At 58.0% G+C, this 56,488-nt stretch carries 54 protein-coding genes and 3 pseudogenes (1 of these 57 cut by a window edge); 30 read left to right on the forward strand and 27 right to left on the reverse strand.

The features are described from left to right. Positions 1-76: 76 nt before the first annotated feature. A pseudogene (locus L2I46_RS00005) lies at positions 77-325 on the reverse strand (AEC family transporter); the annotation flags it as partial. 416 nt (positions 326-741) lie between these two features. Here L2I46_RS00005 and L2I46_RS00010 point away from each other — a divergent pair. Further along, the gene (locus L2I46_RS00010) at positions 742-2,076 is read left to right on the forward strand and encodes a 2-hydroxycarboxylate transporter family protein (protein ID WP_236947446.1); all 1,335 of its coding nucleotides are present in this window, start codon (positions 742-744) and stop codon (positions 2,074-2,076) included. A gap of 63 nt (positions 2,077-2,139) precedes the next feature. On the opposite strand, the gene pyk is transcribed toward L2I46_RS00010, so the two are convergent. Both pyk and L2I46_RS00020 read right to left on the reverse strand, forming a co-directional pair. Continuing rightward, positions 2,140-3,582, reverse strand: a complete 1,443-nt coding sequence (gene pyk, locus L2I46_RS00015; RefSeq protein WP_002911440.1) for a pyruvate kinase — start codon at positions 3,580-3,582, stop codon at positions 2,140-2,142. A gap of 125 nt (positions 3,583-3,707) precedes the next feature. Then, the gene (locus L2I46_RS00020) at positions 3,708-4,613 is read right to left on the reverse strand and encodes a MurR/RpiR family transcriptional regulator (RefSeq protein ID WP_072096624.1); all 906 of its coding nucleotides are present in this window, start codon (positions 4,611-4,613) and stop codon (positions 3,708-3,710) included. 159 nt (positions 4,614-4,772) lie between these two features. Between L2I46_RS00020 and L2I46_RS00025 the strand changes: the two genes are divergently transcribed. The 4 genes from L2I46_RS00025 (at position 4,773) to L2I46_RS00040 (ending at position 9,122) form a co-directional block, all read left to right on the forward strand. Continuing rightward, a complete protein-coding gene (locus L2I46_RS00025) occupies positions 4,773-4,922 on the forward strand; it encodes a hypothetical protein (protein WP_032453387.1) in 150 nt (49 codons plus the stop codon). A 10-nt stretch (positions 4,923-4,932) separates the two neighbouring features. Beyond that, a complete protein-coding gene (gene zwf, locus L2I46_RS00030) occupies positions 4,933-6,408 on the forward strand; it encodes a glucose-6-phosphate dehydrogenase (RefSeq protein ID WP_004203394.1) in 1,476 nt (491 codons plus the stop codon). A 222-nt stretch (positions 6,409-6,630) separates the two neighbouring features. Further along, positions 6,631-8,442, forward strand: coding sequence for a phosphogluconate dehydratase (edd, locus tag L2I46_RS00035; protein WP_023290242.1), 1,812 nt, complete (start codon positions 6,631-6,633; stop codon positions 8,440-8,442). A 38-nt stretch (positions 8,443-8,480) separates the two neighbouring features. Further along, positions 8,481-9,122: a bifunctional 4-hydroxy-2-oxoglutarate aldolase/2-dehydro-3-deoxy-phosphogluconate aldolase gene (locus L2I46_RS00040; protein ID WP_002911423.1), complete on the forward strand. Its 642-nt coding sequence runs from the start codon at positions 8,481-8,483 to the stop codon at positions 9,120-9,122. 58 nt (positions 9,123-9,180) lie between these two features. Here L2I46_RS00040 and purT read toward each other — a convergent pair whose 3' ends face one another. Next, positions 9,181-10,359 (reverse strand): formate-dependent phosphoribosylglycinamide formyltransferase, encoded by a 1,179-nt coding sequence (gene purT / locus L2I46_RS00045; RefSeq protein ID WP_105490720.1) that lies wholly within the window; start codon positions 10,357-10,359, stop codon positions 9,181-9,183. Positions 10,360-10,494: 135 nt separating this feature from the next. Here purT and L2I46_RS00050 point away from each other — a divergent pair, with 135 nt between their 5' ends. The 3 genes from L2I46_RS00050 (at position 10,495) to ptrB (ending at position 13,902) form a co-directional block, all read left to right on the forward strand. After that, a complete protein-coding gene (locus L2I46_RS00050; RefSeq protein WP_032453376.1) occupies positions 10,495-10,842 on the forward strand; it encodes a YebG family protein in 348 nt (115 codons plus the stop codon). A 219-nt stretch (positions 10,843-11,061) separates the two neighbouring features. Next, positions 11,062-11,721, forward strand: a complete 660-nt coding sequence (locus tag L2I46_RS00055) for a tellurite resistance TerB family protein (protein ID WP_105490719.1) — start codon at positions 11,062-11,064, stop codon at positions 11,719-11,721. A gap of 120 nt (positions 11,722-11,841) precedes the next feature. After that, a complete protein-coding gene (gene ptrB / locus L2I46_RS00060) occupies positions 11,842-13,902 on the forward strand; it encodes an oligopeptidase B (RefSeq protein WP_236947447.1) in 2,061 nt (686 codons plus the stop codon). A gap of 3 nt (positions 13,903-13,905) precedes the next feature. Here ptrB and exoX read toward each other — a convergent pair whose 3' ends face one another. Both exoX and L2I46_RS00070 read right to left on the reverse strand, forming a co-directional pair. Next, positions 13,906-14,565 carry an exodeoxyribonuclease X gene (gene exoX, locus L2I46_RS00065; protein ID WP_023290237.1) on the reverse strand — a complete coding sequence of 220 codons (660 nt, stop codon included), beginning with the start codon at positions 14,563-14,565 and terminating at the stop codon, positions 13,906-13,908. Positions 14,566-14,643: 78 nt separating this feature from the next. Next, a complete protein-coding gene (locus L2I46_RS00070; RefSeq protein WP_002911406.1) occupies positions 14,644-14,874 on the reverse strand; it encodes a DNA polymerase III subunit theta in 231 nt (76 codons plus the stop codon). A gap of 112 nt (positions 14,875-14,986) precedes the next feature. Between L2I46_RS00070 and yobA the strand changes: the two genes are divergently transcribed. Genes yobA through L2I46_RS00085 form a run of 3 tightly spaced genes read left to right on the forward strand, consistent with a single transcriptional unit; the run spans position 14,987 to position 16,589 of the window. Beyond that, entirely contained in the window at positions 14,987-15,361 is a 375-nt protein-coding gene (gene yobA, locus L2I46_RS00075; RefSeq protein ID WP_032453372.1) for a CopC domain-containing protein YobA, read from the forward strand. A 3-nt stretch (positions 15,362-15,364) separates the two neighbouring features. Next, a complete protein-coding gene (gene copD / locus L2I46_RS00080; RefSeq protein ID WP_236947448.1) occupies positions 15,365-16,234 on the forward strand; it encodes a copper homeostasis membrane protein CopD in 870 nt (289 codons plus the stop codon). A 16-nt stretch (positions 16,235-16,250) separates the two neighbouring features. Beyond that, on the forward strand, positions 16,251-16,589 hold the full coding sequence (locus tag L2I46_RS00085) for a YebY family protein (protein ID WP_002911404.1): 339 nt from the start codon (positions 16,251-16,253) through the stop codon (positions 16,587-16,589). Positions 16,590-17,228: 639 nt separating this feature from the next. On the opposite strand, the gene L2I46_RS00090 is transcribed toward L2I46_RS00085, so the two are convergent. Together L2I46_RS00090 and L2I46_RS00095 are read right to left on the reverse strand one after the other, a co-directional pair. Further along, positions 17,229-17,372: an Ecr family regulatory small membrane protein gene (locus tag L2I46_RS00090; RefSeq protein WP_142777084.1), complete on the reverse strand. Its 144-nt coding sequence runs from the start codon at positions 17,370-17,372 to the stop codon at positions 17,229-17,231. Between the two features lie 103 nt (positions 17,373-17,475). Next, the gene (locus L2I46_RS00095; RefSeq protein ID WP_072413392.1) at positions 17,476-18,444 is read right to left on the reverse strand and encodes a VirK/YbjX family protein; all 969 of its coding nucleotides are present in this window, start codon (positions 18,442-18,444) and stop codon (positions 17,476-17,478) included. Positions 18,445-18,600: 156 nt separating this feature from the next. On the opposite strand from L2I46_RS00095, the gene pphA reads away from it, so the two are divergent. After that, positions 18,601-19,254, forward strand: a complete 654-nt coding sequence (gene pphA / locus L2I46_RS00100) for a protein-serine/threonine phosphatase (protein WP_032453370.1) — start codon at positions 18,601-18,603, stop codon at positions 19,252-19,254. On the opposite strand, the gene L2I46_RS00105 is transcribed toward pphA, so the two are convergent. The 5 genes from L2I46_RS00105 to yebS form a co-directional block, all read right to left on the reverse strand. Next, positions 19,251-19,442, reverse strand: a complete 192-nt coding sequence (locus tag L2I46_RS00105) for a YebW family protein (protein WP_002911395.1) — start codon at positions 19,440-19,442, stop codon at positions 19,251-19,253. The two genes, pphA and L2I46_RS00105, sit on opposite strands and share 4 nt — an antisense overlap. Positions 19,443-19,539: 97 nt before the next feature. Continuing rightward, positions 19,540-19,779: a YebV family protein gene (locus L2I46_RS00110; protein WP_002911393.1), complete on the reverse strand. Its 240-nt coding sequence runs from the start codon at positions 19,777-19,779 to the stop codon at positions 19,540-19,542. A gap of 115 nt (positions 19,780-19,894) precedes the next feature. Then, the gene (gene rsmF, locus L2I46_RS00115) at positions 19,895-21,325 is read right to left on the reverse strand and encodes a 16S rRNA (cytosine(1407)-C(5))-methyltransferase RsmF (protein WP_236947449.1); all 1,431 of its coding nucleotides are present in this window, start codon (positions 21,323-21,325) and stop codon (positions 19,895-19,897) included. Between the two features lie 129 nt (positions 21,326-21,454). Next, on the reverse strand, positions 21,455-24,088 hold the full coding sequence (locus tag L2I46_RS00120) for a PqiB family protein (RefSeq protein WP_017900210.1): 2,634 nt from the start codon (positions 24,086-24,088) through the stop codon (positions 21,455-21,457). Further along, positions 24,057-25,340: a membrane integrity lipid transport subunit YebS gene (gene yebS, locus L2I46_RS00125; protein WP_032428915.1), complete on the reverse strand. Its 1,284-nt coding sequence runs from the start codon at positions 25,338-25,340 to the stop codon at positions 24,057-24,059. Before yebS ends, L2I46_RS00120 begins: the two co-directional genes overlap by 32 nt. Before the next feature lie 132 nt (positions 25,341-25,472). Here yebS and L2I46_RS00130 point away from each other — a divergent pair. The 4 genes and pseudogenes from L2I46_RS00130 (at position 25,473) to htpX (ending at position 29,933) form a co-directional block, all read left to right on the forward strand. Then, positions 25,473-25,986 (forward strand): annotated as a pseudogene (locus tag L2I46_RS00130) (GAF domain-containing protein). Positions 25,987-26,067: 81 nt separating this feature from the next. Beyond that, on the forward strand, positions 26,068-26,745 hold the full coding sequence (gene proQ / locus L2I46_RS00135; RefSeq protein ID WP_023290227.1) for an RNA chaperone ProQ: 678 nt from the start codon (positions 26,068-26,070) through the stop codon (positions 26,743-26,745). A gap of 19 nt (positions 26,746-26,764) precedes the next feature. Further along, a complete protein-coding gene (prc, locus tag L2I46_RS00140; RefSeq protein ID WP_032453364.1) occupies positions 26,765-28,813 on the forward strand; it encodes a carboxy terminal-processing peptidase in 2,049 nt (682 codons plus the stop codon). Between the two features lie 235 nt (positions 28,814-29,048). Then, positions 29,049-29,933 (forward strand): protease HtpX, encoded by an 885-nt coding sequence (gene htpX / locus L2I46_RS00145; RefSeq protein ID WP_023290225.1) that lies wholly within the window; start codon positions 29,049-29,051, stop codon positions 29,931-29,933. Between the two features lie 69 nt (positions 29,934-30,002). On the opposite strand, the gene L2I46_RS00150 is transcribed toward htpX, so the two are convergent. Beyond that, positions 30,003-31,373, reverse strand: a complete 1,371-nt coding sequence (locus L2I46_RS00150) for an MFS transporter (protein ID WP_102003792.1) — start codon at positions 31,371-31,373, stop codon at positions 30,003-30,005. A gap of 177 nt (positions 31,374-31,550) precedes the next feature. Between L2I46_RS00150 and kdgR the strand changes: the two genes are divergently transcribed. Continuing rightward, the gene (kdgR, locus tag L2I46_RS00155; protein WP_004203369.1) at positions 31,551-32,342 is read left to right on the forward strand and encodes a DNA-binding transcriptional regulator KdgR; all 792 of its coding nucleotides are present in this window, start codon (positions 31,551-31,553) and stop codon (positions 32,340-32,342) included. Positions 32,343-32,399: 57 nt separating this feature from the next. On the opposite strand, the gene L2I46_RS00160 is transcribed toward kdgR, so the two are convergent. Next, positions 32,400-32,639 carry a YobH family protein gene (locus L2I46_RS00160; protein ID WP_023290223.1) on the reverse strand — a complete coding sequence of 80 codons (240 nt, stop codon included), beginning with the start codon at positions 32,637-32,639 and terminating at the stop codon, positions 32,400-32,402. A gap of 159 nt (positions 32,640-32,798) precedes the next feature. Between L2I46_RS00160 and mgrB the strand changes: the two genes are divergently transcribed. From mgrB to rlmA, 6 genes and pseudogenes are all read left to right on the forward strand, one after another. Further along, on the forward strand, positions 32,799-32,942 hold the full coding sequence (gene mgrB, locus L2I46_RS00165; protein WP_002911375.1) for a PhoP/PhoQ regulator MgrB: 144 nt from the start codon (positions 32,799-32,801) through the stop codon (positions 32,940-32,942). 74 nt (positions 32,943-33,016) lie between these two features. Next, positions 33,017-33,307 (forward strand): YebO family protein, encoded by a 291-nt coding sequence (locus L2I46_RS00170; protein ID WP_023290222.1) that lies wholly within the window; start codon positions 33,017-33,019, stop codon positions 33,305-33,307. A 591-nt stretch (positions 33,308-33,898) separates the two neighbouring features. Continuing rightward, positions 33,899-33,970, forward strand: a pseudogene (locus L2I46_RS00175) (DUF2627 domain-containing protein); the annotation flags it as partial. Positions 33,971-34,055: 85 nt separating this feature from the next. Continuing rightward, a complete protein-coding gene (cspE, locus tag L2I46_RS00180; protein WP_001062678.1) occupies positions 34,056-34,265 on the forward strand; it encodes a transcription antiterminator/RNA stability regulator CspE in 210 nt (69 codons plus the stop codon). Between the two features lie 187 nt (positions 34,266-34,452). Further along, a complete protein-coding gene (gene ftsI / locus L2I46_RS00185; protein WP_032428912.1) occupies positions 34,453-36,201 on the forward strand; it encodes a peptidoglycan glycosyltransferase FtsI in 1,749 nt (582 codons plus the stop codon). Positions 36,202-36,262: 61 nt separating this feature from the next. Further along, the gene (gene rlmA / locus L2I46_RS00190) at positions 36,263-37,057 is read left to right on the forward strand and encodes a 23S rRNA (guanine(745)-N(1))-methyltransferase (protein ID WP_236947450.1); all 795 of its coding nucleotides are present in this window, start codon (positions 36,263-36,265) and stop codon (positions 37,055-37,057) included. Positions 37,058-37,060: 3 nt separating this feature from the next. Here the strand turns inward: rlmA and mntP are convergent, their stop codons facing one another. From mntP to manX, 5 genes are all read right to left on the reverse strand, one after another. Beyond that, the gene (mntP, locus tag L2I46_RS00195; RefSeq protein ID WP_023290219.1) at positions 37,061-37,627 is read right to left on the reverse strand and encodes a manganese efflux pump MntP; all 567 of its coding nucleotides are present in this window, start codon (positions 37,625-37,627) and stop codon (positions 37,061-37,063) included. A 419-nt stretch (positions 37,628-38,046) separates the two neighbouring features. Next, a complete protein-coding gene (locus L2I46_RS00200; protein ID WP_023290218.1) occupies positions 38,047-38,505 on the reverse strand; it encodes a DUF986 family protein in 459 nt (152 codons plus the stop codon). A 62-nt stretch (positions 38,506-38,567) separates the two neighbouring features. Next, the gene (locus L2I46_RS00205; protein WP_004145526.1) at positions 38,568-39,419 is read right to left on the reverse strand and encodes a PTS mannose transporter subunit IID; all 852 of its coding nucleotides are present in this window, start codon (positions 39,417-39,419) and stop codon (positions 38,568-38,570) included. Positions 39,420-39,431: 12 nt separating this feature from the next. Then, on the reverse strand, positions 39,432-40,232 hold the full coding sequence (locus L2I46_RS00210; protein ID WP_101992907.1) for a PTS mannose/fructose/sorbose transporter subunit IIC: 801 nt from the start codon (positions 40,230-40,232) through the stop codon (positions 39,432-39,434). Between the two features lie 56 nt (positions 40,233-40,288). Continuing rightward, positions 40,289-41,260 carry a PTS mannose transporter subunit IIAB gene (gene manX / locus L2I46_RS00215; RefSeq protein ID WP_004203357.1) on the reverse strand — a complete coding sequence of 324 codons (972 nt, stop codon included), beginning with the start codon at positions 41,258-41,260 and terminating at the stop codon, positions 40,289-40,291. A gap of 446 nt (positions 41,261-41,706) precedes the next feature. Here manX and yoaE point away from each other — a divergent pair, with 446 nt between their 5' ends. Beyond that, positions 41,707-43,266, forward strand: a complete 1,560-nt coding sequence (yoaE, locus tag L2I46_RS00220; RefSeq protein ID WP_023290217.1) for a CNNM family cation transport protein YoaE — start codon at positions 41,707-41,709, stop codon at positions 43,264-43,266. A 36-nt stretch (positions 43,267-43,302) separates the two neighbouring features. On the opposite strand, the gene L2I46_RS00225 is transcribed toward yoaE, so the two are convergent. The 4 genes from L2I46_RS00225 to pabB all read right to left on the reverse strand — a co-directional run bounded on the left by L2I46_RS00225 (position 43,303) and on the right by pabB (position 48,513). Beyond that, complete coding sequence (locus L2I46_RS00225; protein ID WP_048336006.1) at positions 43,303-44,859, reverse strand: EAL domain-containing protein; 1,557 nt, start codon at positions 44,857-44,859, stop codon at positions 43,303-43,305. A 189-nt stretch (positions 44,860-45,048) separates the two neighbouring features. After that, positions 45,049-46,413 carry an L-serine ammonia-lyase gene (gene sdaA, locus L2I46_RS00230; RefSeq protein WP_236947451.1) on the reverse strand — a complete coding sequence of 455 codons (1,365 nt, stop codon included), beginning with the start codon at positions 46,411-46,413 and terminating at the stop codon, positions 45,049-45,051. A 162-nt stretch (positions 46,414-46,575) separates the two neighbouring features. Continuing rightward, on the reverse strand, positions 46,576-47,154 hold the full coding sequence (locus tag L2I46_RS00235; protein ID WP_023290215.1) for a CoA pyrophosphatase: 579 nt from the start codon (positions 47,152-47,154) through the stop codon (positions 46,576-46,578). A 3-nt stretch (positions 47,155-47,157) separates the two neighbouring features. Next, complete coding sequence (pabB, locus tag L2I46_RS00240) at positions 47,158-48,513, reverse strand: aminodeoxychorismate synthase component 1 (RefSeq protein WP_236947452.1); 1,356 nt, start codon at positions 48,511-48,513, stop codon at positions 47,158-47,160. An 88-nt stretch (positions 48,514-48,601) separates the two neighbouring features. On the opposite strand from pabB, the gene L2I46_RS00245 reads away from it, so the two are divergent. Further along, entirely contained in the window at positions 48,602-48,787 is a 186-nt protein-coding gene (locus L2I46_RS00245) for a YoaH family protein (protein WP_004203339.1), read from the forward strand. On the opposite strand, the gene L2I46_RS00250 is transcribed toward L2I46_RS00245, so the two are convergent. Then, positions 48,788-49,132: a RidA family protein gene (locus tag L2I46_RS00250; protein WP_002910910.1), complete on the reverse strand. Its 345-nt coding sequence runs from the start codon at positions 49,130-49,132 to the stop codon at positions 48,788-48,790. It lies immediately after the preceding gene. Between the two features lie 131 nt (positions 49,133-49,263). Here L2I46_RS00250 and L2I46_RS00255 point away from each other — a divergent pair, with 131 nt between their 5' ends. The 5 genes from L2I46_RS00255 (at position 49,264) to rnd (ending at position 55,723) form a co-directional block, all read left to right on the forward strand. Next, positions 49,264-51,174 (forward strand): ATP-dependent DNA helicase, encoded by a 1,911-nt coding sequence (locus L2I46_RS00255; RefSeq protein ID WP_004175456.1) that lies wholly within the window; start codon positions 49,264-49,266, stop codon positions 51,172-51,174. Positions 51,175-51,319: 145 nt separating this feature from the next. Further along, positions 51,320-52,015, forward strand: a complete 696-nt coding sequence (tsaB, locus tag L2I46_RS00260; protein WP_236947453.1) for a tRNA (adenosine(37)-N6)-threonylcarbamoyltransferase complex dimerization subunit type 1 TsaB — start codon at positions 51,320-51,322, stop codon at positions 52,013-52,015. A gap of 38 nt (positions 52,016-52,053) precedes the next feature. Further along, positions 52,054-52,635: a Slp family lipoprotein gene (locus tag L2I46_RS00265; RefSeq protein ID WP_023290212.1), complete on the forward strand. Its 582-nt coding sequence runs from the start codon at positions 52,054-52,056 to the stop codon at positions 52,633-52,635. A gap of 205 nt (positions 52,636-52,840) precedes the next feature. Beyond that, positions 52,841-54,526 (forward strand): long-chain-fatty-acid--CoA ligase FadD, encoded by a 1,686-nt coding sequence (gene fadD, locus L2I46_RS00270; RefSeq protein WP_085551111.1) that lies wholly within the window; start codon positions 52,841-52,843, stop codon positions 54,524-54,526. 81 nt (positions 54,527-54,607) lie between these two features. Next, positions 54,608-55,723 (forward strand): ribonuclease D, encoded by a 1,116-nt coding sequence (gene rnd, locus L2I46_RS00275; RefSeq protein ID WP_072420787.1) that lies wholly within the window; start codon positions 54,608-54,610, stop codon positions 55,721-55,723. Positions 55,724-55,800: 77 nt separating this feature from the next. Here rnd and minE read toward each other — a convergent pair whose 3' ends face one another. Further along, a complete protein-coding gene (gene minE, locus L2I46_RS00280) occupies positions 55,801-56,070 on the reverse strand; it encodes a cell division topological specificity factor MinE (RefSeq protein WP_004103270.1) in 270 nt (89 codons plus the stop codon). Positions 56,071-56,073: 3 nt separating this feature from the next. Beyond that, a protein-coding gene (minD, locus tag L2I46_RS00285) for a septum site-determining protein MinD (RefSeq protein ID WP_002910900.1) crosses the window boundary here: on the reverse strand, positions 56,074-56,488 show its 3' portion. It continues 398 nt past the right edge of the window; 415 of the gene's 813 nt are visible here — the last part of the coding sequence; the start codon falls outside the window, past its right edge; it ends in the stop codon at positions 56,074-56,076.

The raw sequence follows: 56,488 nt of genomic DNA on the forward strand, positions 1-56,488 counted from the left end.
GAACGGTCTGCGTTGTCGGGAAGATGCGTGATCTGATCCTTCAACTCAGCAAAAGTTCGATTTATTCAACAAAGCCCAGTAGCGTAAGAAAATACGACCCCATCAGACCAATAACCAGCACCGCCATAAAGGTGAAGTTTTTTATTTTATCCGGGCTGGTATGTAATGCGCCGATAAAAAGATGAAAAGGAAGGGCAAAGCGGATAACCACCGTGGCAAGAACGGAGGCGTCCTCACGGCGGGTATAGCCGAGTTTGCCGCTAAGCCATCCGAGCAGCATGATAAATACCAACGGGAAAAGAGATTGCAAGAGCAGTGAAGGCATAAAATGTCCTGACATATATAATCGGATTGTTGTGCTGCCAATCTAACGATCCCCTAATATTTAAAAGGTGATAGCCATCACAGTCATCTGGCTTTAAATAATTTCGCCTTGGCTACTTTACTTACAAATAGAGAAAAGATTATTAAATCATAGCGTTGCATTAACAGAGTTCATTATTTTAGCTGGCGATAACTTTAGCTTCGCGATAATAAATTAAATTACTTAAAATAAACTTTATGGCTCAGTCACAAAGCCGGCAGCGTTAATACGGTTGTCGTTTTTAGTTTTAAAGTCCTGTGCTACCGTTTCGGTGTATTTAGTTGATACGGCGTTTAGTGCTTTTTAGTTCATAGTGCTGCGCGATTTTAATATTGCATCCTGACCCTACGTGACCTCCTTATTATTCAGGTAAAAATATGAAAAATAATTCACTCAACCACCCGATAGATAAAACGTTGCCGAACGGGCAAGCGACTCGACTTTTCGCCAATATCGAAGTCGGCGCTGTGCCGTTAACGCTGTTTATAGGTATCGCCGCGATAGTGGCGCTCTCCGCTGGCGCGGGGTTGTTGCCAAAAAACATGATTGGCGGACTGGCGGTCATCATGACCTTCGGGTTCGCACTGGCGAAAATTGGCCGCATGGTGCCGGTGTTAAAAGATATTGGCGGTCCGGCGATTTTGTGTCTGATGACGCCCTCAGTGCTGGTCTACTTTGGCGTATTTGAAGCGCATACGCTCGATACCGTGCATTTGCTGATGAAGGAGGCCAATCTCCTCTATTTCGTCATCGCCTGCCTGGTGGTCGGCAGTATCCTTGGCATGAACCGCACGATTCTGATCCAGGGGATGGTGCGCATGTTTGTCCCGTTGGTGGTCGGAACCGGCGCGGCAATCGTAACCGGCCTGCTGGTGGGCAGCTTATTCGGCTACAGTATGTATCACACCTTCTTCTTTATCATTGTGCCGATTATCGGTGGCGGCATCGGCGAAGGGATCCTGCCGTTGTCGCTGGCTTATTCGGCGATCCTCGGACAGGCGCCAGATGTCTACGTGGCTCAACTGGCGCCGGCGGCGGTGGTGGGTAACATCTTCGCCATTATCTGCGCCGGCTTTCTGGCCCGCATGGGCGCTCGTCGCCCGGCGCTGTCCGGCAACGGGATGCTGATCCGCAGCCATGAAGATAATAGCGTCTTTGCGCAGAATCAGAGTACGCAGCCCACCGATTTTCAGCTCATGGGCGCCGGGTTGCTGATGATTTGCGCCTTTTTCATCATCGGCGGTCTGCTGGAGAAGGTGGTGCATATTCCGGGGCCGGTTCTGATGATTCTGGCGGCGGTATTCTGCAAATATACAAAAGTTATCCCGGCGGCGATGGAGCTGGGGGCGCACAGTTGCTACAAGTTCGTCTCCGCCGCGCTGGTGTGGCCGCTGATGATCGGCCTGGGCATGCTGTATGTACCGCTGGAGAGCGTGGTCTCGGTCTTCTCCGTTGGCTACGTCGTGGTGTGCGGCTCCATTGTCATTGCCATGGCGCTGAGCGGGTTCTTTATCGCTTCACGCCTTAATATGTATCCTGTGGAAGCCGCCATCGTTACCAGCTGCCACAGCGGGCTGGGCGGAACGGGGGATGTCGCCATTCTCTCGGCCTCAAACCGCATGGGATTGATGCCGTTTGCACAGATTGCGACGCGTATCGGTGGGGCATCAACGGTGATCGCTGCGACGCTATTGCTGAGCTGGATGGTGTAGCCTGCCGGGCGTTGGGCAAAAAAATACCTGCCAGCCGTAGCGCTGGCAGGTAGAGACCGAGGCTTACTCGACGGTGAGGATACGCGTGGTGTTGGTGCTGCCGATGGTGCTCATCACGTCACCCTGGGTAACGACCACCAGATCGCCGGAGACCAGGTAGCCTTTGTCCCGCAGCAGATTGACGGCATCGTGCGCAGCGGCCACCCCGTCATTCTGGCTGTCGAAGAACACCGGCGTCACCCCGCGGTAGAGGGCGGTCAGGTTCAGGGTGCGCTCGTGGCGGGACAGGGCGAAAATCGGCAGACCGGAGCTGATGCGCGAGGTCATCAGCGCGGTACGGCCCGATTCGGTCATGGTGATGATGGCCGTGATGCCTTTCAGGTGGTTGGCGGCATACATCGCCGACATGGCAATCGCTTCTTCCACGTTGTCGAACTGGACGTCCAGACGGTGTTTGGAGACGTTGAGGCTCGGGATTTTTTCGGCGCCCAGACAGACGCGCGCCATCGCGGCCACGGTTTCCGACGGGTACTGACCGGCAGCGGTTTCCGCGGAGAGCATCACCGCATCGGTACCATCCAGCACGGCGTTGGCCACGTCCATGACTTCCGCACGGGTCGGCATCGGGTTGGTGATCATCGACTCCATCATCTGGGTGGCGGTGATGACGGAACGGTTCAGCTGACGCGCACGACGAATCAGCGCTTTCTGGATGCCCACCAGCTCCGGATCGCCGATTTCGACCCCGAGGTCACCGCGGGCAACCATCACCACATCGGAGGCGAGGATCACGTCGTCCATGGCGTCCTGGTCGCAGACGGCTTCCGCACGCTCGACTTTGGCGACGATTTTCGCATCGCAACCGGCATCGCGCGCCAGGCGACGGGCGTAGTTCAGGTCTTCGCCGCAGCGCGGGAAGGAGACGGCGAGATAGTCGACGCCGATTTTAGCGGCGGTGACGATATCGGCCTTGTCTTTGTCAGTCAGCGCTTCGGCAGACAGGCCGCCGCCCAGCTTGTTAATCCCTTTGTTGTTGGACAACGGGCCGCCGACGGTCACTTCGGTGAACACTTTCATCCCCTGAACTTCGAGGACCTTCAGCTGCACGCGACCATCGTCGAGCAGCAGGATATCGCCGGGCACGACGTCCGCCGGCAGGCCTTTATAGTCGATTCCGACTTTCTCTTTGTCGCCTTCGCCCTTGCCGAGGTTGGCGTCGAGCAGGAATTTGTCGCCGACGTTGAGGAAAATTTTGCCTTCTTTAAAGGTCGATACGCGAATTTTTGGTCCCTGGAGGTCGCCGAGGATGGCTACGTGACGGCCCAGTTTTGCCGCAATCTCACGCACTTTATCGGCACGGAGCTGATGATCTTCCGGGGTGCCGTGAGAGAAGTTCATACGCACTACGTTTGCGCCCGCGGCGATAACTTTTTCCAGGTTGTTATCGCGGTCAGTTGCCGGGCCTAAGGTAGTAACGATTTTGGTTCTGCGAAGCCTTCTGGACATGTAATACTCCGTTGACTGATACAACTTTGGTGTTGCGTGAACATGGATTCGGTAGCGCCAGCCTGCAACGTCGCACAGCCGGATCGTTATCGAAGGTGTAATGGGGTACTGCTTGTTATCAACTTTTATTGATTATCACTGGGTACGAACGGTTCTTTATCAAAACGCGATTCCTTCAGCGCTTCCTTGACCCTCTTCAAGTTATCTCTGAATTTTGCTCCCCGGCGCAGGGTAAAGCCAGTTGCCAGCACGTCAATGACGGTCAATTGGGCCAGACGCGAGACCATTGGCATATAGATGTCGGTATCTTCCGGCACATCCAGGGTAATGGCCAGCGTAGCTTCCCGGGCCAGCGGCGAGCCGGGGGAGGTGAGGGCGATCACCATGGCATCGTTTTCACGGGCCAGCTGTGCCAGCTCCACCAGGCTCTTGGTCCTGCCGGTATGCGAGATAATCACCACCACATCATCGTCATCGCAATTCATACAGCTCATGCGTTGCAGGACAATGTCGTCGGAATAGATGACCGGCACGTTAAAGCGGAAAAATTTGTTCATCGCGTCATGAGCGACCGCCGCCGAAGAGCCCAGGCCGAAAAAGGCGATTTTTTTGGCCTGAGTCAGGAGATCCACCGCGCGATTCACTGCCGACATGTCGAGAGAATGATGGACCTGATCTAAACTCGCCATGGCCGATTCAAATATTTTTCCCGTGTATGACTCAACGCTGTCGTCTTCATCAACATTGCGGTTAACATAGAGTGTGCCGTGCGCAAGGCTCTGGGCGAGATGCAGCTTGAAATCAGGAAAGCCGCGGGTTTCGAGACTGCGGCAAAAGCGATTGACGGTCGGTTCGCTCACCCCGGCCTCAAGAGCGAGGGCGGCGATGCTCGAATGAATGGCCTGCGCGGGGGTGGCAAGGATCACTTCCGCCACTTTGCGTTCAGATTTGCTAAGGTGTTCCAGTCGGGACTGGATTTTTTCCAGCATGTTCATTAGTAACAGGGCGCTCATCAATGGAAACGATTTCATTAATGGGTGAAATCATCGGGCGTTTTAGCAAGAATATACCCCTCCGCAAGCGCAAGCGGTGAGGAATGACGGGAAAAAATGTTGTTTTTTTTCATTACATGATCAGAGTCGTATTTTACTGACCTGAAACAGGTACAAACAACGAACAATATCAGCCAGATGCCCAAATCATCGCCGAATGTTTTCACCCTGTGCGGTTTTCCCGCCGCAAACGGAGGGGAAGGCTTTCGGGAAATACGTAAACACAGTACAGTGCAGTGTAAGAAAATTACAAATATAGCCTGGCAAAAGCACCAGACTATCAACTGAGGAGAATGACATGGCGGTAACGCAAACGGCCCAGGCATGCGACCTGGTCATTTTCGGCGCGAAGGGCGACCTGGCGCGGCGTAAATTGTTGCCTTCCCTGTATCAGCTTGAAAAGGCGGGCCAGATCCACGCCGACACCCGGATCATTGGCGTCGGCCGTGCCGACTGGGATAAAGCGGCTTACACCAAAGTGGTGCGCGAAGCGCTGGAAACCTTCATGAAGGAAAAAATTGATGAAGGTTTGTGGGATTCCCTGAGCGGACGCCTGGAGTTCTGTAATCTTGACGTCAATGACACCAGCGGCTTCACCCGCCTGGGCGACATGCTGGACCAAAAGAATCGCGTCACCATCAACTATTTCGCCATGCCGCCGAGCACCTTTGGCGCCATCTGTAAAGGTCTGGGCGAAGCGAAGCTCAATGCCAAGCCTGCGCGCGTGGTCATGGAAAAACCGCTGGGCACCTCGCTGGAAACCTCGCGGGAAATCAACGATCAGGTCGGCGAGTTTTTTGAAGAGTGCCAGGTCTACCGTATCGACCACTACCTCGGAAAAGAGACGGTCCTCAACCTGCTAGCGCTGCGCTTTGCCAACTCCCTGTTCGTCAATAACTGGGACTGCCGTACCATCGATCATGTGGAAATCACCGTCGCGGAAGAGGTAGGCATTGAAGGGCGCTGGGGGTACTTCGATCAGGCCGGACAGATGCGCGACATGATCCAGAACCACCTGCTGCAGATCCTGTGCATGATTGCCATGTCGCCGCCGTCCGATCTCAGCGCCGACAGCATCCGTGATGAAAAGGTTAAAGTGCTGAAATCCCTGCGCCGTATTGACCGCTCCAACGTGCGCGAGAAAACCGTTCGCGGCCAGTACACCGCCGGCTTTGCCCAGGGCAAAAAAGTGCCAGGCTACCTCGAAGAAGAGGGGGCGAACAAAACCAGCAACACCGAAACCTTCGTGGCGATCCGCGTTGATATCGATAACTGGCGCTGGGCTGGTGTACCGTTCTATCTGCGCACCGGCAAACGTCTGCCGACCAAATGTTCCGAAGTGGTGGTTTATTTCAAAACGCCGGAGCTGAACCTGTTTAAAGAGACCTGGCAGGAGCTGCCGCAGAACAAGCTGACCATTCGTCTGCAGCCGGACGAAGGGGTGGATATCCAGGTCCTGAACAAAGTGCCGGGCCTCGACCACAAGCATAACCTGCAGATCACCAAGCTGGATCTGAGCTACTCCGAAACCTTCAACCAGACGCATCTGGCCGATGCCTATGAACGTCTGCTGCTGGAGACCATGCGCGGTATCCAGGCGCTGTTCGTCCGCCGTGATGAAGTGGAAGAGGCGTGGAAGTGGGTGGACTCCATCACAGAAGCCTGGGCAGCCGACCGCGATGCGCCGAAACCGTATCAGGCCGGGACCTGGGGACCCGTGGCCTCGGTAGCCATGATCACCCGCGATGGTCGCTCGTGGAACGAGTTCGAGTAAGCTCGCGGTCTTATCCGTCAGGGTTATTTTACCGGTAACATGATCTGACGCAGAAAGTCGCACGCTTTTTAATCTTTTAAGCCCCGTGAGGATTCACCCACGGGGCTTTTTTTATTACACTGCCTGCAGACATTTTGCCCCTGAGCGCTGGTGTTGGTAGCTTCGGGCACCAAAACACGTCATCTCGCAGCGGCCGGACAGATAAAATTTTGAGGAGCCTTTATGAATTCGACAATGTTACGGGTAACAAATCGCATTATCGAACGGTCGCGTGATACCCGCGCGGCTTACCTCGCAAGGATTAACCAGGCCAAAACCGACACCGTGCATCGTGCGCAACTGGCCTGCGGCAATCTGGCTCACGGTTTCGCGGCCTGTCAGGCCGACGACAAAGCCTCCCTGAAAAGCATGTTGCGCAACAACATCGCCATCATCACCTCCTACAACGATATGTTGTCCGCGCATCAGCCCTACGAACACTACCCGGATATCATTCGCAAAGCGCTGCACAGCGCCAATGCGGTCGGCCAGGTGGCCGGCGGCGTGCCGGCGATGTGCGACGGCGTGACCCAGGGACAGGACGGCATGGAGCTCTCTCTCCTGAGTCGCGAAGTGATCGCCATGTCCGCGGCCATCGGCCTGTCGCATAACATGTTCGATGGCGCGCTGTATCTCGGCGTGTGCGATAAAATTGTGCCCGGACTGACCATGGCGGCGCTCTCATTCGGCCACCTGCCGTCGGTCTTTATTCCCTCCGGTCCGATGGCCAGCGGCCTGCCTAATAAAGAGAAGGTTCGCATTCGCCAGCTATACGCTGAGGGCAAAGTTGACCGCATGGCGCTGCTGGAGTCCGAAGCCGCTTCTTACCACGCTCCGGGGACCTGTACGTTCTACGGTACGGCGAACACCAACCAGATGGTGGTGGAGTTTATGGGCATGCAGCTGCCGGGATCGTCCTTCGTCCATCCGGATGCCCCGCTGCGGGAAGCGCTGACCGCCGCCGCTGCGCGCCAGGTCACCCGCATGACCGGCAATGGCAACGAGTGGATGCCGTTGGGCAAAATGTTTGACGAAAAAGTGGTGGTCAACGGCATTGTGGCGCTGCTGGCGACCGGCGGTTCCACCAACCACACCATGCACCTGGTGGCGATGGCCCGCGCGGCGGGCATCATCATTAACTGGGATGATTTCTCCGACCTGTCAGACGTGGTGCCGCTGCTGGCGCGCCTCTACCCCAACGGCCCGGCGGATATCAACCATTTCCAGGCGGCGGGCGGCGTTCCGGTTCTGGTGCGCGAGCTGCTGAAAGGCGGCCTGCTGCATGAGGACGTTCACACCGTCGCCGGCTTCGGCCTGTCGCGCTACACCCTCGAGCCGTGGCTCAACAACGGCGAGCTGGACTGGCGGGAAGGCGCGACGGCGCCGCTTGACGATCAGGTCATCGCGACTTTCGAGAAACCGTTCTCCCGTCACGGCGGCACCAAGGTGCTGAGCGGTAACCTCGGCCGTGCGGTCATGAAAACCTCGGCAGTCCCGGTAGAGAACCAGGTGATCGAAGCGCCGGCGGTGGTGTTCGAGAGCCAGCACGACGTGTTGCCGGCCTTTGAAGCGGGTCTGCTGGACAAAGACTGCGTGGTGGTGGTCCGTCATCAGGGGCCAAAAGCGAACGGGATGCCAGAATTACATAAACTTATGCCGCCACTTGGTGTATTATTGGACCGCCGTTTCAAAATAGCGCTGGTGACCGATGGCCGACTCTCTGGCGCCTCCGGTAAAGTCCCGTCAGCCATCCATGTCACGCCTGAAGCCTATGATGGTGGGTTGCTGGCGAAAGTGCGCGATGGCGATCTTATTCGCGTGAACGGGCAGACGGGGGAACTGACGCTGCTGGTGGACGATGCCGAACTGGCGGCGCGTCAGCCGCATATCCCTGACCTCAGCGCGTCGCGCGTAGGAACCGGTCGGGAGATGTTTGGGGCGCTGCGTGAGAAGCTCTCTGGCGCGGAGCAGGGCGCAACCTGCATCACTTTTTAAGACGATTTAATTTCTAGATCTGGCGAGAGAAAATCCTGATGAAAAACTGGAAAACAACAGCAGAAGCAATCCTCACCTCCGGTCCGGTTGTCCCGGTTATCGTAGTGAAAAAGCTGGAACACGCGGTACCGATGGCGAAAGCGCTGGTCGCGGGCGGCGTGCGCGTCCTGGAAGTGACTCTGCGCACCGAGTGCGCCCTGGAGGCGATCCGCGCGATTGCTAAAGAAGTGCCGGACGCGATTGTCGGCGCGGGCACCGTCACCAACGTCGAGCAGCTGAAAGCGGTAACAGAAGCCGGCGCGCAGTTCGCTATCAGCCCGGGGCTGACCGAATCTCTGCTGAAAGCGGCGACCGAAGACGGCACTATTCCGCTGATCCCGGGGATCAGCACCGTCTCCGAGCTGATGCTGGGCATGCAGTACGGTCTGAAAGAGTTTAAATTCTTCCCGGCGGAAGCCAACGGCGGCGTGAAAGCGCTGCAGGCGATTGCTGGTCCGTTCGGTCACATTCGTTTCTGCCCGACCGGCGGTATCTCCCCGGCCAACTACCGTGATTACCTGGCGCTGAACAGCGTGCTGTGCATCGGTGGTTCCTGGCTGGTGCCGGCCGACGCCCTGGAAGCTGGCGACTACGATCGCATCACCACCCTGGCGCGTGAAGCGGTGGAAGGCGCGAAGTAAACCGCGCCTCAAGGTCAACAACCCGGTCAGCGGCAACGCGACCGGGTTTTTTTATTATTTATCCTTCGACGATAACCGCCGCGGCGGCGGTTTTAGCTCGCGCCACGGCCTCTTCCACTGAATCGGCGACGGCGAGGGTCACCCCCAGACGACGGGTGCCGTCAATCTCCGGCTTGCCGAACAGACGCAGCTGCAGGCCAGCTCCGACGGCCGACTGCAGCTGGCCGAAGCTGACGTTCTGGCTGGTCAGCTGCGGAAGGATCACCGCGGAAGCGGCTGGGCCATACTGGCGGATGGCGCCGACGGGCAGCCCAAGAAAGGCGCGAACGTGCAGAGCGAATTCCGAGAGATCCTGCGAAATAAGCGTCACCATTCCGGTGTCGTGCGGGCGCGGGGAGACTTCGCTGAAGATCACCTCGTCGCCGCAAACGAACAGCTCCACGCCGAACAGGCCATGCCCCCCCAGCGCCAGCACGACCTTACGGGCGATATCCTGAGCGCGTTCAAGGGCCAGGTCGCTCATCTGCTGCGGCTGCCAGGATTCACGATAATCGCCATCTTCCTGACGATGGCCGACCGGGGCGCAGAAATGCACGCCATCGACGGCGCTGACGGTGAGCAGGGTGATTTCAAAGTCGAAATTCACCACCCCTTCGACGATCACCCGCCCGGCGCCGGCGCGGCCGCCCTGCTGGGCGTAGCGCCAGGCTTCGCTGAGCTGGTCAGCCGAGCGGATAAAGCTTTGTCCTTTACCGGAGGAGCTCATCACCGGTTTGACGATGCACGGCAAGCCGATCTCCGCAACCGCCGCGCGGAAGGCGTCTTCACTGTCGGCGAAACGGTAGCTGGAGGTGGGGAGCTGAAGCTCTTCCGCCGCCAGACGGCGAATGCCTTCGCGGTTCATGGTGAGCTTCGCTGCCCGCGCCGTGGGGACCACTTTCTGCCCGGCCTGCTCCAGTTTGACCAGGGTATCGGTGGCGATAGCTTCGATCTCCGGCACGATGTAATCAGGTTTTTCCTGTTCGATCAGCGCGCGCAGGCTCTCGCCGTGCAGCATATTGATGACGTGGGCGCGGTGGGCGACCTGCATCGCCGGGGCATCGGGGTAGCGGTCGACGGCGATAGTTTCAATGCCCAGGCGCTGACATTCAATGGCGACTTCTTTACCCAGCTCGCCGGAGCCTAACAGCATAACTTTGGTGGCTGCCGGGCGCAGCGCGGTGCCTAATACAGTCATAACTCTCTTCCGCAGTAAAAAAAGATGCGGTCGATTATAAACGAAAACGTTTGCGTCTGTCTTTACGCGCGTGAGTTGAGTCCGGAAGTGAAATTTGTTATACTGTATAAAAATACAGTATCGAGAGGCTGCAGCATGGCGGTTGAAATTAAATATGTGGTGATCCGCGAAGGTGAGGAAAAAATGTCTTTTGCCAGCAAAAAAGAGGCCGACGCTTACGACAAAATGCTCGATCTGGCAGAGGTGCTGAATGACTGGCTGGTAGCATCGCCGCTGGAAATGGACGATGCCCAGCGCGATACCATGGCGATGTGGCTGGCGGAGCGTAAAGAGGCGCTGCAGCATATCCTGCGCGCCGGCAAACTGCCGGAGCAGGATGCGACTGCGCACGATGCGCCCGCGCCGTCAACGGACGCAGAGGCTTCCCCGGCGGAAGATGCCGCCGCGCCGGCTGCCAAAACGCGGAAAGCCAAAGCGGCCTGATGGCTGGCGGTCAGCCACTGGCGGGCTGGCGTGCTGGCGTGCTGGCGTGCTGGCGTGCTGGCGTGCTGGCGTGCTGGCGGGTTGGCGGGTTGGCGGGTTGGTCGGCTGAACCCGGTACCGCCGCCGCGCGCACCTTTGCGCATCTTTAGCCATATCTAACATTTCCTGACATCGCGTCGTTTAGGCTGATAACAGTGTTTGTCACCTGAGAGGAAAACCATGGCTAACTGGCTAAATCAACTGCAGTCGCTGCTCGGACAGCAGGGCGCGTCGCCGTCCGGCGAATCGTCAAAAGGAAGCGCCCTGCTGCCCGGCGCCATTGGCGGGCTGGCAGGGCTGTTGGTGACCAGCAAATCGTCACGCAAGCTGCTGGCGAAATATGGCACCAGCGCGCTGCTGGCTGGCGGCGGGGCAGTGGCGGGTACCGTGTTGTGGAACAAGTATCAGCAGAAAATGCGCGCTCAGAACGCGCCCGCCCCGACACCAGAGACGGCTGCGGCGCCGGCGGATGTCGATCCGCGCAGCGTGCGGCTGATCACCGCCCTGGTGTTTGCCGCCAAAAGCGATGGGCATATCGACGATCACGAGCGGACGAGGATTGAAGCCCAGCTTCGGGAGGCCAATATTGACGTTCAGGCCAGGGTGCTGATTGACCAGGCGCTGGCTCAGCCGCTGGATCCGCAGCGTCTCGCCGAGGGCATCGTTGACCCGCAGGAGGCGCTGGAGATCTACTACGTCAGCTGCGCGGTGATCGATATCGACCACTTTATGGAGCGCAGCTATCTCAACGCCCTGGGTGAGGCCCTGGCGTTGCCAAAAGATGTCCGGGCCGACATCGAACAGGATATCCAGTCACAAAAACAGGCGCTAAGCGTTTAAATTATCACGTTTCGCTTGCATCGCCCGCGTCTTTTGCCACCCTTATAGACACGTCATCATTCAGGCGCCACCCTGCGGCCTGAATGCTCTTGTGTCACGAAAAAGCAGCAGAAGAATAACATGCCACCTAAAGCCAAACGGATCCCTCACGCCATGACCTTGCATGGCGATACACGCATCGATAACTATTACTGGCTGCGCGACGATGAACGCGCGCGGCCTGATGTGCTGGAATATCTGCACGCGGAAAACGCCTACGGCAAGCAAGTGATGGATTCGCAGCTCAGCCTGCAGGAGCGTCTGCTGAAAGAGATTATCGACCGCATTCCGCAGCGGGAAGTCTCGGCTCCCTACAGCAAAAACGGCTTTCGCTATCGTCAGGTGTACGAGCCGGGCTGCGAATACGCTATCTACCAGCGCCAGTCGGTGCTGAAAGAGGAGTGGGACGAGTGGGAGATCCTGCTTGATGCCAACCAGCGGGCGGCGAAAAGCGAGTTTTACACCCTGGGCGGGCTGGGCATTGCGCCCAACAACCAGCTGATGGCGGTGGCGGAAGATTATCTCTCCCGCCGCCAGTACGGCCTGCGCTTTTGCGATCTCAGCAACGGCGAGTGGTATCCGGAGACCCTGGAAAATGTCACCTCCGGCTTTGCCTGGAGTAACGATTCACGCTTTGTGTGGTATGTGCGTAAACATCCCACCACGCTGCTTCCTTATCAGGTCTGGCGCCACACCGTCGGGACGCCGGCGCAGAGCGACGCGCTGGTCTATGAGGAAAAAGATGAGACCTTCTACGTCAGCGTGCATAAAACCACATCCCAGCAGTTCGTGGTGATCTATCTCTCCAGCGCCACCACCAGCGAAGTGCTGCTGCTCAACGCCGAATTGCCAGACGCCGAGCCGGTCTGCTTCCTGCCGCGGCGTAAAGATCATGAATATAGCCTCGATCACTATCAGCACGCTTTTTATCTGCGATCCAACCGGGAGGGGAAGAATTTTGGCCTCTACCGTACCGTGCTGCGCGATGAAGAGCAGTGGACCACGCTGATCCCGCCGCGTCACGACGTAATGCTCGAAGGATTTACCCTGTTTACCGACTGGCTGGTCGTCGAGGAGCGTCAGCGCGGCCTGACCAGTTTGCGGCAGATTAACCGCAGGACCCAGGAGGTGGTAGGGATCGCCTTTGACGATCCGGCCTATGTCACCTGGCTTGCCTATAACCCGGAGCCTGAAACGTCGCGCCTGCGCTACGGCTACTCCTCGATGACCACGCCCGACACCCTGTTTGAGCTGGATATGGATACCGGCGAACGACGGGTGATCAAGCAGCAGGAGGTGAAGGGGCTGGACACCCGCTGCTATCAGAGCGAGCACCTGTGGGTAACCGCCCGCGATGGCGTCGAAGTCCCGGTCTCGCTGGTCTATCATCGCGACCATTTTCGTAAAGGGAGCAATCCGCTGCTGGTCTATGGCTATGGCTCGTATGGCGACAGTATCGATGCCGATTTCAGCGCCAGCCGGCTGAGCCTGCTCAACCGGGGCTTTGTCTACGCTATCGCCCACGTTCGCGGCGGCGGCGAGCTGGGCCAGCAATGGTATGAGGACGGTAAATTCCTGTGTAAGAAAAATACCTTCAACGACTATCTGGACGTCTGCGACGCGCTGCTGGCCCAGGGGTACGGCGACCCGCGGCTCTGCTATGGCATGGGCGGCAGCGCCGGCGGGATGCTGATGGGGGTGGCCGTTAACGAGCGTCCAGAGCTGTTCCACGGCGTAATAGCTCAGGTGCCGTTCGTCGACGTGGTGACCACCATGCTGGATGAGACCATTCCGCTGACGACCGGCGAATTTGAAGAGTGGGGGAACCCGCAGGATGAAACCTATTACCACTACATGAAAAGCTACAGCCCCTACGACGGCGTGGAGGCGCAGGCGTATCCGCATATGCTGGTGACCACCGGGCTGCACGATTCCCAGGTGCAATACTGGGAGCCGGCGAAGTGGGTGGCGAAACTGCGTGAACTGAAAACCGACGATAACCTGCTGCTGCTCTGCACCGATATGGACTCCGGACATGGCGGAAAATCCGGGCGCTTTAAAAGCTATGAGGGGGTGGCGCTGGAGTACGCCTTTTTCATCGCCCTGGCGCAGGGGACACTGCCGGGGAAAGCGGCAGTGTAGGGGCTATTCCCCGAGATAATGCTTGAGCGTGAGGCGCAGCTCGGGGCTCATGCGGTCGAGATTGTTGAATAACCAGCGCAGATAGCCTGGATCGTTTTCAGCAATCTCGGCGACGGCTTTGCCGCGGTATTTGCCGAAGGTGAAGGTGGTGAGCAGCGCCGGCCGACCGGTGATATCGGCCATTTCGTCAGGCGTCCAGCCGGAAACGTTGATGATATCCAGCAGCAGCGCAGCGGTGATATAGCAGTCATACAGCGCCCGGTGGTGATGCAGCCCCGGCGGCGTGGCCACGTTCAGCTTACGTGATTTATAGAGCCCCATATTGCTGTATTTGATCCCCGGCCACAGCCGGCGGGCCAGCTTCATGGTACATATCCACTCGCCATGCATCTCCGGTAACACCCGACGATCGAAGCTGGCGTTATGCGCGACATACCACGGGCTGCCATGATAGTGCGGAATAATCTCCTCAATCCACGGCTTATCGGCGACCATCTCTTCGGTAATCCGGTGGATAGCCATCGCCTGCGGGCTGATGGGGCGGTCAGGACGCACCAGATGACTCATGGGATTGGTGATCTGCCCGTCGACAATGTCGACCGAGGCGACTTCAACGATGCCCCCCTGCAGTCCGCAGGTTTCGGTATCAATGACGCGCAGCATGGCTCGCTCCAGAACAAAACAATAAGCGTAAAGCAATTGGCCAGGCTTGCCAACCGACGGCGAGGGGGGAAGTAGGCATTATTTCTGTTTCGGCTCCCAGGGCAGGCGGGACAGTGAGACGGAGGCCAGCCGATGGGCGATCAGTCGTTCGCGGAACCAGTCGCGCAGATGGGCGGGCTGTTCACGCTCGACCAAATCAGCGACCACCGGCATATTATACCGCTCTTTAAAGGCGACGCCGGCGGCGGCGAGATCGACGTTGACTTTATCCATCTCATCTTGCGAAATTTTGGCCAGATTTCTTTCCATCATACACTCCACTCTGCTTGTAAACCCGGTCAGGGCCTGACGCCCGGCTCGACTCTGCCATTATACAGGGTTATTCTCTGTGCTACAGACATAACAAAAGGGAATGACGAATATGCGACTTCTTGCTGGACGCGCGATGCGCCTCTCCGTTGCGTTTGCCGGGCTATTAACCGCGACGGGCGCGCTCGCCCACGCTCACCTGCAGCAGCAGATCCCCGCCGCCGGCGCGCAGCTGGCGGCTTCTCCGCAGACGCTGACGCTCAGTTTCTCCGAAGGCATTGAACCCGCGTTCAGCGGGGTGTCCGTCACCGGTCCGCAGCAGCATGCGGTGGCCACCGGCAAACTGACCCGCAGCGCCGACAACCCCACCCAGGTCACCGTGCCTGTGGCGGAAACCCTGCGGCCGGGAGAATACACTGTGGCATGGCATGTAGTTTCAGTGGATGGCCATAAAACCAAAGGGCAATACACCTTTAGCGTGAAGTAAGCAATGCTGACTGGGCTCTATATTACCCTGCGTTTTGGGCATTTTATCGCCCTGATGCTGGCTTTTGGCTGCGTGCTGTATGGCGCCTGGTGGGCGCCGGTGCCGCTGCGACGCGTACTGATGCTGCGCTTCTATCCGCTGTTGCGCCCGCTGCTGCTGATCGGCGCGCTCTCTACCCTGGCGCTGTATCTGCTGCAGGGGGGAATGATGGGCGAGGGGTGGGCGGATGTCTGGCAACCCGCCGTCTGGCAGGCGGTGGCGGGTACCCGCTTCGGCGGGGTGTGGATCTGGCAGATCCTGCTGGTGTGGATCGCCCTCGCCGTGGTGTGGATCCGTCCCCGCCACGGCGCTCGCCAGCTGGTGGCCCTGCTGGCGGCCCAGCTGCTGCTTTCCGCTGGGGTAGGGCATGCCGCCATGCATGATGGTTTACTCGGCGCCCTGCAGCGGACTAATCATGCTGTCCACCTCTTCTGCGTTGCCAGCTGGTTCGGCGGCCTGTTGCCCTTTATCTATTGCCTGCGCCTGGCGCAGGGGCGCTGGCGGCAGGCCGCGGTCTATACCATGGCGCGCTTTTCACGCTACGGGCATCTGGCCGTCGCCGGCACCCTTGCCAGCGGGGCGATCAATGCGCTGTTGATCCAGGGAGGATTGATTGGCGCATCGCCCTGGGGACGTCTGCTGTTGATCAAATGTGCGCTGGTGGCCGGGATGGTGGTAATTGCGTTAGTGAACAGGTATGTTCTGGTACCGCGCATGTCGGCAAGCGGTTCGCGGGCGGAAAGCCTGATCCTGCGAACCACGCAGGCCGAGATAGGGCTGGGCGCGCTGGCGCTGCTGGCCGTCAGCCTGTTTGCCACCTGGGAACCTTATTGAATTAACTGGCAAAATCATGAAAAAAATTGTTCTGACCATGTTGTTACTGGCAAGCTCCGGCGCTGCTCTGGCGGCGCCGCAAATTATCACCGTGAGCCGCTTTGAGGTAGGAAAGGAGAGCTGGGCGTTCAACCGTGAAGAGGTGATGTTGACCTGTCGTCCGGGCAATGCCCTCTACGCTATCAACCCGAGCACCCTGGTCCAGTATCCGCTCAATGAGGTGGCTGAGCAGCAGGTCAAAGCCGGCAAAACCACCGCCCAGCCGATCTCGGTGATCCAGATCGACGATCCGCAGCACCCGGGGCAAAAAATGAGCCTCGCGCCGTTTATCGAGCGCGCGCAGAAGCTCTGCTAGATTTTCGCGCTATCTCGCTGTAATGACATAAAAAAAACCGCCCTTGCCGGACAACGGCAGTGGCGGTTTTTTCGCTAACAGCGCCCTCTTTTCCAGGAATTATTCGGCCACATTGGCCGCAGACTGGAAAAGCTGACGCGTTAAACTATTCTTATAGTGCAAGGCGACTTAGCCTGCATTAATGCCAACTTTTAGCGCACGGCTCTCTCCCAAGAGCCATTTCCCTGGACCGAATACAGGAATCGTATTCGGTCTCTTTTTATCTTAATCTGTCTGCTTTCGCGATGACCAGCGACATCCTGTCAGTCAATCACCAGGCTGGTCTCTGGATGTCCCGTTATAGCACACCGTTTTTAGCATACACAATTCATTTACACACAAATTGTATCCTGCGGAAGAACGATATGGGGAAGGCGGAACCGTAAGCGAGGGGAGAGGAAAAGAAAAAACCTGCACCTAAACAGGCCCGGCGTGCAGGTTAACTGGCGGGCCAACATCGGAAGTCTGCTAGTATACCTATTTGTATGATAAATTAAATAAACAAAACTTTATTGATTTGGCAATTCATGCGATTAGTCGTCCGCGCCCCACGAAATGGCGGCAAATAATATTCAGGGGCGTAGTTTCGGGCAAAAAATATTATTCCGGAACGCTAAAGGTGGGAAATATCTGACTCTCCAGATAGCAGAGTAAAAGCCAAATTTCATCGCTGAAAATAAACCATATGCTGCCCAGCAGCATGACCGCCAGAATAATCAGCAGAAAAATTTCGGTTTTACTCATCATGCTAACGACTATCCAATGGCCTGCGGGACCATGATAGTAGCGAAATAAGAACATAATAAGCAAACGCCGCGTAACGGGGCGGGTTCGCTGGTCGCGAAATTTACATGCCCGGCAGCGGCTGCGTCAATATTGCCACCTGCTCCGCCAGCTGATCCAGCAGCTGGAATCGACGCCGGTATTCGGCCCGTTTTTTACTGGCGATGCTCTCCAGCGGTTTTCTTTCCAGACGCAGCGGTAGCTGCCAGCGCCAGAGGCTTTCCGGCTTGCCGTCGATGGATTGCCAGAACTCGTCATAGCTGGCGTGGAAATGGCGCCCCTTGCTCAGGCGATAGCGCAGGGCGCGGAACACATGGCCGTTATCGCTGACGCCGTAAATCGCCGCGATATGGCTGCGAGCGGCCAGCAGCCAGATAAACTCCAGCAGCAGGCGCTTCGGGAACAGGCCGTAGCAGGCGCGAGTCGCCTGCTTGATCACCTCATGAGAAACGTGGCGTCGCGGTCCCTGTAAACCGCCGATGACCAGCTGCCAGGCGTCGCCCTCCCGGGTCACGCTGAAGGTCGCGCTGGCCAGCAGGGTATGGTCGCTGTCGCGCAGCCATAGGGTGGTTTCACCCTCACGCTCGGCCTTCCCGGCCGAAGAGGCCGAGAGGGTAAACTGGCGTTCATCCTTTCCATTGAGCGTCAGCAACGGGACCTCGCACACCGCGGTCATGGCATGCGCCAGCCGCGACCCGCGCAGGGTATCGACATAGCGATAATGGCTTATGACCGCCATCGCCCGCTGCCAGGCGTTGAGATCGCGCGTCAGATATTGACGGTGCACTTTCCCCGGCAGCGTCGCCTGCGCCGTCAGCAGCTGGTTAAAATCGTCACGAGCGCTCAGCGCCTCCAGCATCGCTTTGGTAGGGCTATAAAATAACGCCGTGCGCAGCAGAAACTTAAAGCGGTAATTTTTCTGCCGCCAGATAGGTGCGGGTGTTAATCTGCCCATCACCAGATCGGCGATGAGATGCGAGCGCGGCGTAAGCACGCTGGATGAATGCAGGCTATTGTCTGTCACGATAAACACCTCGTTGTTATTTCCTGCTATTTTAAAGCGAGGCACTGGTAAGCTTAATGCTCTGGCCGACTATATTTGCCGTTTGTTTAAAATCGATTGAGGTGTAAATAAAAAACAGCGGCTGTAAGCTGGAATTACCTATAATTACGGCAGAGAGGTAATTATATGTATCAGCGTATTAATGGCAGCGACTGGCGTAATATCTGGCTGATGGGCGATCTGCATGGCTGCTTTGCGCTGCTGATGGAGCGCCTGCGCCGGCTGCGCTTTGATCCCTGGGCCGATCTGCTGATCTCGGTTGGGGATCTGATCGATCGCGGGCCGCAAAGCGCTGACTGTCTCGGCCTGTTGCGCAGCCGCTGGTTCAGGGCCGTGCGCGGGAATCATGAGCAGATGGCGCTGGAGGCGCTGGAGAGCGGAGATATGACGCTCTGGCAGATGAACGGAGGCGACTGGTACGCCCGGAGCAACGTGCGGCAGCGGGCTGACGTCGATCGGCTGCTGGCGCGCTGTCAGCGGCTGCCGTTGATTATTGAAGTGGAGTGCGCAAAGGCGCGGCATGTGATCGCCCATGCCGATTACCCGGCGCCGGTCTATCGCTGGCAGCAGCCGGTGGATCCTCAGCGGGTCCTGTGGAGCCGCCATCGTCTGAGTGAACATCTGGCGGGGCGTCATGGCGCTATCGCCGGGGCTGACCATTTCTGGTTTGGCCATACGCCGCTTCGCGCGCGTTGTGACTACGACAATCAACACTATATTGACACCGGCGCCGTGTTCGGCGGCGCGCTGACCCTGGTGGCGCTGCAGTCGGCAGGCTAAAAGTCACTGTATTCGCTGGCGGGTTGCCAGAAGCCGTCAATAAAATCTTCTATCGGGTAGCAGCCGCCGTGGCGGATCCGCTGATCTTCCATCGCCACCAGGCACTGGGTTTCCTCGCGGTAGACGTCAACCACAATGTCCTCGCAGCCGCCATCCAGATAGCAAATAAACAACACTAAGGCAAACATCCTGGCCTCATGTCCGGGGGCACATACTCTTTATTGTAGGGGATGACGGCGGGACGGGGAAATAAATAACCCGTCTCAGGCGACGGGTTCATTGGTGTCAGGCAAGGCGCATGACCCAGGCATCGGACTGGCGGTCGTAATGTTTACGGTAGAGGACGGAATGTTCACCATTGAGAATCGCGGGAACGCTGGTATCGGCATCCCAGGCGTCAAGCTGCATACATAAATCTGGATCGGATTTGCAGGGAATGCTTAACGTTCGCTCACCCTGATGTTCACCATGCAGTTCGGCATCGTCTATCTCAAACGCGCCGATGCGGACATTGGTTTTACTCATCGCTTCACCCCATTTTTCAGCTGAGTTGTGGTACGACCAGTTGCGGCCGTCATTTTTCAGCGTAGTCAATGGGGGGAAAACCGCCAGTCAAAAAGTGCGTATTTTTTGCGCGGTGTCACACCTTGCCGGCAAAAAGTTTCCCATCGCGTACCAGCTCGCGCGGATAACTGTTCTTCAGACGGGAGCCGACGCGCTTGGCCAGGCCCAGCGGCACGCCCTGGAAGGTGACAATGGCTTCGTCCTGCGCTGGCGGGGTTTGCGGATAGACATCGCGTCCGCGATACCACGCTTCCGCCTCCTCCAGCGTCAGCTCGAAGGCGCGCTGTGGCGCGGCAAAGGCAATAACCGCCTCATGCTGCCAGCGATAACCCTTATTGTGCAGCTCCGCCAGGCGCACGCCAATGCGCGAAAACCGCACCCGACCAAACAGAGGCTCCATAGACTGCGGAAACAGCCACAGCTCTTTATCTCGTTGCCACAGCGTGTGGCTCGCGTCCCATTCCAGGCCGACAGCGCGGGCGGCGGCGGTCGCCGCTGCGGCTTCCCGGCCCTTCAGCGGCACAAACGGGAACTTGCCGACCTTATAGCCCGGCGCCGGGAGCGGATCGATCGCCGCAGTCTTGCGCAGGCGAGCGACAAAGAAGCCTTCACAATCGTAGATCTGCGGGAAGACATGCAGAAATCCCTCCGCGGTTAGGGCATCGGCCGCGCCGGGAAACAGCGCTCCCAGCGGCTGGATCTCTACCGCCTGCGGGTAACGGGACAGCAGCCAGTGTATGACTGACTGATTTTCTTCGCGGTTCAGGGTGCAGGTCGAATAGACCAGCGTCCCGCCAGGGCGCAGGGCATGGAAAGCGCTGTCGATAAGTTCGCGCTGGGTGGCGGCGATGTCGAGGTTGCTCTCCGGCGACCAGTTTTTCAGCGCGTCGGCATCTTTGCGTACCACCCCTTCGCCGGAGCAGGGGGCATCAAGCAGAATGGCGTCGAAGGCTTCGGGCAATGCCGCGCCGAACACCCGCCCGTCGAAATGGGTCAGGCCGACGTTGCTGATGCCGCAGCGGCTGATGTTGGCATGCAGCACTTTCACCCGGCTGGCGGAGAACTCATTCGCCAGGATGCCGCCCGCATTGCCCATCCGGGCGGCGATCTGGGTGGTTTTCGACCCCGGGGCGGCGGCAACGTCCATGACCCGTTCAGGCTGCGGGTTGTCGGCGAACAGGGCGGCGACCGGCAGCATTGAGCTTGCTTCCTGAATATAGAACAGCCCGCTGAGGTGTTCGGCGGTGCTGCCCAGCGGCAGCGCATCGTCGTCCCGTTCGATCCAGAATCCCTCCTCACACCAGGGGATCGGCGTCAGCTGCCAGCCATAGGGCGCGACCAGAGAGAGGAAATCATCGACGCTAATTTTCAGCGTATTGACGCGAATACTACGGCGTAGCGGGCGCTGACAGGCGGCGATAAAGTCGTCGAAAGAGAGGTGCGCCGGCATTGCCGCGCGCATTTGAGCGAGAAACGCTTCAGGGAAATAGACAGTATTTTCGGCCACGGGCAGCGCACCACAGAAAAAAAGGGTGCGCAGTTTAGCACAAACGCCCCGGTGCAGGACACCGGGGCGTGCGGTTTGTCGTCTGCCCGCCGCCGGCGTTTGCCGGGGCGGGAGAAGGGGAGGTAAGGATTACTGCGGCAGGGCGGTGCCCCACTCCCGCCACTCTTTCGGCTCGCTCTCCAGCAGCAGGAAGTGCTTGCCGTCCTGGGCCTTCGGCGCCAGCGGCGTACCCGGCGGCGTGGCAAAGGCGATCCCGCCGCGGATAAACTGATTGAAGGTCCCGGTTTTCACCACGCCGCCAACCAGGCCGAAGTCGAGGCTGTAACCTGAGGCCAGCCAGAACACCGAGTTATTGCGCACCAGGTACTGGTAGCGCTTGCTGATGCGCATCTTAACCATGACCCGGTCAGACATCGATCCCAGCGACAGGCCGGTCACCGTCCCGACTTCCAGACCGCGGAACAGCACCGGCGTACCGATGCCAAGCGATCCGGCCTCCGGCGCTTCCACCACGATATTCAGACCGTCGATATAGCGCGAGTCGCTGATCGTCGTATCCTGGATCTCAAAGTCGCGACGCGCCGGGCCGCGTCCGGGCTCAACGTTAATATAGGACTGGAACAGGGTGTCGAGATGCTCCACGCCTGCCGCGGAGATCTGCGGGGTGATCACCGAGAAGCGAGTCCCGGCGCGGGCAAACGTGCCGACGTATTCCGGGTAAAGCACGGCTTTCGCCTGCACCTCGTTTTTGGCGGTGATCAGCTCCAGGGACTGGATCTGACCGATATCAATGCCGAGATAGCGAATCGGCATCCCGGCCGCCATCTTCCCGGCGTCGAACGCGTGCAGGGTGATCTGGCCGCCTACGGCGCGCGCCGCCGTTTCAGAAGCGTAAAGGATGCGTTTATTATTCAGCCGCGCGTTGGCGCTGCTGCCGTTGAGGTTATCGAAACTGATCGCTCCTTTAATGGCGCGGGCCAGCGGCGAGGCCTGAACGGTGAGCCCGTTGCCGTCAAGTTTGACCTTCGCACCCCCTTCCGCCCAGAAGACGCTGTTGTTGGTCAGCAGGTAGCGGTACTCCGGCTTGATATGCAGATCGATATCGAAAGCGTCTTTGCGCGGTTTGACGGCGATGATCTCGCCGACGGCGAATTTACGATACAGCACCACCGAGCCAGCCTGAACGTCAGGCAGCGTCTCAGCGGAGAGGCTCAGGGTGGTGGTCGGCACTTCGCTCAGGCTGTTTTCCTGCGCCTTTTCGAGGTTGGCATACAGCGGATAGCTGCTCTGCATTTCGCCTTTTTCACCCGGGATCACCCGGATCCCGCCGTTCACCCATTCGCTGGCGCTGGCGCCCAGCACCTGCACGCCATCGAGCCCCACTTTGACGTCCAGACGACTGTTCACCACAAACTTGCTGTCGCCGCGAATCAGATCGCGGTATTCCGGGGCAATCGCCACCTGGAAGGTCACCCCTTTGGCCGTCAGCTTGCGCTCCAGCACCTGGCCAACTTTCACCCCGTGCAGCACCAGCGGCTGGCCGCCGTCGATCCCGTAGCTCTCCGGCGCCGAAAGGGTGACGGTGGCGACATTGGGCTCCTCCAGCAGCGCTTTATCCGCTGGCATGACGGAGAAGTGATTACGCGGTTCGCCTTCGCCGGGCACCAGCTCAAAGGTATTGCCGGTGAGCAGGGCGCTGACGCTGGGGTTATCAAGGGAGATCTTCGGCTTCTTCATCTGAATCAGCGTTTTCTCCCGCAGCAGGGTCACCACGCTCGGGTCGACGGTCATCTCGCCCGTGACTTTGCCGCCAGGGTTAAGATTCAGTTTGCTTAACTGGCCCACTTCCAGCCCCTGATACATCAGCGGCGTCGAGCCCGCTTTCAGGCCGTCGCCGTCCGGCAGGTCGAGGGTCACCACCACCCCGCGCTGACTGTGCGCCAGGTCTTCGTACAGATGATAGTCATCGTTTTGCGACGCGACCTGCGAATCGGCAGGGGAGTCAAAGGCGATGGCGCCGTTCACCAGCGCGGAAAGGTTCTCCAGCTGCACTTTGGCCCCGCTCAGGCCGACGTCGGCTTTGATCCCGGAGACGTTCCAGAAACGGCTGCCTTTTTTCACCAGGTTGGTAAACCGGCGCTCGATCAGCACATCAATGGTGACCCCCTGGTTATTGTCATTCAGCGTGAAGTCATACACCCGCCCGACCGGGATCTTACGGAAGTAGACCAGCGAGCCGCTGCTCAGAGAGCCAAGGTCGGGCGCCTGCAGGTGGATCATCAGCTCGCCGTTGTTGATGCGGTATTTGGGCTGGGTGTCGAGGGCGACGAAGTGATCTTCGGGTTCGCCCTTGCCCGGCATCATGCCGATATAGTTCCCGCCCACCAGGGCATCCAGTCCTGACACGCCGGCCAGAGAGGCTTTCGGCGTCACCAGCCAGAACTGCGTATCTTTGCGCAGCGCCTCTTTCATATCGCGTTTGATGCTGGCGGAAACTTCAATTTTACTCAGGTCTTTACTGAGACTAATGTCCTGGACGGTACCGACTTCCACCCCCTGATAGCGGATAGGCGTCCGCCCCGGCACGATGCCGTTAGCAGACTGGAAATCGATAGTAATCGTCGATCCACGGTCGTCAAAACTGGTCCAGATGAGCCAGGCGGCAATCAGCAGCGCGATGACCGGCAGCAGCCAGAATGGCGAGATACGACGTTTGGTTTTTATTCTGGCTTCAGTCTGCGAAGCGGGCGTTTCCTGACTCATGTGCGTCCCAAAGTAAGCGGCTGTCCAGCCATTCAACTGCAAGAATAGTTAAAATTACCGCGCCACCGAAGTAAACCGCGGCCGGCCCCATCGTAAAGGCGAGGAGCTGATCGCGATTGATTAGCGACATGGTGAGTGAGATAACAAACAGATCCAGCATCGACCAGCGGCCAATCCAGGTTATCAGCCGCAGCAGCAGGATGCGGGTGCGCAGCCCCTGCTCGCATTTGAATTGTATGCTGAGCAGCAGGGTAAATAACACTATAACTTTGGTGAATGGCACCAAAATACTGGCGATAAACACCACGCCGGCGATGGCGATATTGCTGCTGGCGAGGGAGATGATCCCGGAGAGGATGGTGTCTTCCTGGCGCGCGCCGTTAACGTAAATGATGGAGATCGGCAGCAGGTTGGCCGGTAAGAGCAAAATCAGCGAGGCAATCAGCGCCGCCCAGCTGCGCTGCAGGCTCTGCGGTCGGCGATGGTGCAGCGGCGTGTGGCAGCGCCGGCAGCGGCCGCGGGCGTCGCGGTAGCCGGTGTAGTGGCAGCCGGTGCACACCTGCAGATTGTTATCGGCGCGGGTCGCCGGCCGTTCGGGATAGAATCGCTCCCACAGCTCTTCGACGTTCATATGGATAAGCGTCAGGATGCTCAGCAGCGTCAGGGAGATAAATGCCACGAGGCCGATGCCGGGCTGCAGAAAGGCGTAATCCTGCACCTTGATGGAGGCGACGCCGATGCCCACCAGATAGATATCCAGCATGACCCACTCCTTGAGCTTACCGAGCATTAGCAGCACCGGACGCAGGTTCATCCCCAGCACGTTGCCCAGCCACAGATAGCTAATCGAAACCACCAGCAGCACCGGGGCGACCACCGCGCAAAACAGCACCATCGCGGCGGTAAGCGGATCGCCCTGCGCAGTCATCTGCCAAATTCCATGCAGGACGTTGGCGTCAATGCGAACCCCCAGCAGGTGAAGGCGCAGCAGGGGTTCGGACCAGGCAAAGGGCATTAACAGCAGCATCGCCAGGGCCATGCTGCCCAGACGGGTCAACGACCAGTCGCGGCCATCGCGCACCTTCGCGTTACAGCGCGGACACCAGGCGCTTTGGTTGCGTTTAAGCACTGGTAAGCGAAAGAGCATGTCACACTGCGTACAGCGCTGATAATGCGCATAGGGAAGCGGTGTGCTCACGGCATGCACGACCATCTTATTCGCAGGCTTAAGGGTGGATGTTTTTATCGGCATTTAATACGTACAGGAATGAATGTATCCCACTATCTTAACCTATGAATGAATTCATCTTGAGCCCAAGCGCATTTAATGCTTATTTTAGTAGGCTGTACGTATCAGGCAGTAAGACAACCAAGTGAAGATATAATGAGCAAAACAGAATTTTACGCGGATTTGAACCGCGATTTCCAGGCATTAATGGCAGGTGAAACCAGTTTCCTGGCGATGATCGCCAATACCAGCGCGCTGCTGTTTGAACGACTGGGCGAGGTCAACTGGGCCGGTTTCTATCTTCTGGAAGGCGATACCCTGGTGCTGGGGCCGTTCCAGGGCAAACTGGCCTGCGTGCGGATCCCGGTCGGGCGCGGCGTATGCGGCGCGGCGGTGGCGCAAGCCCAGGTGCAGCGCGTCGAGGACGTCCACGCGTTTGACGGCCACATCGCCTGCGATGCCGCCAGTAATTCGGAAATTGTCTTCCCCCTGCGCGTGAACGACCAGATTATCGGCGTGCTGGATATCGACAGTCCGGCTTACGGCCGCTTCACTGCTGAAGATGAGCAGGGGTTGCGCACGCTGGTCGAGCATCTGGAAAAACTCATCGCGGCCACTGATTATCAAAAAATCTTTACCCGTGTCGTGGGATAATCAACGGATAACGTAGCATTTAGCGAGGACGTCATTATAATGTCGCCTGTTCATGCCTGCGGCTTGTTGGCTACGTCCGTTGTAATCAGGAAATTTCATGGAAAATCAACCTAAGTTGAATAGCAGTAAAGAAGTTATCGCCTTTCTGGCCGAACGTTTCCCTCAGTGCTTCAGCGCTGAAGGCGAAGCGCGCCCCCTGAAAATCGGAATTTTTCAGGATCTCGTTGAGCGAGTGGGTGGTGAGATGAATCTCAGCAAAACCCAGCTTCGCGCTGCATTACGTCTCTATACCTCGAGCTGGCGCTATCTCTACGGCGTAAAAGCCGGCGCTATCCGCGTTGACCTGGACGGCAACCCGTGCGGCGAACTGGAAGAGCAGCACATTGCCCATGCGCGTCAGCAGCTGGAAGAAGCGAAAGCTCGCGTTCAGGCGCAGCGCGCTGCCCAGCAGGCGAAAAAACGCGAAGCCGCTGCCGCTGCAGGCCAGCCGGATGAAGGCGTTCGCCGCGAGCGTAAACCGCGTCCTCAGCAGCCGCGTCGTAAAGAGGGTGCTGAACAGCGTAAACCGCGTCCTGTTGCAGCCAAAGCTCCGCGTGAAGAGCGTCTTACTCCGGTATCGGATGTTTCCGTTCTGACCGTCGGCCAGGCGCTGAAGGTAAAAGCAGGCAATAACGCAATGGACGCCACCGTTGTGGAAATCACCAAAGATGGCGTTCGTGTACAGCTGACTTCTGGTATGTCAATGATTGTACGCGCAGAACACCTGGTGTTCTGAAACGGAGGCCGGGCCAGGCATGAACACATTTTTTAAAATCACCGCGCTTGCGGGCCTGCTGGCAATAGCAGGCCATGCGTTCGCTGTTGATGAAATAACCCGTGCAGATCAAATCCCCGTGCTGAAAGAAGAGCCGCAGCACGCGACGGTGAGCGAGCGCGTGACATCGCGCTTTACCCGCTCTCACTACCGTCAGTTCGATCTCGACAACGCCTTCTCGGCAAAGATTTTTGACCGTTATCTGAACCTGCTGGATTACAGCCATAATGTGCTGCTGGCCAGCGATGTGGCGAAGTTCGCGGCGAAAAAAGACCAAATCGGCGACGAACTGCGCACCGGGAAACTGGACGTCTTCTATGACCTCTACAACCTGGCGCAGCAGCGCCGCTTCGAGCGCTATCAGTATGCGCTGAAGGTGCTGGAACGTCCGATGGACTTTACCGGCAACGATAATTTCAACCTTGACCGCTCCAAAGCGCCGTGGCCGAAAGACGAGGCCGAGCTGAACAAACTGTGGGACGCCAAGGTGAAATTTGACCAGTTAAGCCTGAAGCTGGCGGGGAAAGACGATAAAGAGATCCGCGACACCTTAACCCGTCGCTATAAGTTCGCTATCCGTCGTCTGGCGCAAACCAACAGTGAAGATGTCTTCTCGCTGGCGATGACCGCCTTCGCCCGCGAAATCGACCCGCACACCAACTATCTGTCGCCGCGCAATACCGAGCAGTTCAACACCGAGATGAGTCTCTCACTCGAAGGGATCGGCGCTGTGCTGCAGATGGATGATGACTACACGGTCATTAATTCGCTGGTGGCGGGTGGTCCGGCTGCGAAGAGCAAAGCGATCAGCGTCGGCGACCGCATTGTCGGCGTCGGCCAGACCGGGAAGTCGATGGTCGATGTCATTGGCTGGCGTCTGGATGACGTCGTGGCGCTGATTAAAGGGCCGAAGGGCAGCAAGGTTCGCCTTGAGATCCTGCCGGCCGGCAAAGGGGCCAAGACGCGTATCGTCACCCTGACCCGCGAACGCATCCGTCTGGAAGACCGCGCGGTGAAGATGTCGGTGAAAACCGTCGGTAAAGAAAAAGTCGGCGTGCTGGATATCCCGGGCTTTTACGTCGGCCTGACCGATGACGTGAAAGTGCAGCTGCAGAAGCTGGAAAAACAGAACGTCAGCAGCGTGGTTATCGATCTGCGCAGCAACGGCGGCGGGGCGCTGACCGAAGCGGTATCGCTCTCGGGGCTGTTTATTCCGTCCGGCCCGGTGGTGCAGGTGCGGGATAACAATGGCAAGGTGCGCGAAGACAGCGATAACGATGGCGTAGTCTATTACAAAGGGCCGCTGGTGGTGCTGGTTGACCGCTTTAGCGCCTCAGCGTCTGAGATCTTTGCCGCCGCAATGCAGGATTATGGCCGCGCGCTGATCGTTGGCGAGCCGACCTTCGGTAAAGGTACCGTACAGCAGTATCGCTCGTTGAATCGTATCTACGATCAGATGCTGCGTCCGGACTGGCCGGCGTTAGGTTCCGTTCAGTACACCATCCAGAAGTTCTACCGCATTAACGGCGGCAGTACTCAGCGCAAAGGCGTAACGCCGGATATCATGATGCCAACCGGAAATGAAGATCGCGAAACCGGCGAGCAGTATGAAGACAACGCCCTGCCGTGGGATAGCATCAACGCGGCCACCTACGTGAAGTCCGGGGACCTCGCCCCGTTTGGACCGGAACTGCTCAAGCGCCACGACGAGCGTATTGCCCAGGATCCTGAGTTCCAGTACATCATGAAGGATATTGCCCGTTATAACGCGATGAAGGACAAACGTAACATCGTCTCTCTGAACTACGCGCAGCGTGAAAAAGAGAACGAAGAGGATGATGCGATTCGTCTGGCGCGGATTAACGATCGCCTGAAACGCGAAGGCAAACCGCCGCTGAAAAAACTGGACGATCTGCCGAAGGATTACCAGGAGCCGGATCCGTATCTTGATGAAACGGTCCATATCGCGGTAGACCTGGCGCATCTCGAAAAAGCGCGCCCAGCGGTAGAACCGCCGGCCAGCCAATAAGTCGCCAACGGGCACCCTGAGAGGTGCCCGTTTTTTTTTTGCGCCTGGTCATCGCCATTCAGCTCATCTAACAAAATGTCAACCTGTTCTCCCGCTGTCAGCAAGATGCTACAAAATGTAAAGTTGTGTTTTTATCGTGACTTAGCGGGGGCTGATGGTTGAAAATTGCAGCCTGACCCATACGATGTGGGTAATCGCATAGTGCGTTTTGTTAAATTGAGGTAAAAAGAAAATTATGATGCGAATCGCGCTTTTCCTGCTGACGAACCTGGCAGTGATGGTCGTGTTCGGGCTGGTGTTAAGCCTCACGGGGATCCAATCCAGCAGCATGACCGGTCTGTTGATTATGGCCCTGCTGTTCGGCTTCGGTGGTTCTATCGTTTCGCTGATGATGTCGAAATGGATGGCGCTGAAGTCTGTGGGTGGGGAAGTGATCGAGCAGCCGCGCAACGAAACGGAACGCTGGCTGATGAACACCGTTGCACAGCAGGCGCAGCAGGCGGGCATTGCCATGCCGCAGGTGGCTATCTATCACGCCCCTGACATCAACGCCTTCGCTACCGGCGCGCGTCGCGACGCCTCGCTGGTCGCCGTCAGTACCGGGCTGTTGCAAAACATGAGCCGTGATGAAGCGGAAGCGGTCATCGCCCATGAAATCAGCCACATCGCCAATGGCGATATGGTCACCATGACGCTGATCCAGGGGGTGGTAAACACCTTCGTTATCTTTATCTCCCGCGTTATCGCGCAGATTGCGGCCGGCTTCCTCGGCGGCAACCGGGAAGATGAAGGCGAGAGCAGCAATGGCAACCCGCTGATCTACTTCGCCGTCGCCACGGTACTGGAGCTGGTGTTCGGTATTCTGGCCAGCATTATCACCATGTGGTTCTCTCGTCATCGCGAGTTCCATGCTGATGCCGGCTCGGCGCGCCTGGTGGGCCGCGAGAAGATGATTGCCGCCCTGCAGCGTCTGAAAACCAGCTATGAGCCGCAGGAAGCCAGCAGCATGATGGCGTTCTGCATTAATGGTAAAGCGAAATCCATGAGCGAGCTGTTTATGACCCACCCGCCGCTGGACAAGCGTATTGAAGCCCTGCGTAGCGGTGAATATCTGAAATAGTCCGTCATCTGACGCTGAAAATAAAAATCCGCAGCCCGAGGGCTGCGGATTTTTTTTTGTCCTTCATCGTCAGGCTGCGCGCGGCTGGGTGACGCGCAGACCGCTAATCAGCGCAGCGAGGGTCGCCAGGATGCCGGCCAGCAGCAGGGCGGTGTGGGTGCCGCTGTTGCCGAGCAGGTTGAACAGCAGGGCCACCAGCGCGGCGCCGGTGCTCTGGCCGAGCAGGCGAGCGGTGCCCAGCATGCCGCTGGCGCCGCCGCTGCGATGGCTCGGCGCCGAGGCGACAATGGTGTGGTTGTTGGGCGACTGGAACAGCCCGAAGCCGGCACCGCACAGCGCCATACGCCAGATAATATCCAGATCGGTGGGCGACGCCGGAAGCAGCGCCAGACCGAACAGGCCGCAGGCCATAACCAGCAGCCCAATGGCCCCCAGCAGCCCCGCATGGCATTTCTCGATTAAATAGCCGGCCAGCGGCGCCATCACCATCGTCGCCAGCGGCCACGGCGTCAGCAGCAGGCCGGTTTCCACTTCGCTGCGCCCCATCATCGTCTGCAGGAAGAAAGGCAGAGAGACCATCGCCAGCATCTGTGCGCAGAAGGAGCAGATGGAGGTGCAGATTGAGAGGGAGAAGAGCGGGATGCGCAGCAGATCGACCGGCAGCAGCGGGACGGGCATCGTGAGCTGACGGCGAACGAAGAAAAAGCCTACCACCAGCATAGCGGCGACCTCCGCCAGCACCAGCTGCGTGGACTGGCCCTGGGCGAAACCGCTCAGGGCGGTGATCAACAGCCCGAAGGTCAGCGCGTTCATGATGGCGCTCGGCAAATCGAAGCGGACGATTTTGCTGCGCGCGCTGTTGGGCGGCAGAAAGCGCATGGCCAGGACAAAGGCGACGATGCCGAGAGGCACGTTAATTAAAAACAGCCATTGCCATGAGGCGAGGGAGAGGATTGCGGCGGCGATCGTCGGGCCTGCCGCCGAAGAGACGGCGACGACAAAGGAGTTGATACCCATGCCGCGACCGAGAAAGCGCTGCGGATAAATCAGGCGGATCAACGCCGTGTTTACGCTCATCAGCGCGGCGCCGCCCAGTCCCTGGGCGACGCGGGCGAAGGTCAGCATTTCGAGGCTGCGCGACAGGGCGCAGGCCAGCGAGGTAAAGATAAACACCACCAGCCCTATCTTATAGATACGGCGATAGCCGACCATGTCGCCGAGGAAAGAGAGCGGCAGCAGGGCGATAACAATGGCGATTTGGTAGGCGTTAACGATCCAGATTGAAGCCGCCGGCGAGGCGTTAAGATCGCTGGCGATGGTTGGCAGCGCGACGTTGGCGATAGCCCCGTCGAGCACGGCCATGGTCAGCCCAAGCACAATGGTCAGAATGGCGCCATAGCGTTGCGGCAGCGGCACGCCATCGGATGAATTTTTATCCATGGTGAATATAAGTCTTGAATGAAACGGTTTTTTGAATGATGAGTTTAGCATTGATTATTCCGCAGTATGTCGCAGATTTGTAACGAAGTGGCAGAAGAATGATTGCGGCGCAGAGGCGGCGAATTTATAATAAAAACCGGTTCTAAATTTTATAAAACAGTTACGACGAGGTGATAAATGGCAGGTGCAGATTTGGATAAACAGCCAGATTCTGTCTCTTCGGTATTGAAGGTTTTCGGCATCCTGCAGGCGCTGGGTGAAGAGCGTGAAATTGGCATTACCGAACTGTCCCAGCGCGTCATGATGTCGAAAAGCACCGTTTATCGCTTTTTACAGACCATGAAATCACTGGGCTATGTGGCGCAGGAGGGAGAGTCTGAGAAATACTCCCTCACGCTCAAACTGTTCGAGCTGGGCGCGCGTGCGCTGCAGAACGTCGATCTGGTGCGCAGCGCCGATATTCAGATGCGGGAACTCTCCCGCCTGACGAAAGAGACTATCCATCTTGGCGCGCTGGATGAAGACAGTATTGTTTACATTCACAAGATTGATTCAATGTATAACCTGCGGATGTACTCGCGTATCGGCCGTCGCAACCCGCTGTACAGCACCGCGATTGGCAAGGTTCTGCTGGCGTGGCGCGATCGCAGCGAAGTGGAGCAGATCCTTGACGGCGTGGAGTATAAACGCAGCACCGAGCGGACCATCACCAGTACCGCTGAGTTGCTGAAGGTGCTGGATGGCGTTCGCGAGCAGGGGTATGGCGAAGATAACGAAGAGCAGGAAGAGGGGCTACGCTGCATCGGGGTACCGGTATTCGACCGTTTCGGCGTGGTCATCGCCGGGCTGAGTATCTCTTTCCCGACCTTACGTTTCTCTGAAGAACGTTTGCATGAATATGTGGCGATGCTGCACCAGGCGGCGCGCAAGATTTCTGAGCAGATGGGATATAACGACTACCCCTTCTGACACGGCGCTGAAGCATTGGGCGACCGCGGCGCTATCGTCGCGGTCGCCGGTTCGATCTTAGCCGTTATCGACGACGGTTGCGCTTTTACGCAGCAGCGGGCAGCTGCTGACGCCGATCACGCCGCTATTGGAATGCACATAAAGTGCGGTACTGACCCCACGGGCGGTGAGGTATTGACACTTCAGGCCGAGACCGCCGACGTTTTCTTCACTGTGGAATAATACCCCGTAGCCGCTTAATAATACGCCAATCCATAAGATAGCCACTACGACAATAGTACGAATGATTAATCGCATTGATGCCTCATTATTTGTAAGATCCTTGCCGTGATTTTGACACGAACACGTTTTGAAACAAGTCGATGATTCCTAAACTTGCCTTTCGTATTACAGTTAGCCGCGGTTTAAGAAGGCCGTGTTATCCTGGCGACATAAAGTACTGATGCGGAGAGTGGAGTGAAAAAATTACGGTGGGTTTTACTGATAGTCATCATAGCAGGCTGCCTGTTGCTGTGGACTCAGATGCTTAACGTAATGTGCGACCAGGATGTTCAGTTTTTCAGCGGCATTTGCACTATCAACAAATTTATCCCGTGGTAAGACATTTTTCTGACGACCGATTTCCTTCTGCGCCGCGGGTGGTAGAATGAACGCCTTCTCTTTGAGGTGGTGAAATGAGTGAGTTACTAAATCCTGGGATCTTAAATCTGGCATCGCTGGCCGTGTCTGTGGCGCTGCTGCTTGTCGGTCTGTTGTTATGGTTCTTCGTCAACCGCGCCAGCTCGCGGGCGAATGAGCAGATAGAACTGCTGCAGGCGCTGTTGGATCAGCAAAAGCGGCAGAATGCGCTGCTACGTCGCCTGTGCGAAGCCAGTGCGCCGGAAAAAGAGGACGTGGCTGAGCCGACCGTCGCCGGTAAGGCGAAAGGGGAGGACGAGTTTATCCGCCTGGTGGCAGAGCGCTAAGTACCTCGACAGGTGTGCATCATAAGATGCGCACCTGCATGATAGCGGGCGGTAATATCTTATTCTTATTCCATTATTCCTTTCTCAATGTACTATCCCCTTTTTTACACGCTGTAAATAAAGTGATCCCCGCCGCGTTTATTGTTGGATAACGTGACGCTGTCATCTTTTTTTCATTATTAAGGTGCAGAATTAGCACTATTTTTAGCGTGACGACTAACAGGTTTTATTATCACTACACTGGCGTGGCTTTAGCGATTTTTCGTCTGGGGTTATAACGAATTTTGCGCATCAATATTCATCACGGCCCGCCAGTCGCCCGTATACTGGCAGTTCGTATACGGACATACCTGGACGAAGCGAAGTTGTTGAGCTATGGTAAAAAAGTTGCCGTTACCGGGCTGCGCTCTTGCGTTATTGATAAACGCCATAGCGCCTTGCCAGGGGCGACAAACACGCATAAATGTGCAGGCGATCAAAGGATTACCTTATAATTTGTGCGAACGATCGAGACACGTTTAAAAATGGCTTGCCATTATTTACGTAGTGTGTGATAACACCTTTCGGGTTAAACGAGGTACAGTTCTGTTTATGTGTGGCATTTTCAGTAAAGAAGTCCTGAGTAAACACGTTGTCGTTGAATACCGCTTCTCTGCCGAACCTTAAATTAGTGCCTCATGCAGTTATGTGTCAGTTTTATCTATGTAAACGCCAGCAGGCGAAGAAAACAGTCTAAGGAATTTTGCAAATGGCAAAGATTAAAGGTCAAGTTAAGTGGTTCAACGAGTCTAAAGGTTTTGGTTTCATTACTCCGGCTGATGGCAGCAAAGACGTGTTCGTACACTTCTCCGCTATCCAGGGTAACGGCTTCAAAACTCTGGCTGAAGGCCAGAACGTTGAGTTCGAAATTCAGGACGGCCAGAAAGGTCCGGCTGCAGTTAACGTAACTGCTATCTGATACAAGACCACTCTTCTTGTATAAAAGCCTCGCCTGCGCGGGGCTTTTGCGTTTTTATTGCAAAGCATGTCATTTTTCCCCCTCTCGTCGCGTCTTGTTGCAAATACTCAACTTTATTAGCATTGTGTAGCAGTCTGTTTTGCTAATTTTCTGTTAAATCAGTTGGTTGCAAAAGAATGCCGGAGCTATGGTGCTAAATAAAAAAATGAAGTCCGCCGCCAGCTTTACCCCGATTCGCTTCGGGTTACTCTGCGTGGCCATACTCGGTTGTCTGGGACTGCTATTGGCCCGCGTGGGCTGGCTGCAGATTATTTCCCCCGATAATCTAGTAAAACAAGAGGATATGCGTTCTCTGCGCGAAGAGCCCGTTGCGGTTGAGCGGGGGATGATCACCGACCGGGAAGGACGACCGCTGGCGGTGAGCGTTCCGGTCAGCGCAATCTGGATCGACCCGCAGACCACCATGGAGAAGGGCGGCGTCGGCTACGGACCCCGCTGGCAGGCGATGGCCGAAGCGCTGCATCTCAACCTCGGGGAACTGGCCCAGCGGGTACAGAGCCATCCCCACGCCCGCTTTCTCTATCTGGCGCGGCAGATCAATCCCGAGCAGGCGGCGTGGATTGATAAACTGCATCTGCCAGGCGTCTACCTGCGCGATGAATCGCGGCGTTTCTATCCGGCAGGCCATGTGGCTGCCAATCTGCTGGGCTTTACCAATGTCGATAATCAGGGCATCGAAGGGGTGGAGAAAAGCTTCAACGCCCAGCTGACCGGTAAACCCGGGCGACGTCTGGTGCGGAAAGATAAACATGGCAATGTGATTGAGAACATTACCGAAGTACCGCCTGTGCCGGCGCATAATCTGCAGCTGAGTATCGATGAGCGCCTGCAGACGGTGACGGAAGATGCCCTCGACAACGCTGTTCGCTGGAATAAAGCCGAGTCCGGGGCGGCGGTGCTGATTAAAATCGATACCGGCGAGATCCTGGCGATGGCCAGCTATCCGGACTTCAATCCCAACAATCGCGATGCCGCAACGCTGGATGATTTTCGCAACCGGGCCATCAGCGATACCTTCGAGCCGGGGTCGACCGTCAAACCGCTGGTGATCATGACCGCGCTGCAGCAGGGGATTGTCCAGCCGGACAGCGTCGTGGACACTCATCCGTTTGTCCTCGACGGCCACCGTATCCGCGATGTCGGCTATTATCCGGAGCTGAGCCTGACCGGCATCCTGCAGAAATCCAGCGATACCGGCGTATCGCATCTCTCGCTTGCCATGCCGGTGCAGCATCTGATTGACACCTATACGGCTTTCGGCTTCGGCGAGCCGACGGGGTTGGGGTTGACCGGCGAAAGCGCCGGGCTGATGCCGCATCGTCGTTACTGGGGGCAACTGGATCGCGCCACCTTCGCTTTCGGCTATGGTTTGATGGTTACCCCGCTCCAGCTGGCGCACGTTTACGCCACCATCGGCGGCTTCGGCATACAACGACCGTTGTCGATCACCCGCATCGACCCGCCGGTGATTGGCACGCGCGTAATGCCGGAGAATATTGTTCACAGCGTGGAGCATATGATGGAGAGCGTGGCGCTCCCGGGCGGGGGCGGTACCAAAGCGGCGGTGCGCGACTACCGGGTGGCGGTAAAAACGGGGACGGCGAAGAAAATCGGTCCGGACGGCAAATATATCGACAAATATGTCGCCTATACCGCCGGCGTGGCGCCCGCCAGCCGTCCGCAGTTCGCGCTGGTTGTAGTGATGAACGATCCGAGCAATGGCTCCTATTACGGCGGGGCCGTTTCCGCCCCGGTATTCAGCCAGATTATGGGCGATGTCCTGCGGCTGGAGAACGTCATGCCGGACGGCATGCCACAAGGGGCGGAGAATCTGATCGTTATGCACGACAGCCACCCGCTGGCGCCGGCGCTGTAACAGTGGTCTGCAGGGGCGAATAGCGCTACACTTTCGCCCTTTCAGCGACACCGGAGCCGTCATGTCATACAGTTGCCCCCTTTGCCACGCGCCGCTCAGCCGTAGCGACAATCACTATTCCTGCCCGCAGCGGCACCAGTTCGATCTGGCGAAAGAGGGGTACGTCAACCTGCTACCGGTGCAGTTCAAACGGTCGCGCGATCCCGGCGACAGCGCTGAGATGATGCAGGCCCGTCGGGCGTTCCTCGACGCCGGGCATTATCAGCCGCTGCGGGACGCTATCGCTGAGCGACTGCGGCACGCTGCCCCTCAGGCATTACTGGATATCGGCTGCGGCGAAGGCTATTACACCCACGCATTTGCCGCCATCGCCAGCCGCAGCTGGGGGCTGGACGTGTCGAAGCCGGCAATCCGCGCGGCGGCGAAACGCTATCCGCAGGTGAATTTTTGCGTCGCCTCCAGCCAGCGGCTGCCATTCTCCGATAACAGCTTCGATGCGGTGGTGCGCATTTACGCCCCCTGCAACGCCGGTGAGCTGGCGCGGGTGGTGCGGCCTGGCGGATGGGTGATCACTGCCACGCCGGGACCCCGCCATCTGCTGGAGCTGAAAGGGCTGATTTACGATGAGATCCGCCTGCATGAGCTGAAGACGGAAGCGATGCCGGGGTTCCGCCTGGATGCTCAGCAGCAGCTGGCTTATCCGATGACCCTGACGGGAAGTGAAGCGCAGGCCCTGCTGCAGATGACGCCGTTCGCGTGGCGGGCCAAAGTCGAAGTGCATGACGCGCTGCGTCAGCAGGCGACCTTTGGCTGCCAGACCGATTTTATGATCCATTGCTGGCAGCGTGAGGAGTAAAGCTTAACCGGCGAAATGGCTCCAGAGAATTTCGCTGCCGATGCCAATCAGTACGATACCGCCGAGAATTTCGGCCCGTTTGCCCAGCAGCGGGCCGATAAAGCGACCCACCATGATCCCCAGCGTCGACATGATAAAGGTGGCGCAGCCGATCGCCAGCGCGGTGGTCACAATGCTGACCTGCAGGAAGGCCAGACCGACGCCGACGGCCATCGCGTCAAGGCTGGTGGCGAAGGCGGTGGTGACCAGCAGCCAGAAGCCATGCCGGCGAGGCGCCTCGCACGCCTCGTCGCTATCGCCGCGAAGCCCTTCGACAATCATCCGCCCGCCGAGAAACACCAGCAGAATAAAAGCAATCCAGTGATTCCACTCGAGCACAAACTGGCTGGCCAGCATGCCCAGTCCCCAGCCGACCAGCGGCGTCAGGGTTTCAATGGCGCCAAAAATCAGCCCGGTGCGAACAGCTTCTGAGAATTTGGGTTTATGCAGGGTGGCGCCTTTGCCGATAGAGGCCGCGAAGGCATCCATAGACATGCCGAAAGCGAGAAGAAGGGTTGCGGATAAATTCATGTGCCTGTCCTGACCGGGGATAATCCATATGACACATCGCTGCCCCCAGTAAATATACGCGGAGCCGCTCAATGGCTGAGCAATACGTACAGCAGTGATGTATCTATGGTCTCGCCTGATTGAATCACTTCAACCCGTACGTGCCACGTTTTGCAACGAGTATGTTGACACGTACATTTCCTGACGGGCAGGAAATCGGCTACTCCCCAACGACGGGCGCAACCTTAACATATTTTTAGAATATAAAACAATAACAGAAGAGGGTTATTTTAATAACCAAATGATAACGATTTTCATTTGAATTTATAAGTAAATAAATAGTTAATGAAAAACAGAAGGGCAGAGGGGGAAATATAGCCATGGCTATATAATTCCCCAGACGAAATCTGAAAAAACATGGCGTTGGCTATATTTTTAACTCATTGAGTTGAAACGAGAAGTTTGTATATTTTCTCCAGATCGTCGATATTTCGTACGCGAATCAGCAGCCGCCGTTGCTCTAATTGCATCACCAGTACGCCGTCTTCGGATAAATTCATCTCTTTAATTCGCTGATATTCTATCCACACGTTGGCGAAGAAAAAGCCGCGCGGTTTAAAAATGATTTTCGGCGTACGGATCCAGAATAAATAGAGTCCCATCAGCGCCAGCGCAGATAATAGCCAGGTGGTGATCGCGGTGCCGTGCTGGGTGATGTTGTTATAGATCAGAATGGCGATGAGGCCGACAAAGATCATGCCGTCAACGCGGCTGCGGCGAAGCAGGGGGATGGCCAGCAGCACCGGGCCGTTGCGCCTCGGCATAATAAACTGGTCATACACCGCGTAGGCCAGTAGCGCAAGGATAAACAGGATGATCACCAGGTCCGTGAATGTCATTGCTTTGCGTTCCTCCTGATAAAAAAAAGCCGGGGGCAAGCCCCCGGCGTACAACCTGGAAATTACAGACCCAGCAGACCGACAGCGTAGCCCGCGATACCGATGACAAAGAAGCCAACGATGATCCACAGCGGGTTAACTTTCTTACGCAGCAGCCACATACAGGCGAAGGTCAACAGCAGCGGTACCAGGCCCGGCATCAGCTGGTCGAGGATCGTCTGCACCGTGGTGACGTGAACCTGTCCGTCAGAGCCGGTGATTTTTGACACCACCATCGGAATGTTCACGTGCGTCCACTTGTTAACCAGCGCCCCCATGACAAACAGGCCGAGGATTGACGCCCCCTCAGTCAGTTTCTGCAGGAAGCCGCCGCCCATATCTTTCACGATGTCCACGCCTTTGCGGTAACCGTAGGCGACGCCATAGTAGCGGGTCAGTAGTCGCACCGCGTTGAACAGGATAAAGAACAGCAGTGGTCCGAGCAAGCTTCCGCTCATCGCGATCCCGGCGCCTAAGGCCGCGAACACCGGACGCACCGTACCCCAGAAGATCGGGTCGCCGACGCCGGCCAGCGGCCCCATCAGACCGACTTTGATGCCGTTGATGGCGCCATCGTCAATCTCTGCGCCATTGGCGCGCTGCTCTTCCATCGCCAGCGTTACGCCCAGTACCGGCGCGGCAACGTAAGGATGGGTATTGAAGAACTCAAGGTGACGCTTAATCGCCTGCTTACGCGCATCGTTGTTCTCCGGGTAGAGACGACGAATCGCCGGAACCATAGAGAAGCAGAAGCCCAGCGCCTGCATACGTTCGAAGTTCCATGAACCCTGGAACAGGTTAGAACGAATGAACACGCCACGAATATCACTCTGAGTGAGTTTTTTCTCGGTGGTATTTTTAGTCATATCAACCATTTCGCTCACCTGTTAGTCCAGTTCGTTATCGAGGTCGTTGTTACCAGCCGCCTGAGCAGGGGCACCGGCGATGCGGTTATATTTCGGGCTCAGCTGGATGTAGAGGATTGCCATGACCGCACCAATCACGCCCAGGGCCACCAGGTTGAAGTTGGTGAAGGCGGCGGTGACGAAGCCGAGGTAGAAGAACGGCATCAGGTAGCCCGCGCGCATCATATTGATGACCATCGCGTAACCCACAACCACGATCATGCCGCCGGCGATGTTCAGGCCGCTGGTAACCACTTCAGGGATCGCATTCAGCAGGCCCTGGACTTCGCTGGTACCGACGGAAATGGCCACGATGACGGCCGGGATAGCGATACGCATCGCCTGCAGGAACAGGGATGAGACGTGCAGCCACGACAGGGCGGTCAGGTTGCCATTCTCCGCCGCTTTATCCGCTGCGTGCTGGAAGGCTACGGTGATGGTACGCACGATGATGGTCAGCACCTGGCCTGCAGCCGCCAGCGGGATAGCCAGCGCGATGCCGGCGCCGATGCTCTGATGGCCGGCAATAACCAGAACGGTGGAAATAATGGACGCCAGCGCGGCATCAGGGGCAACCGCCGCACCGATGTTCATCCAGCCCAGGGCGATCATTTCCAGCGTACCGCCGATGATAATACCGGTTTTCATATCGCCGAGAACGGCGCCGATCAGCGTACAGGCGACCAGTGGACGGTGGAACTGAAATTCATCAAGCACCGACTCCATACCCGCAATACACGCGACGATGAACACCAGCACAATCTGAAGAAGGGTAATCTCCATTGTACTTCTCCTGTTGATTAAGTCTTAAAGTGAAAACTGGGGCGCGATCGTCCGGGTTATTTATCAACCTTGGCGATCAGATCCATCATTTTCAGTTTCGGGTCGGTGGACACTTTACGTGCCTCCAGCTCGATACCGCGTGCGTTCAGCTTGTTAAACGCCTCAATATCTTTGGCATCGACCGAAATCGCGTTGTTAACCTGGGTTTTGCCCTGGCGGAACGCCATACCGCCGATGTTGACGCTGGTGATTTTCACGCCGCCCTCGACGACGCGCTCAACGTCGGTCGGGTTAGTAAACAGCAGCATCACGCGCTGTCCGGCGTACATCGGGTTGTTGTAGACGCGGATCATTTTGGCGACGTCCACCACGTGGGCGGTGACGCCCGGCGGCGCAACCTGGGTCAACAGGGTTTTGCGCACGGTATCCGCGGCGACTTCGTCGCTGACGACGATGATGCGGGTGACGTTGGTCTCTTTGGTCCAGCGGGTGGCGACCTGACCATGGATCAGGCGGTCGTCGATACGCGCAAGGCCAATGACCATGTAGTCATTCGGGCCCATCGGTTTGGCCGGGGCGGCGGCTTTTGGCGCCGCGGCAGGAGCGGGCGCAGGGGCCGCTTTTTCCACCGGTTTGGCCTTCAGCGCTTTCACGCCTTCGCTGCCGGTCTCTACCGCTAAGGCGACCAGCTCATCAAAGGAAGGATCGTCATCGCGGGCCATGAAGGTTTCCACCAGCATCGGGATGTTGACGCCGGCGATGACTTCGTAATGCTCTTTATCGACGACAATGCGGCTCGCAGCGTTGAACGGGCTGCCTCCCCATGTATCGACGAGAAACAGCACGCCTTTACTGGTATCCAGTTTTGCCAACTGGGCATTGTATTTCTCGATCAGCGTTTCGGCGTTTTCACCCGGAACGAAATCGATCCAGCCAACGTTTTCCTGCTCGCCCAACAGCATCTCTGCTGTTTTCAGCAGCTGTTCTGCAGCCCAACCATGTGTGCCTATTACAATAGCAATCGTCACTTGCTACCTCCTTTATTATCGTGAATGCATCATCTGCTTTGATACATCCTGAATCACTCTTGAGGACAAAATCGATTCAGTTAGGGTGTAAGATAGAAAATAGTTACTACCGCGAATTATTTTAGACAGTGAAAAAATAATTAATGTGATGAAGATCCGTTAATCAGGCATCGCCTGGTAATAATTTTGCAGCGCAAAAAATAGCCTTAGTTATTGCAAATTCAGGTAAATCTTTTCCAATTTCGATCTATATTTTGCTATGTTTAACTTCCGTTTAATTACTCAGGAGTATAGGGCATAGCCCGCAGTATGGACCGTCATCGACGTCTTTTCACTTTCTGGCACCTGGTTGCCACCTCCACGCATCACGCTTATCTCTCAGCATCTATTGTCGCGTCCGTGCATGACATGGCGATGACTGACGTTGCCGCTAACCGGAGTCGCACATGGAATTGTTAATGGATCCCTCAATCTGGGCCGGCCTGTTGACGCTTATCGTTCTGGAAATTGTGCTCGGTATCGATAACCTGGTGTTTATTGCCATCCTGGCGGACAAGCTGCCGCCGAAGCAGCGTGATAAAGCGCGACTGATCGGCCTGTCGCTGGCGCTGGTGATGCGCCTGGGGCTGTTGTCGGTGATCTCCTGGATGGTGACGCTGACTAAACCGCTGATTACTATCGCCGATTTCTCCTTTTCCGGGCGTGACCTCATCATGCTGCTCGGCGGGATCTTCTTGCTGTTCAAGGCGACAACCGAGCTGCATGAACGGCTGGAAAACCGCCAGCATGACGCCGGTCACGGGAAAGGCTATGCCAGTTTCTGGGTGGTGGTACTGCAGATCGTGGTGCTGGATGCTGTCTTCTCTCTGGATGCGGTGATCACCGCGGTCGGGATGGTGAACCATCTGCCGGTGATGATGGCGGCGGTCGTGATCGCGATGATTATGATGCTGCTGGCATCGAAGCCGTTGACGCGCTTTGTCAACCAGCACCCGACGGTGGTGGTGCTCTGTCTGAGCTTCCTGTTGATGATCGGCCTGAGCCTGGTGGCGGAAGGGTTTGGCTTCCATATTCCGAAAGGGTACCTGTACGCGGCGATCGGTTTCTCGATCATCATTGAGTTCTTTAACCAGGTGGCGCGCCGCAACTTTGTTCGTCACCAGTCGACGCTGCCGCTGCGCGCCCGTACCGCGGATGCGATCCTGCGCCTGATGGGCGGCCGTAAACAGGCCTCCGTCAACCATGACGCCGACAGCCCGGCGTCGGTGCCGGTACCGGAGGGCGCCTTTGCGGAAGAAGAGCGCTACATGATTAACGGCGTGCTGACGCTGGCGCAGCGCTCTCTGCGCAGCATCATGACTCCGCGCGGGGAAATCAGCTGGGTGGACGCTGAGCAGAGTGAAGATGAAATTCGCCGTCAGCTGCTTTCGTCGCCGCACAGTCTGTTCCCGGTCTGCCGCGGAGAACTGGACGAAATCATTGGCATCGTGCGGGCGAAAGAGATGCTGGTGGCCCTGGAGTCGGGCGAAAACGTCGCGGCGCTGGCCTCCGCCTCTCCGGCGATTGTGGTGCCTGAAACGCTGGACCCGATCAATCTGCTCGGCGTCCTGCGTCGCGCGCGCGGCAGTTTCGTCATCGTGACCAATGAATTTGGCGTGGTGCAGGGGCTGGTGACGCCGCTGGACGTCCTGGAAGCGATCGCCGGTGAATTCCCGGACGCCGATGAGACGCCGGAGATCGTTATCGATGGCGACGGCTGGCTTATTAAGGGGTCGACCGACCTGCATGCGCTGCAGCAGGCGCTGGGGCTGGATCCGCTGATCAATGACGATGAGGATATTGCCACCGTTGCCGGTCTGGTGATCTCCGCCAATGGCCATATCCCGCGCATTGGCGACGTGGTGTCGCTGCCGCCGCTGCATTTCACCGTGGTGGAAGCGAATGACTACCGGGTCGATCTGGTTCGCGCGGTGGTCACCCGTCCGCCGAGCGACGAAGAAGAGTAATCGTCCTGCGCGCCGGTCCCCGTGGGGGCCGGCGAGTTATTCTGTTGCCTCTTGACTGGCCAGCCACGCCGGGAACGCCTCCACTGGCATCGGCCGCGCATAATAAAACCCCTGCAGCACATCGACGCCGTGGTTTCTGAGGTAGTTTTCCTGCTCCAGCGTCTCCACCCCTTCGGCAACGGTAATAATATTCAGCCGGTTGGCGAGGGAGATAATGATATCGGTCACCGTGGCATTGACGCTGTCTATCCCCACCGAGCTGGTAAACGAGCGGTCAATCTTCAGCACGTCCGGGCGCAGTTTTTCCAGCCATGAGAGCGAACTGTTGCCGGTGCCAAAGTCATCGATCGCCAGCTGTACGCCTTTCAGGTGCAGATCTTCGGCCATATGCTGGTCGCCATCCTGCAGGACATCGCGTTCGGTCAGCTCGACCACCAGCTGTTGTACCGGGTTCATGCTGAACCAGTAATTATGCAGGTCATGCAGCAGTAAGCCGTTGGCGAAGTGGCGGGCAGCGACGTTAATGGCGATATGAAATTGGCGGTCGCTGGGAAAAACATCCAGACGGCGGGCGGTTTCGGCAATGACGTAGCGGGTGAGGGGGATGATCAGATTGTCCCCTTCGGCGATGGGAATAAACACCTCCGGCGAAATCGCTCCGCGGCGAGGGTTGTTCCAGCGCAGCAGGATCTCCACCCCGCAGCAGCGGCCGCTGCGCGCATCCTGCAGCGGCTGGCACCAGAGGGCAAACTCCCGGGCGGAAATACCGAGGCTTATCTCCCGCGAGAAGCTCATTCTTCCGGCGGTGGCCAGCCAGGCGATGCCTGTCATTAGCAGGCTGAAGATCAGCGCCAGCGGCAGCTCGCCGGGCAGTTCTTCGAGGGCGATTGTCGAGGCGCCAGGGCCGTTGATGTTGATGGTAAACGGAAACTCGCTAGAGCGTTGGCGATAAATCACCGTTCCCTGCGGGGTATGCGTTTTATCGAGAAGCCCATCGCGGCTGCTAAAATAACGATCGCCAACCTGCAGGCTGACGTCGCTTATCAGGGATGATTTTTCGTTGAGAATTAAGGTCCCCAGCAGCTCGATATTGACAATCAACATCACGCCGTCCTGGCCGCTTTCCGGGGTGGGGTACCACTGGATCAATACCGGCGTCCCTTTAAGCAGCGATTTTTCGGTTGAAAAGAGTAATAAGGGATGGGGGGCTGGCAGCGAGGGCTGCAGCTGGTGTAAATCCGCCTGCCGTTGCCCGAAAATACTCGAACAGTAAACGATACCGTCCGTCACGAGGACGACGGAACGAACGGTCTGCAACGAAGCTGCCATTTTGCGCAGGGTCAGATGGATATCCGGGCAGCGTTTGCCCACCAGAGGAAGCAGGGTGGTGCGCTCCGCGCTCAGCGGGCGCAGGATATTATTCAGCGCCGCCACCCGCTGGCTGGCGGCCGTGCGAATATAGTCTTCATTTTCGCTACGCTGCGAAATAAATCGAATGGCTAAGGTGGCGCCCAGGGTCACCAGGGCGACCAGCAGGCAGACTATAATGCGTTTGCGGCGATAGGCCGTAATGACTTTTTGTGCAGTCTGCATGTGCGACACCCTGTCGACAGGACGAGTGGTTAAGCGTGGCTTATTTAATAGAGCAATTGTAGTGGCAGAATATCGCCAGGTATAGAAAAAAGAAAATGCGCCACGGAGGGCGCATCAGGAAGGCAGGGGCTTTTAGTTACCCTCGCTCCGCGCCTGCGCCCCGGGAGGCGGCAGGCGAAAGCCAACATGTTAGTCACACTGAACTTTAATCGCCAGGCCGCCTCGCGAGGTTTCGCGGTACTTGGCGTTCATGTCTTTGCCGGTTTCGTACATGGTCTCGATCACTTTATCGAGCGAGACGCGCGGTTCGCTGGTGCGGCGCATCGCCATCCGCGCGGCGTTGATCGCTTTCACGGAGGCGATGGCGTTACGTTCTATGCACGGCACCTGTACCTGGCCGGCGACCGGGTCGCAGGTCAGGCCGAGGTTGTGTTCCATACCGATCTCCGCCGCCACGCAGACCTGCTCCGGGCTGGCGCCGAGCAGTTCAGCCAGACCCGCCGCCGCCATCGAGCAGGCGACGCCCACTTCGCCCTGACAGCCGACTTCGGCGCCGGAAATGGAGGCATTCATCTTGTACAGCGCGCCGATCGCACCGCAGGCCATAAAGTAGCGGATATAGATCTCCGGGCTGACGGATTCGATAAAGTGATCGTAATAGGCGAGTACCGCCGGAACGATGCCGCAGGCGCCGTTGGTCGGCGCGGTCACCACGCGACCGCCGGCGGCATTCTCTTCATTGACCGCCAGCGCGAACATGTTGACCCAGTCAACGACGTTCATCGGATCGCTGGAGAGCTTATCGCTGGCCACCAGCAGACGACGCAGCGCCGAGGCGCGACGCGGCACGCGCAGCGGGCCAGGCAGCACGCCTTCGGTGTTCATGCCGCGGTCGATACAGGCGCGCATGGTCTGCCAGACATTAGCGAAATAGTCCTCGATCTCTTTTTTGCTGTGCAGCGCCAGCTCGTTCTGCATTACCATCCCGGAGAGCGACAGGCCGGTCTCTTTGCAGTAGGCCAGCATTTCCTGCGCCGATTTGAACGGGTAGGGCACCTGTAGTTCGTTGGCGTTTTCTTTGCCGAAGTGCTCTTCGTCGACGATAAAGCCGCCGCCAATCGAGTAATAGGTCTTGCAGTAGAGCTCTTTCTCGCCGGCCCAGGCATGAATGGTCATGCCGTTTTCGTGCAGCGGCAGATTGTCGCTGCGAAAACGCATGCCGTCATCCGCCGGGAAGTCGACTTCGTGCTGACCGTTGGCCAGCAGCAGACGGCCGCGTGTCTCGACGTCACGGATAAATGCCGGTATCGCGTCTATATCGACCGTATCGGGCTGATTGCCCGCCAGTCCCATGATAATGGCGATGTCCGTATGGTGGCCTTTGCCGGTTAATGACAGCGAACCGTAGACGTCAACCGCCACGCGGGTCACTGCATTAAGCAATCCTTTTTCGACCAGGTCATCGACGAACTGTTTACCGGCCTTCATCGGGCCAACAGTGTGGGAAGATGAGGGACCAATCCCCACCTTGAACATGTCGAATAGACTAATCACGATAATACTCCTGACAGGGTTACCGCGGGTGCGGTAACGATGTAATAACTGCGCATAGTGTAAGAGGGAAGCGCCCTGTCAGTTCAACTATTCACATGAATTAAACTAATGGATAACCGCGATTTTACTAATAGTGAGAGCGCCCTCTCATAATCAGTATAGCTAAGGGCGCGCGCCTATCTGCAGCGCCAGCTCGCGAATGATCCCGGCGGTCATCCCCCAGACAAAATAATGCTGGTACCAGGAGAGCCAGACGCGGTGGTCGTTGCCCCGGCGGTGGATATCGAGCGGATGATAGCGCCCGAGGCGCAGGGCCTCGGCGAGCGGCATTTCAAATACCGCGGAGACTTCGTCCTGGCTGGCGTGATAGTGCAGATCCGGCGGAATAATACCCACCACCGGCGTCACCTGGAAGCCGGTGACGCTGTCCACCGGCGGCAGAACGCCAATCACCTCAACCGTCTCCGGCGGGATCGCCACCTCTTCCTGGGCTTCGCGCAGAGCGGCGGCGATAAGGGTCGCATCGGTATTATCTACCGCCCCGCCGGGAAAGGCGACCTGGCCGGCGTGCTTGCGCAGCAGCGGCGAGCGCTGGGTCAGCAGTAGGCCAGGCTGCGGCCGGCGCACGATCGGCACCAGTACCGCCGCCTGCCGCTGATTGAGCGCATGGCGCGAAGGCTGAGGGCGCAGCAGCTGGAAGCGGGACAGAAAATCATCCAGATTGAGGGCGTGGTCCGCCATGGTCTAGTTCTCCAGTTGGTGCAGGATACGATTAACTTTATCAAAAGTTTCCTGATATTCCGCATCTTCCTCGCTGTCCGCGACGATACCGCCCCCGGCGGAGCAATACAGTTGCCCCTGCCAGGCCGTCAGGGTGCGAATGGTGATGTTGGTATCCATATTGCCGCAATAGCTCAGATAGCCGACGCTCCCGCACCAGGCGTTGCGTCGCTGGGGTTCCAGTTCATCAATAATCTCCATCGCCCGTACCTTCGGCGCGCCGGTGATCGACCCTCCGGGGAAGGCGGCGCGCAGCAGATCGCTGGCATGAAGCGTCGCCGGCAGGCGGGCGGTGATGGTGCTGACCAGATGATGGACCGCCGGGAACGGCTCCACCACGAACAGCTCGGGGACCAGCACGCTGCCCGGGACGGCGACGCGGCCGATGTCGTTGCGCATCAGGTCGACAATCATTAAATTCTCAGCGCGGTCTTTCGGCGAGTTAGCCAGCTTCTCCGCCTGCTGCGCATCCGCCAGCGGCGAATCGAGCCGCGGCAGGGTGCCCTTAATCGGGCGCGTCTGGATCTCACCCTGGCGGAGCTGAATAAATCGCTCCGGCGACAGGCTTAAAATTGCCCCTTCCGCAAGGCGGATGAAGGCGCTAAAGGGGGCGCGGTTGGCGGCGTTCAGCCGGCGGAAGGCCAGCCATTCATCCCCGACGTAGCGGGCCTGAAAACGCTGGGCGAGGTTGACCTGATAGCAGTCACCGCTGCGCAGATAGGCCTGCACCTGACGAAATTTCTCGCCATACTGCTGGCGGCTCATATTTGACTGCCAGGCCGAGGTCAGGGCGAAGGTTTCACCCGGCGCCGGCGTTTGCGCCTCCAGCCACTGCAGACGCTGCTGCGGGTCGTCATAGCTGAGCAGCGAAACCTGCTGGCGCTGATGGTCGACGATCAGCGCCCAGTCATAAATCCCCACCGCCATATCCGGCAGCGCGATATCGGCCTGCGCGGCAGCGGGAAGTCGCTCAAAACGGCGGCCCAGATCGTAACCGAAAAGCCCCAGCGCGCCACCAAGAAACGGCAGATCCTCATGGGGCTGCGGCGTGAACGGCTGACGATCCAGCTGCTGCTGAAGCAGTTGCAGCGGATCGTCAGCCGAGACACAAACGGTCTCGCCGTCATCGATCCAGGTCTGTTCACCGCGCGTCAGCAACGTGGCGCGCGGGGCCGCCACCAGGATATCAAAACGGTTATGCGGATGGTCGGCAAAGCCGGAATGCAGCAGCATCGCCCAGGGCATGGCGCTTAACGGCGTAAAATAGTATTCGGCGGCATCCGGGCGCCAGGGCAGGGTAATAATCGCGGGGGACAACATCTTTCTCGATCCTGAACGTTACCGTCCCTCTGGCGTAGGCGGGGACGGCGTGAAATAATTACGCCCCACAATGTAGCAGGAGTACAAGATGTTTGCAGGTTTACCTTCGCTGAGCCACGAGCAACAGCAAAAAGCGGTCGAACGTATCCAGGAACTGATGGCCCAGGGGATGAGCAGCGGCCAGGCGATTGCCCTGGTGGCGGAAGAGCTACGCGCGACGCATACCGGCGAACGGATCGTCGCGCGCTTTGAAGATGAAGACGAAGACGAGTAATTACACCGCGGCGATGATTTTGATCTCAACTTTATATTGCGGGTTCATCAGCGTCGCTTCCACCGTGCAGCGCACCGGGGCGTGACCGGCTACCACCCAGGCGTCCCAGGCTTTATTCATCGCCGCAAAGTCGCTTTTGTCGGCAAGGAAAATAGTGGCGTCAAGAATACGCGACTTGTCGCTGCCCTGTTTTTCCAGCACCGCGTCAATCTGCGCCAGGGTGTTGGCGGTCTGCTCGAAGGCATCGGCATCAAGATTCGCCGGTACGCCGGTGTAGTAAAGGGTCTGATTGTGGATCACCACATCTGACCAGCGGGCTTCGGCATCAATACGCGTAATTGTCATTTCTCATTCCTCTTTGAGCATTCCATTCGGCAGCGGCAAGACTGCCATAATGTTCCGCTCGCGTCACTACCCGGACTGGCGAAACGCCGTCCTCCCTGACATAATCACTGTCCAAATAACCAGGGGGCAATGTGATCGACGATTTTGCAGCAGACGGCCAGCTAGCCAAAGCCATACCGGGATTTAAACCGCGCGAGCCGCAGCGCCAGATGGCGGTGGCGGTCAGCGAAGCGATTGAGGCCTCCCGGCCGCTGGTGGTGGAAGCGGGGACCGGAACCGGTAAAACCTACGCTTACCTGGCGCCGGCGCTGCGGGCGAAAAAAAAGGTGATTATCTCCACCGGGTCGAAAGCGCTGCAGGATCAGCTCTACAGCCGCGATCTGCCCACCGTCGCCAAAGCGCTCAAATTCACCGGCAAACTGGCGCTGCTAAAAGGGCGCTCCAACTACCTGTGCCTCGAACGCCTGGAACAGCAGGCGCTGGCGGGCGGCGATCTGCCGGTGCAAACCCTCAGCGACGTGATCCTCCTGCGCTCCTGGTCGAACCAAACCCAGGATGGCGATATCAGCACCTGCGCCAGCGTGGCGGAAGATTCCCAGGCCTGGCCGCTGGTCACCAGCACCAACGATAACTGCCTCGGCAGCGACTGCCCGCTGTATAAAGATTGCTTCGTGGTGAAGGCGCGTAAAAAAGCGATGGACGCCGACGTGGTGGTGGTCAACCATCATCTGTTTCTTGCCGATATGGTGGTCAAAGAGAGCGGCTTTGCCGAACTGATCCCCGAGGCGGAGGTGATGATCTTCGACGAAGCCCATCAGCTGCCGGATATCGCCAGCCAGTACTTTGGCCAGTCGCTCTCCAGCCGCCAGCTGCTGGATCTGGCGAAAGACATCACCATTGCCTACCGCACCGAACTGAAAGACACCCAGCAGCTGCAAAAATGCGCCGACCGCCTGGCGCAAAGCGCCCAGGATTTTCGCCTGCAGCTGGGGGACCCGGGCTACCGCGGCAACCTGCGCGAGCTGCTGGCGGACAGCCACATTCAGCGGGCGCTGCTGCTGCTCGATGATGCTCTTGAACTGTGTTACGACGTCGCCAAGCTCTCGCTGGGGCGCTCGGCGCTGCTCGACGCCGCCTTTGAGCGCGCCACGCTTTATCGCGGGCGTCTGAAGCGGCTGAAAGAGATCAATCAGCCGGGCTACAGCTACTGGTATGAGTGCACCTCGCGCCACTTTACCCTTGCGCTGACGCCGTTGACCGTGGCCGAGAAGTTTAAAGAGGTGATGGCGCAGAAGTCGGGAAGCTGGATCTTTACCTCGGCGACGCTGTCGGTAAATGACGATCTCCACCACTTCACCGCCCGGCTGGGGATCGACGAGGCGCAGACTCTGCTGCTGCCTAGCCCCTTTGACTATCAGCATCAGGCGCTGCTCTGCGTACCGCGTAATCTACCGCTGCCGAACCAGCCCGGCGCGGCGCGCCATCTGGCGGCCATGCTTAAACCGCTGATCGAGGCTAACGACGGTCGCTGCTTTATGCTGTGTACTTCGCACGCCATGATGCGCGATCTGGCGGAGCAGTTCCGCGCCACCATGACCCTGCCGGTGCTGCTGCAGGGCGAGACCAGTAAAGGCCAGCTGCTGCAGCAGTTCGTCAGCGCCGGCAACGCCCTGCTGGTGGCCACCAGCAGCTTCTGGGAAGGGGTCGATGTGCGCGGAGACGCGCTGTCGCTGGTGATCATCGATAAGCTGCCGTTTACCTCGCCGGATGACCCGCTGCTGAAAGCGCGGATGGAAGATTGCCGGCTACGCGGCGGCGATCCGTTCGATGAAGTGCAGCTCCCGGACGCGGTGATCACCCTCAAGCAGGGGGTGGGGCGGCTGATCCGCGATATCGACGACCGTGGGGTGCTGGTTATCTGTGACAATCGGCTGGTGATGCGCCCTTACGGCGCGGTGTTCCTGGCCAGCCTGCCGCCCGCGCCGCGGACCCGCGATATCCGCCGGGCGGTGCGCTTCCTCGCCGTGCCGCCGGCAAGGTAATCCGCCCTAAAATGTGTTAAGCTGCGCGCCATTTTGTTAATTAGCGGTTCCCACTAGACTTCGGGCGGTGTGGCGACGGATTGACCGTCTGCCGGTAAACAGGCTGCCTGAAGGCCTGAACTATGTAACGAGAGCGTGACCACCCATGCGAATTTTGGCTATCGATACCGCCACAGAGGCCTGCTCCGCGGCGCTGTGGAATGATGACACCCTTAGTGCTCATTTCGAAATTTGTCCCCGCGAACACACCCAACGTATCCTGCCGCTGGTGCAGGAGGTTCTCACCGAGAGCGGCACCACTCTGACCGACCTGGACGCGCTGGCCTTTGGCCGCGGCCCGGGCAGCTTTACCGGCGTGCGTATCGGCATCGGTATCGCCCAGGGGCTGGCGCTCGGCGCGGAGCTGCCGATGATCGGCGTTTCCACGCTGGCCACCATGGCGCAAGGCGCCTGGCGCAAAACCTGCGCCACCCGCGTGCTGGCGGCGATTGACGCCAGGATGGGTGAAGTCTACTGGGCTGAGTACCAGCGCGACGAGCAGGGCGTCTGGCACGGCGAAGAGACGGAAGCGGTGCTCAAACCGGACGCGGTGGCCGAACGGCTGGCGCAGCTTTCCGGCGAATGGGCCACCGTCGGCACCGGCTGGCAGGCGTGGCCGGATCTGGCGAAAGAGAGCGGACTGACCTTAAGCAGCGGCGAAATTGAACTGCCGGCGGCAGAGGATATGCTGCCGTTAGCCTGTTATCTGCTGGCGGCAGGGAAAACCGTGGCCGTGGAGAAAGCGGAGCCGGTTTATTTGCGTAACGAGGTGGCGTGGAAGAAACTTCCGGGCCGCGAGTGAATCTCAGTAACAAGAAGACTGAGAAAAGGAGTCGCATCATGGCGGGTCAAAAACAGGGCGTTCGCTGGCTGCTGGGCGCGGCGGTTGCCGTTGCGCTGAGCGGCTGCGTATCGGTGCCGGATGCCATCAAAGGCACCAGCCCCACGCCGCAGCAGGATTTGGTGCGGGTGATGAACGCCCCGCAGCTGTACGTTGGTCAGGAAGCGCGCTTTGGCGGCAAGGTGGTCAACGTGCAGAACCAGCAGGGTAAAACCCGCTTAGAAATCGCTACCGTGCCGCTGGACAGCGGTGCGCGGCCGGAACTGGGCGAACCCTCGCGCGGGCGAATCTTTGCCGATGTTAACGGCTTCCTCGATCCGGTGGACTTCCGGGGTCAGCTGGTGACCGTGGTCGGGCCGATTGCCGGGGTGGTCGATGGCAAAGTGGGTAGCACGCCCTACAAATTTATGCTGATGAACGCCACCGGCTACAAACGCTGGAACGTGGTGCAGCAGGTGGTGATGCCCCCGCAGCCCATCGACCCGTGGATGCTGGGTCCCCGCCCCTGGGGGTACGGCTATGGCGGATGGGGATGGTACAACCCCGGCCCTGCTGAGGTAAGAAACGTTGTAACTGAATGATTTTGTTGTTTTTGTTAGTTCAAAGAAACAGCGGCCAGTCCGCTGTTTCTTTGTTTTCAGTCGAATAAGAAAAAAAATAGTGACGCGCTTCGCAACCTGCTCATTGCCTAATTAATAAACTGGTACGCTGAGTTAATATAATGTTAACAAAATGTATTTCCCAGGGGCTGTGATGACGACGAATAACTATTTCAGAGGTGATGCAGTGAAAAAGGTTTGGCTAAACCGTTATCCCGCAGATGTTCCGGCGGAGATAAATCCTGACCGCTATCAATCCCTGGTTGAACTGTTTGAACATGCCACCACCCGCTACGCCGACCAACCGGCGTTTATCAATATGGGTGAAGTGATGACCTACCGTAAGCTGGAAGAGCGCAGTCGCGCCTTCGCCGCTTACCTTCAGGAGGGCTTAGGGTTACAGAAGGGCGATCGGGTGGCCCTGATGATGCCTAACCTGCTGCAGTATCCGGTGGCCCTGTTTGGCATCCTGCGCGCCGGGATGATCGTGGTCAACGTCAACCCCTTATATACCCCGCGTGAACTGGAGCATCAGCTCAACGACAGCGGCGCGGCGGCGATCGTCATCGTCTCCAACTTTGCCCATACCCTGGAAAAAGTGGTGGCGAAGACCCAGGTGAAACACGTGATCCTGACGCGCATGGGCGATCAGCTCTCCACCGCCAAAGGCACGCTGGTGAACTTTGTGGTCAAGTACATCAAGCGCCTGGTGCCGAAGTACCATCTGCCGGATGCCATCTCGTTTCGCAGCGCGCTGCAGCACGGCTATCGCATGCAGTACGTGAAGCCGGAGATCGTTGCGGAAGATCTGGCGTTTCTGCAGTACACCGGGGGCACTACCGGGGTGGCTAAAGGGGCGATGCTGACCCATCGCAACATGCTGGCCAACCTCGAGCAGGTCAATGCCACCTACGGCCCGCTGCTGCATCGCGGCAAAGAGTTCGTGGTGACCGCGCTGCCGCTGTATCACATTTTCGCCCTCACCATGAACTGCCTGCTGTTTATCGAGCTGGGCGGGCAGAATCTGCTGATCACCAACCCGCGCGACATACCCGGACTGGTGAAGGAGCTGGCGAAATATCCCTTTACCGCCATGACCGGGGTCAATACCCTGTTCAACGCCTTGCTGAACAACAAAGAGTTCCAGCAGCTTGATTTCTCCTCGCTGCACCTCTCCGCCGGCGGCGGCATGCCGGTGCAGCAGGCGGTGGCTGAGCGCTGGGTGAAACTGACCGGGCAATATCTGCTTGAGGGTTACGGACTGACCGAGTGTTCGCCGCTGGTCAGCGTCAACCCCCACGATATCGACTACCACAGCGGCAGCATTGGTCTGCCGGTGCCTTCCACCGAAGCCAAACTGGTGGATGATGACGATAACGAAGTGGCGCCGGGCCAGCCTGGCGAACTCTGTATCAAGGGGCCGCAGGTGATGCTGGGCTACTGGCAGCGACCTGACGCGACGGATGAGATCATCAAGAACGGCTGGCTGCACACCGGGGATATTGCGGTGATGGATGAAGAGGGGTTCCTGCGCATCGTCGATCGGAAAAAAGATATGATCCTGGTGTCGGGTTTTAACGTCTATCCGAATGAAATCGAAGATGTGGTCATGCAGCACAGCGGCGTGCTGGAGGTGGCGGCCATCGGCGTGCCGTCCGGCAGCAGCGGCGAAGCGGTGAAGATCTTCGTGGTGAAGAAAGATGCCGCGTTAACCGAAGAAGCGCTGATTACGTTCTGCCGACGCCATTTGACCGGCTATAAGGTGCCGAAACTGGTGGAATTCCGTGACGAACTGCCGAAATCCAACGTCGGGAAAATTTTGCGGCGAGAACTGCGTGACGAAGCGCGCGCTAAAGTGGACAATAAAGGCTGAGTAACGAATGAGTCGCCAGACGCCGGCTACGCCGGCGTTTTTTATGGGCGCAAGTTAAGAGAGTATGCTTTGAACTATCAGATGATCACCACCGACGATGGCCTGCGCGCTGTCTGCGAAGCGGCAAGCGCGGCCTCCGCCGTCGCTCTGGATACGGAATTTGTCCGTACCCGCACCTATTACCCGCAGCTGGGCCTGCTGCAGCTGTTCGACGGCCACCAGGTCTCTCTGATCGATCCCTTGACGATTAACGACTGGGCGCCGATGCGCGACCTGCTGCTCAACCCGGATGTGACCAAATATCTGCATGCCGGCAGCGAAGATTTAGAAGTCTTCCTCAACGCGTTCAACCTGATGCCGCAGCCGCTGATCGACACCCAGATCCTGGCGGCCTTCTGCGGTCGGCCGATGTCCTGGGGCTTTGCCTCGATGGTGGAAGAGTATTCCGGGGTCGCGCTGGACAAAAGCGAATCCCGCACCGACTGGCTGGCGCGACCGCTGACCGAGCGTCAGTGTGAATACGCTGCGGCCGACGTCTGGTACCTGCTGCCGATCGCCAGCCAATTAATGGCGGAGACCGATCGCGCGGGCTGGCTATCGGCGGCACTGGACGAATGCCGCCTGATGCAGCAGCGCCGTCAGGAGGTGGTCGACCCGGCCGAGGCCTGGCGCGATATCGGCAACGCCTGGCAGCTGCGTACCCGCCAGCTGGGCTGCCTGCAGCTGCTGGCGGAGTGGCGTCTGCGCAAAGCGCGTGAGCGCGACCTGGCGGTGAACTTTGTGGTGCGGGAAGAGCATCTGTGGAGCGTGGCGCGCTATATGCCCACCAGCCTCGGCGAGCTCGACAGCCTCGGGTTGTCCGGTAGCGAAATTCGCTTCCATGGCAAAACGCTGATCGGCCTGGTCGAGAAAGCCCAGGCGCTGCCGGAGTCGTCGCTGCCGGCGCCGCTGCAGAATCTGATCGACATGCCGGGCTACCGCAAAGCCTTTAAAGAGATTAAAGCGCTGGTGCAGGAAGTGAGCGCGGAGAAGGGCGTAAGCGCGGAGCTGCTGGCGTCGCGTCGACAGATCAACCAGCTGCTGAACTGGCACTGGCAGCTGAAAACGCAGGCCGCTGAGCCTGAGCTGATTTCCGGTTGGCGTGGTGAGCTGATGGGCGAACGGCTGAAGACGCTGTTAAACGACTATCCGCGCTAGCGGGCGGTCTGGTTCAGGCTATAAAAAAACCGGCGGCGCGTGGCGTAGCCGGTCTTTTTTCGGGATGGAACAGCAGGTCAGGGTTTCGACTCTTCCGTTTCGGGTAGGGTCACGTTCAGCTCAAGAATGGAAATATCACCGTCCCGTTGCTCCAGCTGCACGCTGACCATCTCCGGGTCGATCTGCACGTATTTGCAGATCACTTCCAGGATATCTTTGCGCAACTGCGGCAGGTAATGCGGCTCCGCGTCCCCGCGGCGGCGCTCGGCGACGATGATTTGCAGGCGTTCTTTCGCAATATTAGCCGTGTTCTTTTTTCGCGAGAGAAAAAAGTCGAGTAAAGCCATAATTTATCCTCCGAACAGGCGTTTGAGGAATCCTTTCTTCTCTTCTTCAATGAAGCGGAAAGGGCGTTCTTCTCCGAGCAGACGTTCAACGGTATCGGCATAGGCTTTGCCTGCGTCCGACGCGGCATCGAGGATCACGGGCTCACCCTGGTTGGATGCACGCAGGACTGACTGGTCTTCCGGGATCACGCCCACCAGGTTGATGCGCAGAATCTCCAGCACGTCTTCCATGCTCAGCATATCGCCTTTATTGACGCGGCCTGGATTGTAGCGGGTCAGCAGCAGGTGCTCTTTGATCGGCTCTTCGCCATTTTCCGCGCGGCGGGATTTGGAAGCGAGAATGCCAAGGATACGGTCGGAGTCGCGAACGGAGGAGACTTCCGGGTTGGTGGTGATAATGGCTTCATCAGCAAAATAG

This window comes from Klebsiella sp. 2019SCSN059, assembly GCF_021739525.1.
Taxonomy (GTDB): Bacteria; Pseudomonadota; Gammaproteobacteria; order Enterobacterales; family Enterobacteriaceae; genus Klebsiella; species Klebsiella quasipneumoniae.

What these genes read in the sequence shown, in the direction of transcription:
- L2I46_RS00010 (WP_236947446.1), top strand. Translation starts at nt 742, where the DNA reads ATGAAAAATAATTCACTCAACCACCCGATAGATAAAACGTTGCCGAAC.
- pyk (WP_002911440.1), bottom strand. Translation starts at nt 3,582, where the DNA reads ATGTCCAGAAGGCTTCGCAGAACCAAAATCGTTACTACCTTAGGCCCG.
- L2I46_RS00020 (WP_072096624.1), bottom strand. Translation starts at nt 4,613, where the DNA reads ATGAAATCGTTTCCATTGATGAGCGCCCTGTTACTAATGAACATGCTG.
- L2I46_RS00025 (WP_032453387.1), top strand. Translation starts at nt 4,773, where the DNA reads ATGCCCAAATCATCGCCGAATGTTTTCACCCTGTGCGGTTTTCCCGCC.
- zwf (WP_004203394.1), top strand. Translation starts at nt 4,933, where the DNA reads ATGGCGGTAACGCAAACGGCCCAGGCATGCGACCTGGTCATTTTCGGC.
- edd (WP_023290242.1), top strand. Translation starts at nt 6,631, where the DNA reads ATGAATTCGACAATGTTACGGGTAACAAATCGCATTATCGAACGGTCG.
- L2I46_RS00040 (WP_002911423.1), top strand. Translation starts at nt 8,481, where the DNA reads ATGAAAAACTGGAAAACAACAGCAGAAGCAATCCTCACCTCCGGTCCG.
- purT (WP_105490720.1), bottom strand. Translation starts at nt 10,359, where the DNA reads ATGACTGTATTAGGCACCGCGCTGCGCCCGGCAGCCACCAAAGTTATG.
- L2I46_RS00050 (WP_032453376.1), top strand. Translation starts at nt 10,495, where the DNA reads ATGGCGGTTGAAATTAAATATGTGGTGATCCGCGAAGGTGAGGAAAAA.
- L2I46_RS00055 (WP_105490719.1), top strand. Translation starts at nt 11,062, where the DNA reads ATGGCTAACTGGCTAAATCAACTGCAGTCGCTGCTCGGACAGCAGGGC.
- ptrB (WP_236947447.1), top strand. Translation starts at nt 11,842, where the DNA reads ATGCCACCTAAAGCCAAACGGATCCCTCACGCCATGACCTTGCATGGC.
- exoX (WP_023290237.1), bottom strand. Translation starts at nt 14,565, where the DNA reads ATGCTGCGCGTCATTGATACCGAAACCTGCGGACTGCAGGGGGGCATC.
- L2I46_RS00070 (WP_002911406.1), bottom strand. Translation starts at nt 14,874, where the DNA reads ATGGAAAGAAATCTGGCCAAAATTTCGCAAGATGAGATGGATAAAGTC.
- yobA (WP_032453372.1), top strand. Translation starts at nt 14,987, where the DNA reads ATGCGACTTCTTGCTGGACGCGCGATGCGCCTCTCCGTTGCGTTTGCC.
- copD (WP_236947448.1), top strand. Translation starts at nt 15,365, where the DNA reads ATGCTGACTGGGCTCTATATTACCCTGCGTTTTGGGCATTTTATCGCC.
- L2I46_RS00085 (WP_002911404.1), top strand. Translation starts at nt 16,251, where the DNA reads ATGAAAAAAATTGTTCTGACCATGTTGTTACTGGCAAGCTCCGGCGCT.
- L2I46_RS00090 (WP_142777084.1), bottom strand. Translation starts at nt 17,372, where the DNA reads ATGAGTAAAACCGAAATTTTTCTGCTGATTATTCTGGCGGTCATGCTG.
- pphA (WP_032453370.1), top strand. Translation starts at nt 18,601, where the DNA reads ATGTATCAGCGTATTAATGGCAGCGACTGGCGTAATATCTGGCTGATG.
- L2I46_RS00105 (WP_002911395.1), bottom strand. Translation starts at nt 19,442, where the DNA reads ATGTTTGCCTTAGTGTTGTTTATTTGCTATCTGGATGGCGGCTGCGAG.
- L2I46_RS00110 (WP_002911393.1), bottom strand. Translation starts at nt 19,779, where the DNA reads ATGAGTAAAACCAATGTCCGCATCGGCGCGTTTGAGATAGACGATGCC.
- L2I46_RS00120 (WP_017900210.1), bottom strand. Translation starts at nt 24,088, where the DNA reads ATGAGTCAGGAAACGCCCGCTTCGCAGACTGAAGCCAGAATAAAAACC.
- yebS (WP_032428915.1), bottom strand. Translation starts at nt 25,340, where the DNA reads ATGCCGATAAAAACATCCACCCTTAAGCCTGCGAATAAGATGGTCGTG.
- proQ (WP_023290227.1), top strand. Translation starts at nt 26,068, where the DNA reads ATGGAAAATCAACCTAAGTTGAATAGCAGTAAAGAAGTTATCGCCTTT.
- prc (WP_032453364.1), top strand. Translation starts at nt 26,765, where the DNA reads ATGAACACATTTTTTAAAATCACCGCGCTTGCGGGCCTGCTGGCAATA.
- htpX (WP_023290225.1), top strand. Translation starts at nt 29,049, where the DNA reads ATGATGCGAATCGCGCTTTTCCTGCTGACGAACCTGGCAGTGATGGTC.
- L2I46_RS00150 (WP_102003792.1), bottom strand. Translation starts at nt 31,373, where the DNA reads ATGGATAAAAATTCATCCGATGGCGTGCCGCTGCCGCAACGCTATGGC.
- kdgR (WP_004203369.1), top strand. Translation starts at nt 31,551, where the DNA reads ATGGCAGGTGCAGATTTGGATAAACAGCCAGATTCTGTCTCTTCGGTA.
- L2I46_RS00160 (WP_023290223.1), bottom strand. Translation starts at nt 32,639, where the DNA reads ATGCGATTAATCATTCGTACTATTGTCGTAGTGGCTATCTTATGGATT.
- L2I46_RS00170 (WP_023290222.1), top strand. Translation starts at nt 33,017, where the DNA reads ATGAGTGAGTTACTAAATCCTGGGATCTTAAATCTGGCATCGCTGGCC.
- cspE (WP_001062678.1), top strand. Translation starts at nt 34,056, where the DNA reads ATGGCAAAGATTAAAGGTCAAGTTAAGTGGTTCAACGAGTCTAAAGGT.
- ftsI (WP_032428912.1), top strand. Translation starts at nt 34,453, where the DNA reads ATGGTGCTAAATAAAAAAATGAAGTCCGCCGCCAGCTTTACCCCGATT.
- rlmA (WP_236947450.1), top strand. Translation starts at nt 36,263, where the DNA reads ATGTCATACAGTTGCCCCCTTTGCCACGCGCCGCTCAGCCGTAGCGAC.
- mntP (WP_023290219.1), bottom strand. Translation starts at nt 37,627, where the DNA reads ATGAATTTATCCGCAACCCTTCTTCTCGCTTTCGGCATGTCTATGGAT.
- L2I46_RS00200 (WP_023290218.1), bottom strand. Translation starts at nt 38,505, where the DNA reads ATGACATTCACGGACCTGGTGATCATCCTGTTTATCCTTGCGCTACTG.
- L2I46_RS00205 (WP_004145526.1), bottom strand. Translation starts at nt 39,419, where the DNA reads ATGGTTGATATGACTAAAAATACCACCGAGAAAAAACTCACTCAGAGT.
- L2I46_RS00210 (WP_101992907.1), bottom strand. Translation starts at nt 40,232, where the DNA reads ATGGAGATTACCCTTCTTCAGATTGTGCTGGTGTTCATCGTCGCGTGT.
- yoaE (WP_023290217.1), top strand. Translation starts at nt 41,707, where the DNA reads ATGGAATTGTTAATGGATCCCTCAATCTGGGCCGGCCTGTTGACGCTT.
- L2I46_RS00225 (WP_048336006.1), bottom strand. Translation starts at nt 44,859, where the DNA reads ATGCAGACTGCACAAAAAGTCATTACGGCCTATCGCCGCAAACGCATT.
- L2I46_RS00235 (WP_023290215.1), bottom strand. Translation starts at nt 47,154, where the DNA reads ATGGCGGACCACGCCCTCAATCTGGATGATTTTCTGTCCCGCTTCCAG.
- pabB (WP_236947452.1), bottom strand. Translation starts at nt 48,513, where the DNA reads ATGTTGTCCCCCGCGATTATTACCCTGCCCTGGCGCCCGGATGCCGCC.
- L2I46_RS00245 (WP_004203339.1), top strand. Translation starts at nt 48,602, where the DNA reads ATGTTTGCAGGTTTACCTTCGCTGAGCCACGAGCAACAGCAAAAAGCG.
- L2I46_RS00250 (WP_002910910.1), bottom strand. Translation starts at nt 49,132, where the DNA reads ATGACAATTACGCGTATTGATGCCGAAGCCCGCTGGTCAGATGTGGTG.
- tsaB (WP_236947453.1), top strand. Translation starts at nt 51,320, where the DNA reads ATGCGAATTTTGGCTATCGATACCGCCACAGAGGCCTGCTCCGCGGCG.
- L2I46_RS00265 (WP_023290212.1), top strand. Translation starts at nt 52,054, where the DNA reads ATGGCGGGTCAAAAACAGGGCGTTCGCTGGCTGCTGGGCGCGGCGGTT.
- rnd (WP_072420787.1), top strand. Translation starts at nt 54,608, where the DNA reads ATGATCACCACCGACGATGGCCTGCGCGCTGTCTGCGAAGCGGCAAGC.
- minE (WP_004103270.1), bottom strand. Translation starts at nt 56,070, where the DNA reads ATGGCTTTACTCGACTTTTTTCTCTCGCGAAAAAAGAACACGGCTAAT.